This window comes from Aliivibrio finisterrensis, assembly GCF_008933155.1.
GTDB lineage: Bacteria > Pseudomonadota > Gammaproteobacteria > Enterobacterales > Vibrionaceae > Aliivibrio > Aliivibrio finisterrensis.
Genome location: NZ_WBVP01000014.1, coordinates 57,672 through 100,550, shown reverse-complemented (window position 1 = coordinate 100,550; position 42,879 = coordinate 57,672). Strand labels below are relative to the sequence as shown.

Annotated in this window: 37 protein-coding genes and 1 tRNA gene (1 of these 38 cut by a window edge); 17 read left to right on the top strand and 21 right to left on the bottom strand. The window is 39.1% G+C overall.

The window, feature by feature from the left end; genetic code table 11:
- Positions 1-339: 339 nt before the first annotated feature.
- The 5 genes from ychF to lolB all read right to left on the bottom strand — a co-directional run bounded on the left by ychF (position 340) and on the right by lolB (position 4,695).
- On the bottom strand, positions 340-1,431 hold the full coding sequence (ychF, locus tag F8B77_RS12825; protein ID WP_130043073.1) for a redox-regulated ATPase YchF: 1,092 nt from the start codon (positions 1,429-1,431) through the stop codon (positions 340-342).
- A 19-nt stretch (positions 1,432-1,450) separates the two neighbouring features.
- Positions 1,451-2,041 (bottom strand): aminoacyl-tRNA hydrolase, encoded by a 591-nt coding sequence (pth, locus tag F8B77_RS12820; RefSeq protein WP_130043074.1) that lies wholly within the window; start codon positions 2,039-2,041, stop codon positions 1,451-1,453.
- Positions 2,042-2,219: 178 nt separating this feature from the next.
- Complete coding sequence (locus F8B77_RS12815) at positions 2,220-3,167, bottom strand: ribose-phosphate pyrophosphokinase (protein ID WP_105055548.1); 948 nt, start codon at positions 3,165-3,167, stop codon at positions 2,220-2,222.
- 38 nt (positions 3,168-3,205) lie between these two features.
- Positions 3,206-4,072, bottom strand: a complete 867-nt coding sequence (gene ispE, locus F8B77_RS12810; protein ID WP_151655628.1) for a 4-(cytidine 5'-diphospho)-2-C-methyl-D-erythritol kinase — start codon at positions 4,070-4,072, stop codon at positions 3,206-3,208.
- Positions 4,069-4,695 carry a lipoprotein insertase outer membrane protein LolB gene (gene lolB / locus F8B77_RS12805; protein ID WP_244298261.1) on the bottom strand — a complete coding sequence of 209 codons (627 nt, stop codon included), beginning with the start codon at positions 4,693-4,695 and terminating at the stop codon, positions 4,069-4,071. The genes ispE and lolB overlap by 4 nt, the downstream gene beginning before the upstream one ends.
- A gap of 167 nt (positions 4,696-4,862) precedes the next feature.
- Between lolB and hemA the strand changes: the two genes are divergently transcribed.
- From hemA to kdsA, 6 genes are read left to right on the top strand one after another with little or no spacing between them, the layout of a single operon-like run.
- A complete protein-coding gene (hemA, locus tag F8B77_RS12800) occupies positions 4,863-6,119 on the top strand; it encodes a glutamyl-tRNA reductase (protein WP_151655627.1) in 1,257 nt (418 codons plus the stop codon).
- A 44-nt stretch (positions 6,120-6,163) separates the two neighbouring features.
- On the top strand, positions 6,164-7,252 hold the full coding sequence (gene prfA, locus F8B77_RS12795; protein ID WP_130043076.1) for a peptide chain release factor 1: 1,089 nt from the start codon (positions 6,164-6,166) through the stop codon (positions 7,250-7,252).
- Entirely contained in the window at positions 7,252-8,118 is an 867-nt protein-coding gene (gene prmC / locus F8B77_RS12790) for a peptide chain release factor N(5)-glutamine methyltransferase (protein WP_151655626.1), read from the top strand. Before prfA ends, prmC begins: the two co-directional genes overlap by 1 nt.
- Before the next feature lie 3 nt (positions 8,119-8,121).
- Entirely contained in the window at positions 8,122-8,505 is a 384-nt protein-coding gene (locus F8B77_RS12785; RefSeq protein ID WP_130043078.1) for a SirB2 family protein, read from the top strand.
- A gap of 2 nt (positions 8,506-8,507) precedes the next feature.
- Complete coding sequence (locus tag F8B77_RS12780; RefSeq protein ID WP_151655625.1) at positions 8,508-9,320, top strand: SirB1 family protein; 813 nt, start codon at positions 8,508-8,510, stop codon at positions 9,318-9,320.
- Positions 9,321-9,331: 11 nt separating this feature from the next.
- A complete protein-coding gene (gene kdsA / locus F8B77_RS12775) occupies positions 9,332-10,186 on the top strand; it encodes a 3-deoxy-8-phosphooctulonate synthase (protein ID WP_130043080.1) in 855 nt (284 codons plus the stop codon).
- 75 nt (positions 10,187-10,261) lie between these two features.
- On the opposite strand, the gene cobA is transcribed toward kdsA, so the two are convergent.
- From cobA to F8B77_RS12750, 5 genes are all read right to left on the bottom strand, one after another.
- Positions 10,262-11,050, bottom strand: a complete 789-nt coding sequence (cobA, locus tag F8B77_RS12770; RefSeq protein WP_130043081.1) for a uroporphyrinogen-III C-methyltransferase — start codon at positions 11,048-11,050, stop codon at positions 10,262-10,264.
- Positions 11,051-11,177: 127 nt separating this feature from the next.
- Positions 11,178-11,996 carry a formate/nitrite transporter family protein gene (locus F8B77_RS12765; protein ID WP_130086597.1) on the bottom strand — a complete coding sequence of 273 codons (819 nt, stop codon included), beginning with the start codon at positions 11,994-11,996 and terminating at the stop codon, positions 11,178-11,180.
- 110 nt (positions 11,997-12,106) lie between these two features.
- Positions 12,107-12,436: a nitrite reductase small subunit NirD gene (gene nirD, locus F8B77_RS12760; protein WP_130049273.1), complete on the bottom strand. Its 330-nt coding sequence runs from the start codon at positions 12,434-12,436 to the stop codon at positions 12,107-12,109.
- A gap of 17 nt (positions 12,437-12,453) precedes the next feature.
- Positions 12,454-15,015, bottom strand: coding sequence for a nitrite reductase large subunit NirB (nirB, locus tag F8B77_RS12755; RefSeq protein ID WP_151655624.1), 2,562 nt, complete (start codon positions 15,013-15,015; stop codon positions 12,454-12,456).
- A 297-nt stretch (positions 15,016-15,312) separates the two neighbouring features.
- Entirely contained in the window at positions 15,313-17,187 is a 1,875-nt protein-coding gene (locus F8B77_RS12750) for a methyl-accepting chemotaxis protein (RefSeq protein ID WP_151655623.1), read from the bottom strand.
- A 394-nt stretch (positions 17,188-17,581) separates the two neighbouring features.
- On the opposite strand from F8B77_RS12750, the gene ushA reads away from it, so the two are divergent.
- Entirely contained in the window at positions 17,582-19,243 is a 1,662-nt protein-coding gene (ushA, locus tag F8B77_RS12745; protein WP_167512818.1) for a bifunctional UDP-sugar hydrolase/5'-nucleotidase UshA, read from the top strand.
- 47 nt (positions 19,244-19,290) lie between these two features.
- On the opposite strand, the gene smrA is transcribed toward ushA, so the two are convergent.
- Complete coding sequence (smrA, locus tag F8B77_RS12740) at positions 19,291-19,875, bottom strand: DNA endonuclease SmrA (protein ID WP_151655622.1); 585 nt, start codon at positions 19,873-19,875, stop codon at positions 19,291-19,293.
- Positions 19,876-20,076: 201 nt separating this feature from the next.
- Between smrA and F8B77_RS12735 the strand changes: the two genes are divergently transcribed.
- A tRNA-Pro gene (locus tag F8B77_RS12735) sits at positions 20,077-20,153 on the top strand.
- A 151-nt stretch (positions 20,154-20,304) separates the two neighbouring features.
- Here the strand turns inward: F8B77_RS12735 and F8B77_RS12730 are convergent.
- Both F8B77_RS12730 and F8B77_RS12725 read right to left on the bottom strand, forming a co-directional pair.
- Positions 20,305-20,739 carry a DUF411 domain-containing protein gene (locus F8B77_RS12730; protein WP_151655621.1) on the bottom strand — a complete coding sequence of 145 codons (435 nt, stop codon included), beginning with the start codon at positions 20,737-20,739 and terminating at the stop codon, positions 20,305-20,307.
- Between the two features lie 106 nt (positions 20,740-20,845).
- Positions 20,846-23,359, bottom strand: a complete 2,514-nt coding sequence (locus tag F8B77_RS12725) for a copper-translocating P-type ATPase (protein ID WP_151655620.1) — start codon at positions 23,357-23,359, stop codon at positions 20,846-20,848.
- A gap of 84 nt (positions 23,360-23,443) precedes the next feature.
- Between F8B77_RS12725 and cueR the strand changes: the two genes are divergently transcribed.
- Positions 23,444-23,842 (top strand): Cu(I)-responsive transcriptional regulator, encoded by a 399-nt coding sequence (gene cueR / locus F8B77_RS12720; RefSeq protein ID WP_151655619.1) that lies wholly within the window; start codon positions 23,444-23,446, stop codon positions 23,840-23,842.
- Positions 23,843-23,868: 26 nt separating this feature from the next.
- Here cueR and F8B77_RS12715 read toward each other — a convergent pair whose 3' ends face one another.
- The 6 genes from F8B77_RS12715 to F8B77_RS12690 form a co-directional block, all read right to left on the bottom strand.
- Positions 23,869-24,723: a co-chaperone YbbN gene (locus F8B77_RS12715; RefSeq protein WP_151655618.1), complete on the bottom strand. Its 855-nt coding sequence runs from the start codon at positions 24,721-24,723 to the stop codon at positions 23,869-23,871.
- 325 nt (positions 24,724-25,048) lie between these two features.
- Positions 25,049-25,876 carry an SDR family oxidoreductase gene (locus tag F8B77_RS12710; protein ID WP_151655617.1) on the bottom strand — a complete coding sequence of 276 codons (828 nt, stop codon included), beginning with the start codon at positions 25,874-25,876 and terminating at the stop codon, positions 25,049-25,051.
- Positions 25,877-26,030: 154 nt separating this feature from the next.
- Complete coding sequence (proX, locus tag F8B77_RS12705; RefSeq protein WP_151655616.1) at positions 26,031-27,038, bottom strand: glycine betaine/L-proline ABC transporter substrate-binding protein ProX; 1,008 nt, start codon at positions 27,036-27,038, stop codon at positions 26,031-26,033.
- Between the two features lie 2 nt (positions 27,039-27,040).
- Positions 27,041-28,123 (bottom strand): glycine betaine/L-proline ABC transporter permease ProW, encoded by a 1,083-nt coding sequence (gene proW / locus F8B77_RS12700; protein ID WP_151655615.1) that lies wholly within the window; start codon positions 28,121-28,123, stop codon positions 27,041-27,043.
- A gap of 4 nt (positions 28,124-28,127) precedes the next feature.
- Positions 28,128-29,315 (bottom strand): glycine betaine/L-proline ABC transporter ATP-binding protein ProV, encoded by a 1,188-nt coding sequence (gene proV, locus F8B77_RS12695; protein WP_151655614.1) that lies wholly within the window; start codon positions 29,313-29,315, stop codon positions 28,128-28,130.
- A gap of 392 nt (positions 29,316-29,707) precedes the next feature.
- Complete coding sequence (locus F8B77_RS12690; RefSeq protein ID WP_151655613.1) at positions 29,708-30,613, bottom strand: TIGR01777 family oxidoreductase; 906 nt, start codon at positions 30,611-30,613, stop codon at positions 29,708-29,710.
- 133 nt (positions 30,614-30,746) lie between these two features.
- Between F8B77_RS12690 and yfcE the strand changes: the two genes are divergently transcribed.
- Positions 30,747-31,298, top strand: a complete 552-nt coding sequence (yfcE, locus tag F8B77_RS12685) for a phosphodiesterase (RefSeq protein WP_151655612.1) — start codon at positions 30,747-30,749, stop codon at positions 31,296-31,298.
- Between the two features lie 103 nt (positions 31,299-31,401).
- Here the strand turns inward: yfcE and F8B77_RS12680 are convergent, their stop codons facing one another.
- Entirely contained in the window at positions 31,402-31,947 is a 546-nt protein-coding gene (locus F8B77_RS12680) for a regulatory protein ToxS (RefSeq protein WP_151655611.1), read from the bottom strand.
- Complete coding sequence (locus F8B77_RS12675) at positions 31,938-32,819, bottom strand: winged helix-turn-helix domain-containing protein (RefSeq protein WP_151655610.1); 882 nt, start codon at positions 32,817-32,819, stop codon at positions 31,938-31,940. The genes F8B77_RS12680 and F8B77_RS12675 overlap by 10 nt, the downstream gene beginning before the upstream one ends.
- A 214-nt stretch (positions 32,820-33,033) precedes the next feature.
- Here F8B77_RS12675 and htpG point away from each other — a divergent pair, with 214 nt between their 5' ends.
- The 7 genes from htpG to lon all read left to right on the top strand — a co-directional run.
- On the top strand, positions 33,034-34,932 hold the full coding sequence (gene htpG / locus F8B77_RS12670) for a molecular chaperone HtpG (protein WP_151655609.1): 1,899 nt from the start codon (positions 33,034-33,036) through the stop codon (positions 34,930-34,932).
- Positions 34,933-35,196: 264 nt separating this feature from the next.
- Entirely contained in the window at positions 35,197-35,841 is a 645-nt protein-coding gene (gene adk / locus F8B77_RS12665) for an adenylate kinase (RefSeq protein ID WP_130043098.1), read from the top strand.
- 82 nt (positions 35,842-35,923) lie between these two features.
- A complete protein-coding gene (gene hemH, locus F8B77_RS12660; protein ID WP_151655608.1) occupies positions 35,924-36,889 on the top strand; it encodes a ferrochelatase in 966 nt (321 codons plus the stop codon).
- A 351-nt stretch (positions 36,890-37,240) separates the two neighbouring features.
- Positions 37,241-38,539, top strand: a complete 1,299-nt coding sequence (gene tig, locus F8B77_RS12650) for a trigger factor (RefSeq protein WP_151655607.1) — start codon at positions 37,241-37,243, stop codon at positions 38,537-38,539.
- A 105-nt stretch (positions 38,540-38,644) separates the two neighbouring features.
- On the top strand, positions 38,645-39,268 hold the full coding sequence (gene clpP, locus F8B77_RS12645; protein ID WP_012549607.1) for an ATP-dependent Clp endopeptidase proteolytic subunit ClpP: 624 nt from the start codon (positions 38,645-38,647) through the stop codon (positions 39,266-39,268).
- An 86-nt stretch (positions 39,269-39,354) separates the two neighbouring features.
- Entirely contained in the window at positions 39,355-40,641 is a 1,287-nt protein-coding gene (gene clpX / locus F8B77_RS12640) for an ATP-dependent protease ATP-binding subunit ClpX (protein ID WP_130043101.1), read from the top strand.
- A gap of 131 nt (positions 40,642-40,772) precedes the next feature.
- Positions 40,773-42,879: the 5' portion of an endopeptidase La gene (gene lon, locus F8B77_RS12635; RefSeq protein WP_151655606.1), read on the top strand. 245 nt of this gene lie beyond the right edge of the window; only the first 2,107 of its 2,352 coding nucleotides appear in the window; the start codon lies at positions 40,773-40,775; its stop codon lies off the right edge, out of view.

The following is a 42,879-nucleotide window of genomic DNA, read 5'->3' as shown; positions in this document are numbered from 1 at the left end:
TGATGTGCTCTAACCAGCTGAGCTAAGTAGCCAAGTTGTTTCTTTATTTCTAACTTGTCTCTCTTCCGTCTTATCGGTGAGGACGGAGCGCATTATGCGTATCAGAGGCTTATGCGTCAATACTTTTTTGAAAAAAATATGAAATCTTTGATTGTTCGAACGGAATTTAATCAAAGCGTACTTTTTATATGCAAATAAGAGTGAATAAGAACAAAAGGATAGGGATAAGAGTTGAAAACAAGAGGTGGTACTGATGATCAGTGAGAAGAATAATAGCTTTTAACTGTTTGAAATATAGACAAGTAATAAAAAGGCCAGCAAATTTGCTGGCCTTTTTTATTATACGTTGAAGCGGAAATGCACTACATCACCATCTTTAACGATGTAATCTTTTCCTTCTAGGCGCCATTTGCCGGCTTCTTTAGCGCCGCTCTCGCCACTAAATTCAATAAAGTTATCATAGCCAACAACTTCTGCACGGATAAAGCCTTTTTCAAAGTCTGTGTGGATCTTACCTGCAGCTTGTGGTGCAGTTGCTCCTACTGGGATAGTCCAAGCGCGAACTTCTTTTACACCCGCAGTAAAATACGTTTGTAGAGTTAGTAGTTCGTAACCAGAGCGGATCACTCGGTTTAGGCCTGGTTCTTCGATGCCCATATCAGCAAGGAATTCTTCGCGATCTTCATCATCTAGTTCAGAAAGCTCAGATTCAATAGCTGCACATACTGGAACAACTACGTTGTTTTCTTTTTCTGCGTATTCACGAACCATATCTAGGAATGGGTTGTTTTCAAAACCATCTTCACTAACGTTAGCAATATACATTGTAGGTTTTAGTGTTAAGAAATTCAGGTAAGAAACAGCTGCGATTTCTTCTTTTGCTAGTTCAACAGTGCGAGCCATTCCACCTTCTGTGAATACAGGCAGCAGTTTTTCAAGTACTGAGATTTCAAACTTAGCGTCTTTATCGCCACCTTTTGCTTTCTTCGTTTGACGGAAGATTGCACGTTCACATGAATCTAAATCAGCTAGAGCAAGCTCAAGGTTGATGATCTCGATATCTTCAATCGGTGAGATTTTACCTGCTACGTGAATGATGTTTTCATTTTCAAAACAACGAACAACATGGCCAATAGCGTCTGTTTCACGGATGTTTGCTAGGAATTTATTACCTAGACCTTCACCTTTAGATGCACCAGCTACAAGACCTGCGATATCAACGAATTCCATTGTCGTTGGAAGAATACGCTCTGGATTTACGATTTTAGCTAATGCGTCTAAACGTAGATCTGGAACAGGAACCACACCTGTGTTTGGTTCAATTGTACAGAAAGGGAAGTTTGCCGCTTCAATTCCCGCTTTAGTTAGTGCGTTAAACAGTGTTGACTTACCAACGTTTGGAAGACCAACGATTCCGCATTTAAAACCCATGATGTAAACCTTATCTGTGTTATTCAGCTTTGAATGTGTGTAAACGATTTTGTGCTTTACTTAATCCATCTTTAAGCAATATATCTAAACAGCGTGTAGATTCATCTACAGCAGCATCGATTAACTCTTGCTCTTTGGTAGGCGCTTTTCCTAAAACAAAACCGGCAACTTTATCTTTGTGGCCAGGGTGGCCAATACCAATACGGAGTCGATAGAACTCTTTCGTATTGGCTAATTTAGTAATGGTATCTCGTAAGCCATTATGACCTCCGTGACCACCACCTTTTTTGAATTTTGCTACCCCAGGAGGGAGATCTAGCTCATCATGAGCAACTAAAATCTCTTCTGGTTTTATTTGGTAAAACTTAGCTAGTGAAGCAATCGCTTTACCTGATAAATTCATAAATGTTGTTGGAATTAATAAGCGAAGATCCTGGCCATTGCTTTGGATCCTACCTGTTAATCCGAAGAACTTAGCTTCTTCTCGCAGTGAAACGTTGTGCATACGAGCGAGCTCTTCGACGACCCATGCCCCTGCATTATGGCGAGTTCTTTTATACTCAAGACCAGGGTTTGCTAGTCCAACAAGAAGTTTGATTTGATTACTCAAAGACTTATCTCTCTATTTGGATACCAATATCATTAATAAACTTATTCGTATAAAAGAAACGAAAGAAAATTAATGGTATTAGTATGTCCCATTAAAAAGGCGCGCCATATTAACACAAGAAATCCAAATACAAAAACGCCCCGCATATAGCAGGGCGTTTGAATAGATTTTTGTTTGATTAGTGATCAAACATTGCAGAGATTGACTCTTCATTGCTGATACGACGAATCGCTTCAGCTAGCATGCGAGAAAGGCTTAGTTCAGTTACTTTGCCTGTTGCTGCCATTTCTTTAGATAGAGTAATCGAGTCAGTAACCACAACTTGGTCTAATACCGAGTTTGCAATGTTTTCTGCTGCTGAACCAGAGAATACAGCGTGAGTTGCATAAGCAAATACACGTTTAGCACCGCGTTCTTTAAGTGCTTCAGCTGCTTTACATAATGTACCGCCAGTATCGATCATGTCATCAACGATAACACAGTCACGACCGTCAACATCACCAATAAGGTTCATTACTTCTGATACGTTTGCACGTGGACGACGTTTATCAACGATAGCGATATCAACATCACCTAATGCTTTTGCTGTTGCGCGAGCACGAACAACACCACCTAGGTCAGGAGAAACAACAACTGGATTTTCTAGACCACGAGTGCGCATGTCATCAAGCAGTACAGGAGTTCCGAAGATGTTGTCTACTGGTACGTCGAAGAAACCTTGAATTTGTTCAGCGTGAAGGTCGATAGTTAAAACGCGGTCAACACCAACGTTTGAAAGCATATCAGCAATAACTTTTGCAGTGATTGGTACACGAGCAGAACGTACGCGACGATCTTGGCGAGCATAACCAAAGTATGGGATTACCGCAGTGATACGGCCAGCAGAAGCACGACGAAGTGCGTCGATCATTACTACTAATTCCATGATGTTGTCATTAGTAGGGGCACATGTAGATTGAATGATGAAAACATCACTACCACGTACATTCTCGTTAATTTGAACAGCTACTTCGCCGTCAGAAAAACGATCGACAGTAGCGTCACCAAGTGAAATGTATAGTCGATCAGCGATACGTTGCGCTAGTTCAGGAGTTGCATTACCAGCAAATAGCTTCATGTCAGGCACGGTGGAAACCTCAGGGTTGCGTCCAAATTGTGAGAATTTTATATTTTGCATAATGATTTATACTCTTCCAGTTTGTGGTTGAGTGGCGAAGTATTCATACCTCGAGTGATAAATCCGGTTGCATTATCAGGGATTAAGGAATAAACCTCTTGTGCTTCTTTTTCGCTGTTAAATTCAGCAAAAACACAAGCGCCTGTTCCGGTTAATCTTGATGGCGCATATTCTAACAGCCATGAAAGTTGGTAATCAACCTCTGGATACACACTTCTGACAATTTTTTCGCAATCGTTTTCGTATGGGGCATCTAAAAGTGCATTAAGTGACTGTTTTGGTGTATTTCTAATCAAATCAGGGTGGGTGAAGACATCAACGGTTGCAATGCTTACGTTTGGCTTAATTAATACGTACCATAACTCTTTAGGGGTGGCGGGTTGTAATTTTTCGCCAACACCTTCTGCAAATGCAGAAAAACCGTGAACAAAGATAGGGACATCTGCCCCCAATCTTACGCCTAACTCACTAAGCGTATTGTTGGGCAAATTCAACTGCCAAAGGAAATTCAAAGCAACTAAAACCGTTGCAGCATTAGAAGAACCACCACCGATACCTCCTCCCATAGGAAGTACTTTTTCTATTTCGATATGAGCACCGAGTACGGATGAAGTATGCTGCTGGAGAAGAGTTGCTGCTTTCCAGATCAAATTATCTTCTGTTTTAACTCCCGGGATATCTGGAGATAAGGTGATTTTACCGGTCTTATTAGGCGTAATAGTTAGGTAGTCACATAAATCGATGAACTGAAATAGAGTTTGAAGTTCATGATAGCCATTTTCTTGTTGGCCATTAATATAAAGAAATAAGTTGAGTTTCGCAGGAGAAGGCCAGCGAGTAGAGGTATTTATCATTGAGAAACAATCCAATTTGAAGCAATGATTTTAATTGTGGTGTTTTGTTGAGTAAGCGTCATTGAATTTGGCAATAGGAGCTGTTCATTATCGCTATAGCTGTTATAGCGTAGATGCCAGTTAGTTTGTCCAACCTGCTTTGATAAGTGCTTTATGGTATTTAATTCATTTAATTGAAAGTCATCAGCTGCGGTAGGTAATCCTTTTATCCAATCACCAAGATAAGCAATCGGCATATTAAGACCTGTGAGACCGTAGATAAGTCGCCCAGGGTCTGTACCTTCAAAAGTTTGGTCGTCTCCCGTTTCTACAATGGTATTGCTTTGATTCATTGAAACTTTGAGAACCGTTTGGCCTAAAAATGTGGTTAATAACAGCTCACGATTGTCTTGGTTTTGAGTCCATTGGAAATTTAAGCTATGACGTTGTTCTGGGGATTTATAGCCAATTTTCCCAGTGACTTTATACTCAGTTATTTCTTGTAGTTTAGTTTGATGTTTATTCCAATTAGTCGATTGTTGTGGCGTTAAAGGAACACTAGAACAAGCACTCAGAAAAAGAGTAAAGATAAGAACAACTAATGGAAAGCGAGTAAAATGAGGAAGCGTCATTAAAAATCTCATGTTTAATCTAAAGTAGGTATCAGATTGTAGCAAATTGTTTGAATATTTGGATACAAATAGTGCTTATTGCTCACTAATTTCTCTCCTGATAGCCCCTATGCCTTTTAAAATTGGGCGGCATCAAGTAAAATCCGCCCTTGTTATTTTTTTATTGGTCTGTTTGCCGAATGTCATTGCTTGTTATTGGAATCAATCATACATCAGCCTCAGTTGATTTACGTGAGAGAGTTGCTTTCTCTCCAGATAAATTAACTAGAGCATTAGATGAACTAAAAAACAGTGATGCGATTCAAAGCGGCGTGATTTTATCGACTTGCAATCGAACTGAAATCTATTGCGAAGTGAAAATGGGGATCAGTAGTGGCTATGTTATTAACTGGTTAGCTGAATTTCACGATGTTTCTTTAGAGCTGTTGATGCCAAGCATCTATGTTTATGAAGAACAAGCGGCGGTAAAACATTTAATGCGTGTTTCTTGTGGCTTAGATTCATTAGTATTAGGTGAGCCACAGATTTTAGGTCAAGTAAAAAAAGCCTTCGCTGATGCGCGTGAGCGTAATGCAGTAGAGGGGACTATTGAAAAACTATTTCAAAGTGATTTTTCTGTAGCCAAACGGGTCAGAACAGAAACTAATATTGGCGGTAATGCGGTATCTGTTGCTTATGCCGCTTGTATTTTAGCTCGTCAAATTTTCGAATCCCTTGCTGAGTCAACGGTCCTTTTGGTTGGGGCAGGCGAAACCATTGAGTTAGTTGCTAAGCATTTAGATGCTGCCGGTTGTAAAAAATTGATTGTGGCTAACCGAACTCGCGAAAGAGCTATGGGGCTTGCAGAGCAATTTAATGCGGATGTTATTAGTCTTCCAGAAATCCCAGAACATTTATCAAAAGCCGATATTATTATCAGCTCTACCGCTAGCCCATTGCCAATTATTGGTAAAGGGATGGTTGAAAGCGCTTTAAAGCAACGCAAACATCAGCCAATGTTGTTTGTCGATATTGCGGTCCCTCGTGATATTGAGGGAGAAGTGGCTGAGTTAAATGATGCCTATCTGTATTCTGTTGATGATCTTAAGTCGATCATCGATCACAACATCGAGCAACGAAAAATTGAAGCGATTCAAGCCGAAGCTATTGTCAGCGAAGAAAGTGCAAGCTTCATGACTTGGATCCGCTCGCGTCAAGCCGTTAAAAGTATTCGTGAATACCGTGATAATTCAGAAACGATTCGAATTGAGTTATTGCAAAAAAGTATCCAAGCGCTCGCTTCTGGTCAAAATGCAGAAAAAGTTTTGGCAGAATTAAGTAATAAATTAACCAATAAACTCATTCATGCACCAACACTTGCTATGCAGAAAGCCGCCAAAAATGGTGAGTCAGAAAAACTTACTCTGATACGTCAAAGTATTGGTCTAGACAACTAAGTGTAGCATTCGCTACCAACATAAAGAAAAGAATAAATACTATTATGAAAGCATCAATTCGAGTAAAACTAGAAACGCTGGTTGAGCGTTATGAAGAAGTTCAGCATTTATTAGGTGATCCTGGCGTTATTGGTGATCAAAATAAATTCCGAGCTTTATCGCGTGAATATTCTCAACTAGAAGAAGTAACACAGTGCTTCCAAGCGTACGAACAAGCTCAAGAAGATTTAGTTGCTGCTGAAGAAATGGCGCAAGAAGATGATGCTGAAATGCGCGAAATGGCGCAAGAAGAGATTAAAGAAGCTAAGGAAGCTATTGAGCGCCTTACTGATGAGTTGCAAGTGCTTTTATTACCAAAAGATCCAAACGATGAACGTAACTGTTTCTTAGAAATTCGTGCGGGTGCGGGTGGTGATGAAGCCGGTATCTTTGCTGGTAACCTTTTTCGCATGTATTCACGTTTTGCAGAGAAAAAGGGCTGGCGCATCGAAGTCATGAGCTCGAATGTTTCTGAGCAAGGTGGCTTTAAAGAAATGATTGCAAAAGTAAGCGGTGATGGCGCTTATGGCGTACTGAAATTTGAATCAGGTGGTCACCGTGTGCAACGTGTACCAGAAACAGAATCTCAAGGTCGTGTACATACCTCAGCATGTACTGTTGCGGTAATGGCTGAAATCCCAGAAGCGGATCTTCCTGAAATCAAAGCAGCAGATTTAAAAATTGATACCTTCCGTGCATCAGGCGCGGGTGGTCAGCACGTTAACACCACTGATTCAGCAATCCGTATTACTCACTTACCAACAGGTACGGTTGTTGAGTGTCAGGATGAGCGTTCACAACATAAAAACAAAGCAAAAGCGATGTCGGTTCTTGCTGCTCGTATTATTCAAGCTGAACAAGCTCGTCGTGCTGAAGCAGTATCTGATACGCGTCGTAACTTATTAGGTTCTGGTGACCGCTCTGATCGTATTCGTACTTACAACTACCCACAAGGTCGTGTTTCTGATCACCGTATCAACTTAACTATCTACCGCTTAAACGAAGTGCTAGAAGGTGACTTAGCTTCGCTGATTGAACCTGTTGTTCTTGAGTATCAAGCAGACCAACTTGCTGCATTAGCTGAAAATAACTAATGAGCTTATCTATTGAAGCGTTGCTGAAACGCTCAATTCAATCATTAGCTCTTGAGGGGAGTGATTCCCCTCAAGTTGATGCTGCTGTGCTGTTGTGTCATGTTCTTGATAAGCCAAGAAGTTATTTACTTACTTGGCCAGAAAAAGTGGTATCAGACGAAGAGCTGAGTAATTTTGATGCTTTACTAGAACGACGTCTTGCTGGTGAACCTATTGCTTATATTGTGGGATATCGTGAATTCTGGTCATTACCACTTAAAGTATCACCAACAACACTGATCCCAAGACCGGATACAGAGCGTTTAGTTGAAGTTGCTTTAGATCTTCTTACTGAGTCGTCTAGTCGTGTCTTGGATTTAGGGACAGGTACTGGAGCTATTGCTCTTGCGATTGCCTCTGAGCTGCCAAAACTGAAGGTAATGGGTGTCGATTATCAAGATGATGCGGTTGAATTAGCAAGAAGAAACGCAAAAGATAATCACATTACTAATACTGAATTTCGGCAGGGCAGTTGGTTTACTCCAATTTCTCAGGAAGACCAATTTGATATTATAGTCAGTAACCCTCCTTATATTGACGGTAATGATCCTCATCTATCTCAAGGTGATGTACGATTTGAGCCTCAAACGGCCTTGGTAGCAGAGCAAGAAGGCTTTGCTGATTTACTTCATATTATTGATCACAGTCGTCAATATCTTATTGATAACGGCTGGTTATTAATGGAGCATGGCTTTGAGCAAGGTAATCAATTACGTGATTACTTTATCGAGTATGGCTTCATTAATGTTAAAACAGAGAAAGATTATGCTGGCAATGACCGAGTAACCTTGGGTCAATGGACAGTAAACACAGAGAATAAAGGATAATTCATGTATACCGCTGTTAAACACATTCATCTATTTATGATCGCTTGTAGCGTATTATTATTTGTCGTTCGTTACGTATTGATGATGGTTGATTCAGACCTTCGCAATAAAGCGTTTTTAAAGCGAGTGCCTCACGTTGTTGACTCTGCAATGCTATTGAGTGGTATTGCGCTTATCTTTATTACTGGGTTTATTCCATTTACAGGTTCAGCGCCTTGGTTAACAGAAAAACTAACGTGTGTAATGGTTTATATCGCTTTAGCTTTTGTCACGCTAAACAATGGTAAAAATAAAGTATTTAAGACCTTTGCTTTTCTTGGCGCGTTAGGCTGGCTAATGGTTGCAGCTAAGATAGCCGTGACTAAAGTGCCAACATTTCTGGGGTAATCATGTTGCAGTTATTTGGTGAAAATTTAGAAAGCTTGAGTCTTGTTGAAGGCGCTTTAGCACTTAATGTTGCTATTAATCCAAGCATACAAAAGCAATGGGTTGACACCAAACTGCAAGAAATGTGCGTAGAAGCAGAGCAAGTATTAGCTCATGAACTCAATGACGAACAACGTTTAGAGCGGTTACTTCAACTTTTTTATGTTGAATGGGGGTATCAAGGTGATATTTATACCTACTTTAACTCTGAAAACGCGTTTATTGATCATGTGATTGATACTAAAAAAGGCATTCCAGTTACTTTGGGTGCTCTATTTTTATATCTTTGTAACTATGTAAACCTTCCTGTCAGCGCTATCAATTTCCCAACTCAACTCGTTTTAAGAGTGGATTGGCCAAATCAGGAAACTCGCTATATAAATCCGTTTGATGGTCAGTATATCGGTGAGCATTTAATGACGGCTTGGTTAATCGGTTACGGTGGTCCGTTAGCAAAAATTTTGCCGGTACACCTTGAGTCGATTGATAATGTGACCTTAATTGGGCGTTTACTTGCGGTGATTAAAACGGCTTGTATTCGAGAGAAAAAATTTGCGTTTGCATTAATATGCAGTGATTTGGCACTGACTATGGTGCCGGATGATCCATTTGAAATTCGTGATAGAGGATTAATCTATCAACAACTACACTGTAATGAAGTTGCAAAAAGCGATTTAGAATATTTTATTGAGCAGTGCCCAAATGATCCATCAGTGCTATTGGTGAAAGAGCAAGTTCAACTGTTATTACAACAACATCCTACCGTTCTCCATTAAGAGTGAAGATAATGCAAAATCAAAAAACAGTAAAAATTGGCAATATCGATGTCGCAAATGATAAGCCGTTTACCTTATTTGCAGGTATGAACGTATTAGAATCTCGTGATCTTGCAATGCAAATCTGTGAGAAGTACGTAGAAATCACTGATAAATTAGGCATTCCTTACGTATTTAAAGCGTCTTTTGATAAAGCAAACCGTTCTTCAATTCATTCATACCGCGGCCCTGGTATGGAAGAAGGTTTAAAAATATTCCAAGAATTGAAAGATACTTTTGGCGTTAAAATTATTACGGATATTCATACAGAAGCACAAGCTCAGCCTGTAGCTGATGTGGTGGATGTTATCCAACTACCTGCTTTTCTTGCTCGTCAAACAGACTTAGTTGAGACGATGGCAAGAACTGGTGCTGTGATTAACGTTAAGAAACCACAGTTTATGAGCCCAGATCAAGTAGGCAATATTGTTGATAAGTTTGCAGAGTGTGGGAATGAAAATATCATTCTTTGTGAGCGTGGTTCGTGCATGGGTTACGACAACCTAGTGGTTGATATGCTTGGTTTTGGTGTAATGAAAAAAGCGTCAAATGGTAGCCCAATCATCTTTGATGTAACGCATTCTCTACAGAACCGAGATCCAAGTGGTAAAGCGTCTGGCGGCCGTCGTTCACAAACCGTAGAACTTGCAAAAGCGGGTTTAGCGACAGGTATTGCAGGCCTATTTATTGAAGCGCATCCGAATCCAGATAAAGCACTGTGTGATGGTCCTTCTGCATTACCACTAGATCAACTAGAACCTTTCTTGAAACAAATGAAAGCGCTAGATGATTTAATTAAAGGTTTTGAGCACATCGATATTAAATAATATTGAGAGTAGCTAGATAAATTAAAGCCCAAGAGAGATAACTTTCTTGGGCTTTTTTGTGTTTGGTTTAAATGCTTATTCAGTATCTGCTGAGTTTGGTGAAAACCAATCTAGTTTTTTATGTAATGTCGTTACACTACCCACAACAATTAATGACGGGCTAATGGCTTTTTTTGCCATTTGAGCTAATTCTGAAATGGTACCTGTAAATACTTTTTGTTTTTGTGTTGTACCACGCTCAATAATAGCACAAGGCGTATCTGCCGCTAATCCATGCTCAATTAACTGGGTTGAAATGTGTGGGGATTGTTTTAATCCCATATAGAAAACCAAGGTATTGTTTGAACGAACCAAGGCATCCCACTCAATTTCAGCACCATCTTTTTGTACGTGCGCAGTTATAAACTGGACACTTTGTGCATGATCTCGATGGGTAAGGGGAATACCAGCATAAGAGGTAGCCCCAGCGGCAGCAGTAATACCAGGAATTACTTCAAATTGAACCCCATTTTCAGCCAGGGTTTCTAACTCTTCACCGCCTCGACCAAAGATAAATGAATCGCCACCTTTAAGACGCACAACACGTTTACCTTCTTGCGCTTTATCTACCAGTATTTGGTTTATTTTATCTTGTGGGACGAAATGAAAGTCAAGTTTCTTACCAACATAAATCATTTCTGCTTTATCGTTCGCAAGCGCTAAAATTTCTTTGGATACAAGGCGGTCATAAACAAGAACATCAGCGTCTTTAATTAAGCGATAACCTTTCATGGTTAATAATTCAGGATCACCAGGACCTGCGCCAACAAGAGAAACAAGTCCGGTTTGTTTGTGCTGCTCAGATTGAGCTTGAATACTTGGCATAATAGATTCCTGCATTATGTTTTTATTTTACTCTAGTATGTAAGAGTCGATAAAAAAAATCACCCTTAATACTTGATTAAGAGTGATTTAATTTGAATGAGTTATAACTAACTTTATTCGTTACTAATTACTTAGCATCCAATGACGGTGCTGTTTTTGCGTGAGTAAGATAAAGAGGAATACAAGTAAATAGTAGGCCGCCAACAATATTACCTAAAATAGTAGGGATAAGGTTGAAGTTCAACCATGTAGCGATACCGAAATCAGCACCAAGAATCATACCTAGTGGGAATAGGAACATGTTTACTACTGTGTGCTCAAATACTAGTGCGAAGAAGATGAAGATTGGGAACCACATCATTGCTACACGGCCAGACACTGTGCGAGCTGTCATATTACCAATCACACCTAAACATACCATTAGGTTACAGAAAATAGCGCGGACAAAACACGTGATCCAACCATCCATGCCCATATTTTCAAAGCCTAAGCTACGGCCTGTCGATACAGCGATAAACTTCTTCGCGACCGCGTTTAACTCTAAAGAGAAGTTACCTGTTAGAGAAACCGCAACAAGATAAGCAACAATTAATGAACCAATAAGGTTACCTAGACCAACAAGACCCCAGCAGCGGAAAATACGACCCCAAGTAATGCCAGGACGGTTATCAAATTTTGCCAATGGAGCAAGACCAAACACACCCGTTACTAGGTCATAGCCCATTACACTCAAAATAACAAAACCAACAGGGAAGACAAGTGCACCAACGATACCAACACCAGTTTGTACAATGGTCGTAATAGCAACTACCACCGCCAGAGATAAAATAATACCAGCCATTGTGCTTCGTATTAGAAGATCTCGAGTGCTTGTTTTTACTTTTGCTTCACCAACATTAATCATGGTTTGTACAAATTCTGCTGGTTTAAAGTCAATAGTAGACATGAATGTGTCCTTATAAAAAATTAAAGTTTAAATTGAATAGTGAAAGACTCGCTGGTTCTCAACTGTTGATAAACAGCAAGCCTTTAAGCTATTAAATCTAACGTAAGTAACTAAGCTGAGATTTCTACTGCACCTTTAGTAACACGAGTTTTATATGCTTTAACGTTAAATTGCTCATCTTCCATGCACACACCTGTAGTAAGGTTAAAGCGCTGTTTCTTTAGAGGACTAGCCACCCAAAGCTCACCTTGGTGTTCAACAATTAAACCACGTGATAAAACATTTGATTGGAAGTAAGGGTCAGTATTACTGATTGCCAGTACGTCTTCGCCTTTTGATGGACGAAACACGGCAACTTGCTCACCATTAACAAGAGCACAAACCCCTGTACCTGGAATGATATCTTCTAGTTGACAGATTTTTACGAATTTAGAAGTCATAATTAACTCTCTCGCTCTTATTCAGTTGCTGCTACGTGTAGGATGTCACCCTTTGCTTCTGGGTGTTTTTCAGTAAAAGTTGCTGGGCGGTGTTGTTCACGGCCATCAGAAACAAACACAACATTCTCATCACGCTCATCAGCATTGATAAAGTGAGCAAAACGCTTAAGTTGAGTTTCGTCGTTAATTGTATCTGTCCACTCACATGCAAAGTTGTTCACTAATTTTGCTACATCCAGTTCCAGTTGCTCGTTGATACCCAGTTTGTTATCTACGATGACTTCACGTAGGTAATCCACGCCGCCTTCTAGGTTATCCATCCATACCGATGTACGTTGTAGTGGTGCAGCCGTACGAATGTAGAACATCATGAAACGATCGATATATTTGATAAGTGTTTCTTGGTCTAAATCGCTTGCCAGTAAGTCCGCGTGACGAGGTTTCATACCACCGTTACCACATACATACATGTTCCAACCTGCGTCAGTTGCGATAATACCTAAGTCTTTACCTTGGGCTTCGGCACACTCACGAGTACATCCAGACACGCCGAACTTCATCTTATGAGGAGTACGGATGCCTTTATAACGGTTCTCGATCATTACGCCTAGGCCTACAGAGTCTTGAACACCGTAACGACACCACGTTGAACCAACACATGTTTTAGCCATGCGAAGTGCTTTTGCGTAAGCTTGACCAGTCTCGTAACCAGCCGCGATTAACTTCTTCCAGATTGCTGGTAAGTCATCTTTTTGAGCGCCAAATAGACCGATACGCTGTGCGCCTGTAATTTTGGTGTACAGGTTGTATTCTGCTGCAACATCAGCAAGAACGCTTAGTGCTTGAGGTGTTACTTCGCCACCCGCCATGCGAGGGATAACAGAGTAAGAACCGTCTTTTTGGATATTACCTAAGAAGTTATCGTTGGTATCGTGCAGTTTTACTAGTTCAGGTTTAAGGATGTGCTCACCCCAGCAAGAAGCAAGGATAGAACCAGCAAGAGGTTTACATACTTCACAACCGTAACCTTTACCGTATTTTTCTAGAAGTTCATCAAACGTTTTGATTTCTTCGATACGAATAAGGTGGAATAGCTCTTGGCGAGAATAAGCAAAGTGTTCACACACGTCACTCTTAACTTCGATACCAGACTTTGCTAATTCTGCATTAAGTACAGAGGTAACTAGAGGGATACAGCCACCACAGCCGGTACCAGCGCCTGTTACCGCTTTAATATCAGCCATTGTATGATGACCATCTGCAACCGCTTGAGCGATTTTGCCTTTGGTTACATCAAAGCATGAACAGATAACCGCAGATTCAGGAAGCGAGTCAGCACCTAGTGTTGGTTTTTCTGCGCCAGCGTGTGCTGGTAGAATAAGAGCGTCAGGGTGTTCTGGTAGGTCGATTTCATTCAGCATAAGTTGCAGAAGATCGCCATAGTCAGATGTGTCTCCCACCATTACCGCACCAAGTAGCTTCTTGTTGTCTTCAGAAACGATAAGACGCTTGTAAACTTCTTGTTCTTCATTTTGGTAAACGTAGCTCTTACAACCAGGAGTGCGACCATTAGCATCACCGATAGAGCCAACTTTAACGCCAAGCAGTTTTAGTTTTGCAGACATGTCTGCGCCTTGAAACTTACTGTCATTACCTAAAATGTGGTCAACGGCAACTGTTGCCATTTTATAACCAGGAGCAACCAAGCCATAGAAGGTTTGATTCCAAGAAGCACATTCCCCAATTGCGTAAATGTTCTTATCGGTAGTTTGGCAGTTATCATTGATTTCGATACCGCCACGAGGAGCAATACCAAGACCCATTTGACGAGCCAGTTTATCTTGAGGACGAATACCTGCAGAGAATACGATAAAATCTGCTTCTAATTCAGTACCATCAGCAAAACGCATGACATTACGTGCATCTTTTCCTTCAGGTACAATTTCAAGTGTATTTTTGCTCGTGTGAACATTAACACCCATGCGTTCGATTTTTTGACGAAGTTGGTTGCCACCAGCAAGATCAAGTTGTTCTGCCATTAATTTCGGTGCAAATTCAACAACGTGAGTCGTTACACCAAGTGCTTTTAATGCACCAGCTGCTTCAAGGCCTAATAGACCACCACCAACAACGACACCATTTTTACTGTTTTTTGCCGTCGCTTCGATAGATTTAAGATCTTCAATCGTGCGATAAACAAAACAATCTTTACCATCGTTCCCTTTAATTGGTGGAACGAATGGGTAAGAACCCGTTGCAAGAACCAGTTTGTCGTATTGAATCTCACGGCCAGTGCTTGAGTAAACGGTTTGTTTTTCACGATTGATATTAATAGCACGCTCACCAAGTAAAACATTGATGTTGTGCTTTTCGTAGAATCCTTCTTTTACAAGAGAAAGTTCATCTGCAGTATGATGAGAAAAATAAGAAGAAAGGTGAACACGGTCGTACGCGACACGAGGCTCTTCACAAAACACTGTGATGTCCATGGTTTGAACGTCGGTTTTATCTACTAAATCTTCGATATAGCGATGACCAACCATGCCATTACCGATGATGACTAACTTCATCTTGCTCATAAGGATTCCTATTATCTTTGATATATAGATATGATGAATTATGAATGAATATGTCGATATGACGTGGATCAATTACGAAATAAAACTACACTAAAGGGGTAGTTGAAGTGGTGGGTTGTCATTTTTTGTTATTTAATCAATTGCTTGTGTGTAGCACGTAACTATTGTGTGTTGTTTTTTTACAATATCTAACAGAATTAATTTCTTTTTGGTCGGTTTTATCTTTGTTTTCTGAAAAAAAAAGACAGAATGTGAAGTTACATTCTGTCTTTATTAGAGGGAAGGTTTCTTATGAGTTTACAATTTGAATCGATCTATTTCTTGTTTTAACTCATTTGAAAGTTCAGATAGTCCTGAAGCTTGGATCACTGATTGTTTTGTTTCTTCTGTTAATTCATTTGATACATCGCGTACGGCTTCAGTATTACGTGTGATTTCTTCTGTTACTGAGGATTGTTCTTCTGCCGCCGCCGCAATTTGAGCGGCCATATCACTTATTTGAGTTACTGAATTCGTAATTTGCAGCAAACTTGCTGATGCTGACTGTGCATCTTCGACACTAGTATTGGCGAGATTTTGGCTATCTTCCATAATCCCTACGGCTTTTTGTGTTGTTCCTTGCAGTGTTTCAATCATCTGCTGAATTTCTTGAGTCGAGGCGTGAGTGCGTTGACTTAAAATTCGAACTTCATCTGCAACCACAGCAAAACCACGACCTTGTTCACCTGCACGTGCTGCTTCAATTGCGGCATTTAGTGCGAGTAAGTTTGTTTGTTCGGCAATGTTTTGAATGGTAGAAAGAATAGTGTTGATGTTTTGAGCGTTGTGGTGGAGTTCTTCAATAACCCCTGTTGCTGTTTCAACTTCTTTTGCAAGGTTATCAATAGAGTGCTGGCTTTGACTCACTTGCTTAGCACCATGATTTGATGCCGTAACTGTTTCTTCTGCTGTTTGTGCAGTGTTATCCGCATTACTTGCAATTTCTTGAGTTGCTGCAGCCATTTCATTAATAGCGGTGGCAACCATATTGATCTCATCCATTTGGTGCTGGATTCGTACATTACGCTCTTCAGCACCCTCAGCTGTAGAGTTTGCTTGATTTGCTAGCGTCACTGAAATATCACGCAAACGGCAAACCATTGAGTGCATATTACCAACAAAAGTATTGAAATTAATAGCAAGCTGACCTACTTCATCATCACTATGTGGTTCTAAGCGTTGAGTTAAATCGCCTTCACCCGATGATATTTCTGCTAATGCGTTTGAAACTCGGATTAGGTCTTTAAATAAAAGATTAACTAGCATTGTTACGCCAATAGCGACAATAACAGTTAATACAATACTTAATAAAATGATTTCACGAAGAAGGGCTGAGTGACCTGCTTCTTCAGTTGCTTGTATCATTTCAACTGCAAACGTCCAATTGGTATTTGGTACTTTTGCAAAATATACTAACTTATTGTCTCCATTAATTTCAGCAAGTTCGATAGTGTTTTTGTTGATTGATTCTTGAATACTCTGTGGAGTCATATCAGAAAAGTAGTTATTCACTTCTTTTTTGATTAATGATTTGTTTGGATGGGCTAAGAAAGTGCCGTCACTGTCTATCAGCATAGTGATAGTGTCTTTACCTGCATCTAAGCTAATAACATCATCGATTAATTGATCGATCAGTACGTCTGCACCAATTACGCCAAGAAAAGTTCCATTTTTGTAAACTGGCTCAGCAATAGTTACTAATAGTGATTGAGTGATGGCATCTTGGTAAGAGGAAGTGATGATTTGTTTATTTTCGCGCTGGGCTTCTTGATACCAAGGGCGTTGACGAGGATCATAATCAGCACGATTACGTTCAGGGTGAGAGCGGTGCATTTCTCCAGTAGGGGTACCAAAGAAAATATCATCAAATCCACCAGCATTACGACTTAACTGCAGAAATGAAATAATATTTTCTGTTTGAGTGTAGTCATTAGTGGCATGTGCGATTTCAGCTTTAATTGAAATCCAATTTGAGATCCCCGTAGTTGCTGCAGAAGTAACACTTTCAGCGCGAGAGGATACCCCGTTGCGAGTCTGTTCGAATAATTGGCTTGAAGCAAGCCAAGTTAATGCGGATGCAGTAATTAGGACAGCGAGTACACTTGCACCTATTAGCTTATGTTTTAGTTTCATTATACTATCTAAATCCATGGGTTAATTTTGCTAAAAAATAGTGCCTACTATTAATTTTTTATAAGGTCTAATTCGTTATCGGAAAAGACATACAAAACTTAACTAATTTTATCTAAAACATATAAAAATATTTATCATATTAACGATAAATATTTTTTGCCTTGTAACTTATTGACAGAGTAATGGTTTGCCTTGTGTGTTTAGTACCCAGTTGTTTTTGGTTTCATTATTTATTAGCAATTTATGAGTTATTTTTAGTGATCTAACAGACATATTTATGAAATCAATGTGAGAGTAAAACGTAATTCTTTTAAACTTGGTCAGGTTATTGGATTGAACCACTCGTAATTGATTGATTTGGTCTAGTTTATCCCCCTTGAATGAATGGTGAAACATGATGGAACGTCTTTCTCTAAAAACAGCGATTGCTGCTGCATTAGTTACAACGCTAGCAGGTTGTGCAACAACAACTGAGCATGCATGGCAAGAAGATACTACGTATAAGCTAACGGTATTACATACAAACGATAACCACGGTCGTTTTTGGCAGAATAAATACGGCGAGTATGGCATGGCGGCTCGTAAAACGCTGATTGATGAGTTACGTGCAGATGTCCAAGCACAAGGCGGTAGTGTGCTTCTTCTTTCTGGTGGTGATATTAATACGGGTGTTCCTGAATCAGATCTTCAGGATGCAGAACCTGATTTTAAAGGCATGAACAAAATTGGTTATGATGCAATTGCCCTTGGTAACCATGAATTTGATAATCCATTAGATGTACTACAAAAGCAGATTGATTGGGCTGAATTCCCTATGTTATCAGCGAACATCTATGATAAGACAACGGGTGAGCGTAAATATCAAGCTTACGAAATCTTTGAAAAACAAGGTATTAAAATTGCTGTTGTTGGTTTTACGACTGAAGATACCGCTAAAATTGGTAACCCAGAATACATCGGTGATCTAGAGTTCCGTGATCCTAAAGCAGAAGCTAAAAAAATCATTGCAGAGCTAGAAGTAAATGAGAAGCCGGATCTTATTTTTGCAGTAACGCATATGGGTCACTATGAAAATGGCCAACGTGGTATTAACGCTCCTGGTGATGTTGCTCTAGCTCGTTCACTTGAGCTTGGTGAACTAGACATGATTGTGGGCGGTCACTCACAAGAGCCAGTATGTATGGAAGGCCCAAATGTGGCTAAGAAAAATTTCAAACCAGGTGACGAGTGTAAGCCAGACCAGCAAAATGGTACTTGGATTGTTCAAGCGCACGAGTGGGGTAAATACGTAGGTAAAGCTGATTTCGAATTCCGTAATGGCGAATTAGAGATGGTAAGTTACGATCTTATTCCTGTGAACTTAAAGAAAAAAGTGAAAATCGACGGTAAAAAACAGCGTGTATTTATCCAAGATGAGATTGAACAAGATCCTGAATTACTTGCATTCTTAAAACCATATCAAGAAAAAGGTCAAGGACAGTTGAATGTGAAAATCGCATCAACTAATGGAAAGTTAGAGGGGGACCGCAATGTGGTTCGTTTCCAACAAACAAACCTAGGTCGTTTAATTGCTACATCACACATGATTCGTGCAAAAGCTGATTTTGCTGTAATGAACTCAGGTGGGGTGCGTGATTCAATTGAGATGGGCGATGTAACCTATAAAGACGTGTTAACAGTTCAACCGTTTGGCAACATTGTCACTTATGCAGATATGACAGGCCAAGAAGTGTTGGATTACTTAAATGTTGTCGCAACAAAGCCTGTTGATTCTGGTGCTTATGCTCAATTTGCTGGCATTAAGATGACAGTTGAGAATGGTAAAGTATCAAATGTATTTATTGGTGGTAAGCAATTACGTCTAGATAATACATACCGCTTTACTGTACCAAGTTACAATGCAGCAGGTGGTGATGGTTACCCTAAAATTTCAGATCACCCAGGTTATGTAAATACAGGTTTTGTTGATGCCGAAGTACTTAAAGAGTTCTTAGAAACAAATAGCCCAATTGATGTGAATGAATTTGCACCTCGTGGTGAGATTGTTTATAAATAAGCGCTAATGTTTATATGAAAAAGCCTCCAAAATTTTGGAGGCTTTTTTTATGAGCTGCGTTTTTGATGCTTTTCTCTATTATCTAACTTTTTAGTTTCACTTTTTCTAAGTAGCACATAAACAGCACCAGTTCCGCCATGTTGTGTTTTTGCTGAGTGAACACACATGACTTCTTTTATTTGTGGTAGCCATTGAGCAACATGGCTTTTAATTAAAGCAGGAGGATTGGATTTAGCTCCTTTGCCATGAACAATAACGGCAAAACGGATATCCATTTTTTGACATTGCTTTAAAAAATGTAAGATCTCATCTCTGGCCTGTTTTAGCGTTCGTTTATGCAGATCTAAGCGTGCTTGAATATCATACTTACCTAAACGAACTTTTCGATAGACTCCATCTTGCATGCCGTCACGTTTGTATTCAATCACATCATCAGGTTGCAATAAAATCGCGGTATCTAAAGATAAATAATCTGAGTCTGTTTCAGCTAAAGCTTGTGCAGCTTCTTTTCTTGCTTGTTGAGATTCATTTGCCTTATGCGGAGATGAAGTAGGAAGCACTGTATCTTGTGTAATTGGTTTTATATCGCCCATCATTTCTTGAAATAGTGATAATTTATCAGAATGTGGCATAAAGAATCCTTGAAACGATCATATAATATTGGGTAGATTATAATTATTATGCGTAGTTTTATTAAACGAATATTGAATAAATCCATGTATTTGATGAATTAATAAGCGAACAAATTAAAAAATGAAAATAATGCTTGTCAAAAAAATCCTGAGCAGTATTATAGCCCTCGTTGACACGGATAATGTCTTTAGTTAACAGCTCGGTGAATAGCGCAGCTTGGTAGCGCATCTGGTTTGGGACCAGAGGGTCGGGGGTTCGAATCCCTCTTCACCGACCACTTTTAAGAAAGCTGCATCAGAAATGATGCGGCTTTTTTGCATTTTAACCAGCTACCAGCTAGGATGATCAGCTGTTTACTACGATTGGTATAAATGGTGTTGGTATCATTCAACACCGTTTATGATTCACCTCAATCTATCGATAAGACCCTAATTATGGGTATTAAATAACGCTAATTTTCCATTCTCTTTAAATGCAACCACTTGGTATTTATCTTTTTGATCACCATATTCCATGCCAGGAGAACCGATTGGCATTCCAGGAACAGCGAGACCTTTAAAATCTCTAGGCTCGGCTAAGAAGTTTTTAATATCTGATGCCGGGATATGTCCTTCAAATACATAACCATCGATAACTGCGGTATGACAAGAAGCAAGACGTGGTTCTACGCCCAGTTTTTGTTTTATTGGGTTCATGTTTTCGTGATCTTCAATTTTTACGTTAAATCCATTGTCTTCCATATGTTCTACCCATTCAGTGCAGCAGCCACAATAGGGGGATTTATAGGTCATTACTTCAGTAGTAGCAAAGGCCGAGGTACTAAATAAAACAAATGGAAGTAAAGCTAATTTAAAGTTTTTCATAGTGGGTTTTCCAAAGGTTATTTTGAATTAGGTGATAGCCAAAACCAGTAGATAATGGCAATAATTAGAGCAATACCAATTAGATTAATCATGCGATGCTCCTTTATTATTTATGAGTAACTCGTTGAGAACGAGGAGTAAATAGTCGTAGTCGGTTAGCATTAGTCACGACAGTAATTGAAGATAACGCCATTGCAGCCCCTGCAACCACTGGGCTTAATAACATCCCTGTAAATGGAAATAAAATGCCCGCAGCAATAGGAATGCCGACAGTGTTATAGACAAAAGCACCAAATAAATTCTGTTTCATGTTTTTTATTGTGGCTTTAGATAACTCTATAGCGCTTACAGCGGTGAGTAGTGAGTGGTTCATCAACGTAAGATGAGCGCTTTCAATCGCCACATCACTACCATTACCCATGGCGATGCCAACCTCCGCTTGTGCGAGAGCAGGGGCATCATTAATACCATCACCAATCATGGCAACTTTTTTGCCTTGGTTTTGTAAGGTTTGAATCGCCTGAGCTTTTCCATCAGGAAGAACCCCTGCAATCACTTGGGTAATTCCCAGTTCTTTTGCAACGTATTGAGCGGTTTCTTTACGATCGCCAGTAAGCATAACCACATCAATACCAAGTTGAGTTAATTGTTCAATAGCTAACGATGAGTCTGTGCGAATGGAATCGCTGACTTCGATAACCCCAATACACTCACCTTTACTGGCGACATACAGTGGTGTTGCTGATGGTGAAATAGTTATGGTTGGTATATCAATACTGTTTTCCATTAGATAAGTATGATTACCAATATAAACCGTATCACTATTAACCAGAGCAGAAGCCCCTAATCCTAGTTGAGCGATAAATTCACTACTGTCGATAATAGGCCAAGTATTGTTCTCTAAATGGCTTATAACTGCTTGAGCTAAAGGGTGTTCAGAGTGGCTTTCAACCGCTGCAGCTAATGAAGTAACATGCATTTCTGAATGATGATTAAAAGCAGTCACTTTGGTTACTGTTGGTTTACCTTCGGTTAATGTTCCGGTTTTATCAACAACAACAGTATCGATTGTGCTTGCGGTTTGAAGCACATCAGCATCCTTGATTAAAGCGCCAAACTCGGCGGCCTTACCTATACCTACCGTTACTGACATTGGTGTAGCAAGACCAAGAGCACAAGGACAGGCAATAATCAGTACCGTTGTTGCAACAACCAGCATGTAACTAGAGGTAGGTTCTGGCCCAAAGTTATACCAAATTAAAGCAGATATGATCGCAATGATCATCACGCTTGGGACAAATACCGATGATATTTGGTCAGCTAATTTTGCCAATTTAGGTTTACTGCTTTGAGCATTGCGAACCATTAAAATAATACGAGCTAACATGGTGTGCTCACCCACGTTTGTTGCTATGAAAGTAAAACTACCTTGTTGGTTAATGGTGCCAGCATGAACGGTATCATCTTTGGATTTTAAACAAGGCAGAGGTTCACCTGTTAGCATTGCTTCATCTAGGTAACTCTCACCATTAACAATGGAACCATCAACAGGGATTTTTTCACCGGGTTTGATTTTAATGATCATTCCTTGAATCACTTGAGTAATTGGCAGGGTTATTTCTTGGCCATTTTGTAATACGGTTGCGGTTTGTGGCTGAAGATCTAACAGTTTTTCTATTGCAGTAGAGGTGCGATTACGAGCTTTAGTTTCTATTAAATTTCCAAGCGTAATTAAACCCAAGATCATTGCCGTTGCTTCAAAATAAACATGACGAGCTTGCAGTGGAAAAAACTCAGGATAGATAACCAGAGCCATAGAATAAAGCCAAGCAGAGCCGGTTCCCAATGCGACCAAGGTGTCCATAGTTGCTCTGTGGTGGGTAAAGGCTTTCCATGCGTTCACATAGAAATGCTTACCGGCAGTGAGTAGTAAACCTAAGCAAATTAAACCTATAAGCCCCCAAGCCAATTGGTCATTTACTGTGGTGATTTGCATATTTCCACCAAAGACACCCCAAAGCATTAATGGTGCACCTATGATAAGAGAGATGATGGTGTGTTTTTTATGTGTGGCAATGGTTTTTAAGAATAACTCTTTTTGTCTAGCACGACGTTGGTCTTCATTTAAACTTAATTCTGCACCATAGCCACCAGCTTCAATTGCTTGAATTAGTTCTGTTACGTTGATATTGCCGTGAATAAGAGCGGTTCTCTCAGCCAAATTAACGGTTACTGATTCTACATGACCCACTGTTGAAATGATGCTTTCTACAGAAGCGACACAACTGGCACAAGTCATTCCTGATAGTATTAATTGAGTTGTTTTATCATCTATCGTGGGAGTTGGCTTGGTCGTTTTGATAATCGGCTTAGTCTGTTTATTTGAGTCTTGTTTACTATCAGAATTCAGTGACGCCGTGTTTGCTTCAGGAACAAAATAGCCAAGCTTCTCAATAATATCTACGATGCTTTGATAAGGAAGTGTTGTTATCAGAGTTAATTCTGTTTTGGTTACTGAGTATTGAGATATGTTTGGGTTATTAGCAAGTTCTTGTTCAACCTTTGCTATGCAACGACCGCAGTTTAATCCTGACAGTGGAAGAGTAAATTCCTGACTCATAATAACCTCGTTAACTATTCTTGATATTACGAATAATAAACCTTACAGTAAATGGAAGGTCAAGATATTAAATGAGATAAAATTATGAATATTAGTGAAGTAGCGAAGTTAACAGGACTAACAACGAAAACCATTCGGTTTTATGAAAGCAAAGGAGTGATAAAAGAAGCAAGTAGGAGTGCTAATGGATATCGTCAATATACTAAGATTCAGCTAGAGGAATTACAATTAATTAGACGTTCAAGATTAGTTGGGTTTAGCTTAGAAGAGTGCCAAGAACTATTAAGTTTATCAAATAACCCAAATCGTCGAAGTGCAGACGTAAAAGCAAAAACGTTGGAGAAAGTTGCAGAGATCGAAGAAAAAATTCAGGAACTAAAAGGGATGAAGCAAACATTATTAGATTTAGCTGATGCTTGCCCAGGTGATGAAGGCCATGATTGTCCTATTATTAAAGGATTAACCTGCTGCCATGAGAAATAACAACAACAGGTTTACTACTCAATAGGTCAGTAAAGAAGAGAATAAAGTTGACGACGGTACTTACCTGCGACAGGGTTCCCTTGACCAAGAGCAGATAATATATCCATCATGGTTTTCTTAATTTGCCCATCTTGTGCGTTAAGATCTTTTAGCAACGCTGCCATCAAAATATCTAGCGCTTCTTCTTGTCGGCTGACTTGACTGTATTGAATCGCAAGCTCTAAAGCTAACGAATTATTGCTAGGATCTGCGTTATATTTTTCTTCTAATGCTTGGATTTCTGGGCTGCTTCCTGCTTGTTTATGTAGTTCAAGCTTAGCAATTAACTCTTTGTATTTGCTGTCTTGATCTTGCATTAATATTTCAGAAAGAACAGCCTCTGCTTGATCAAATGCTTGGGTTTCAATATAGCACTGTGCGATGTGCAGTTTTATTTGACCATTACTGTTAAAGTGCTCAAGAAGGGCGAGTAATGTAGGAAGTGCTGCTTGATATTCACCTTCTTCAACCAGCTTAAATGCTTGGCCTAATTGAAGTTCTTCTTGGCTCGCTAGATGTTTACCTAGCATATCTTGAATGGCTTCAATCGTTTGAGGCCCTCCCATACCATCAACCGCTTGGCCGTTTTTAAATAAAGCAATCGTTGGTAGCGTTTGAACACCAAATTGTTGTGCAAGACCTTGCTGTTCTTCACAGTTAAGTAGAGCAAGAGTTACGGCATTACCATATTGCTGGGAAAGTTGTTGTAAGGCAGGCATAACAGCAATACTTTCTTGGCTCATTGGCGCCCAGAAATGGATTAGCACAGGGGTTTGCATTGAGCTTTCTAAAATTTGTTGGAAGTTTTGTTCGTTTAGTTCAACGCTATGTTCTGGTTGCATGATCTTTCCCTAAAAACAGTATGTATTCTTTATATAGATATATGGGGAGTTATATTGGTTTTCAAGGAAATAGAAAGAAGAAAGCCACTATAATTGACTTATAGTGGCTATTCTAAGTGTAAGTGGCTATTAGATCAGTATGAATACCGCAACCGCAACACTCACACAGATCCAGTTGATTTTACCTAGTGTCATATTCACCTCTGAAAAAACACCATCTACCGGATAGAATGAATATACGATTCTAATATGACACTAATATTACATTTTTACTCTTTTCTCATATTTATTAATTATTACACAGCGATGATACTATAAAGTTAGGTTAATCACTCTTATTTAAGATCATATCTAAGCACTTTGTTGGTAATAATCTTTTTAGAACCGAAAACAAATGAGTTGGAAAGGTGACTCGATAACGAGCTTTTGGTCTTGATGAATTAAGTGCGTGGAGCAGGGGAGGAATAATAGAATCTGCCGGAAGGACAAAAGCACTACCGGATTGTTCTTTTTCAAGTCGTTGTTGTTGAGTAAGGTACTTTTCTTTGTGGTAGCTGTTATCTATATTTACCCATTTTTTAAATGCTTTCAGTGCATTAGAGCGGAATTCGGTTTCAATTGGACCTGGTTCAATTAAGCTTATCTTGATATTTGTCACTGAGAGTTCTAGGCGTAATGTATCAGTCCAGCCTTCAATTGCGAACTTTGATGAGTTATAAGCACCACGATATTTCATCGCAACAAAACCTAATACAGAGCTGTTTTGAATGATACGGCCTTCATCTTGCTTTCTCATTACCGGAAGCAGTTCTGTGACTAATTGATGCCAACCAAAGAAGTTTGCCTCGAACTGCTCCTTTAATGCTTCCCTTGGTAGATCTTCAAGTGCTCCAGCTTGACCATATGCGCCATTATTGAACAATCCGTATAATTTACCATCAGTCAGTCTAATTATATCTGCAACCGCGTTAGTAATACTTTGTGAGTCGCTATAGTCTAAATAGAGACAGGTTAACCCTTCGCTTTGCAATCGTGCGACGTCTTCTTGTTTTCGGCATGAGGCTATAACGTTAAAGCCATGCTGCTGTAATTGATGGGCAGCAGTATAGCCAATACCTGTTGAACAGCCTGTAATAAATATGGTTCGCGTCATGAATTTTATCTCTAATGAGTAACGTTAAGATGAGTATAAAGCAGAGTTGAGTCGTCGTTCATTGATTTTTTAAATATAAAAAAGACCAATAGCAGATGCCATTGGTCTTTTCAGTGTTCTCAAATAATGAGGTTATTAATATTAACTACGTAAGTTAGATCGCTGCTTTTTTCGCTTCAGCTAACCAAGAGTTGAATAAAGGTCGATTTGCTTTTATCCAGCCATTAACGTGAGATTCAATATCAGCTGAGCTGTTTTTACCTTTACTCATCATCATGTTTTGTGCACTAACGTCATTAATGTTTAGTTTGATGATTTCAAATAATTTAGCTGCTGCAGGGTTTTGTGCCGCAAACTCTTTATTAGCAATGATGCGCATAGAGTTCATTTCAAAACCGTAGTTTTTACCATTAGATAATGTGGTATCGACATTTTTACGATCCCCCGGAAGTGATGAGAAAGGTACTTCTAACCAGACTACATCTTTATTAGGAACCAATACGCCACTTACCCAGTAAGGAGTCCAAGTATAGTAGAGAATGGATTCACCATTTTTGTAGCGTGAAATTGTATCAGCAATGATTGCAGCATAATTACCTTGATTATGCGTGACAGTGTCTTCAAGTTGATAAGCACCAATTTGATGCTCGATCACCATTTCACAACCCCATCCAGGGTTACAGCCAGTAAGATCTGCTTTGCCATCACCGTCAGCATCAAACAATTTAGCTAATTTAGGATCTTTTAATTGCCCAATGTTTGTAATGCCATACTTTTCCGCGGTTTTTTTATCAATTAGGTAACCTTGAGCAGCACCGCTCACGTATTGACCTTGACGATAGAACTTATCATCACCACCAGACATTTTGTATTTATCGGCATGAAGTGGAAACCAGCCAACAGTAAGGAATGTTGCATCACCTTTTGCGATCGACGTATAAGCTACGTTGTAATCAACTTCTTTTGTTGGTTTTACATCATAACCTAGCTCTTCAAGCGCTCGGTTTACAATTGATGTTTGAAACGTTTCTTCTGCAACTGTAGATTGAAGAGCTTGCACTGTAACGCCTTCACCTGGGAGCTTTTCAGCCCATACGTTTGATGATAAAGCTAGAGTGGAAACGATACTTGCTGTCAGTGCTTTCTTCCATGAATTAATCATTATTATTTCTCCTTAAGTTGTAGTTCTTTTTTTGGTTCTTTTTTTTGAGTAAAAATATTTAGCAAAATAGAGACAGGGCCCATGTTATACCAACGTAATTTAGTATTACCTGCGTTTACCCCTAATACTTGAGTGATTCGGTCTAGTAAAATGGCGAGTATTACAATACCTAAGCCACCAACTGCTGCTAGCCCCATATCCAGTCGTCCAATACCCCTTAATACCATTTGACCCAATCCACCTACCGCGATCATTGACGCAATAACTACCATAGATAGAGATAACATTAAGGTTTGGTTAACACCGGCCATAATCGTTGGTAGGGCAAGTGGCAGCTGAATTCGATACAGCATTTGCTTTTTGCTGGCACCAAATGAATGACCCGCTTCGATTAACTCTTCTGGTACTTGTTGAATACCTAGAATGGTTAAACGTACGACAGGAGGCAGTGCAAAAATAATGGTTACAACAACACCGGGGACATTACCGATACCAAATAACATTACAATTGGAACTAGGTAAACAAAGGCTGGGGTTGTTTGCATTGCATCTAAGATTGGGCGAACGAATTTTGCGGCGGTTTTGCTTCTTGCTAGCCAAATCCCCATCGGTAACCCGATAAGTAAACAGAAAAAGACAGAGGTCATCACTAATGACAGAGTGGTCATGGCTTCAGACCAAGCACCGATAAGGCCAATAACGAGTAATGAAGCTGCCGTTGAGATCCCTAGCTTAAGGTTCGAAAATTGCCATGCTAATAAAAATAAAATAAGAAGCATGAATGGTGCTGGTGTTGATACTAATGCCGTTTCAAAAGAGCTTAAGATAAAATCAATCGGTACACGAATGGCTTGAAATAATGGACGACCATGTTCAACTAACCAGTTTAAGCCAGACTCCACCCAAACATCGACAGGAAGTACTGCTTCCTCAAAAGGATTTAAGGGGTCAAAAGTATTTACTTCGATAGTTTCATGATTTAACCAATCAGCCGAGGCTGATGTATCGCCAACTTGTCCCCATGGGTCATCGCTTGTTGGTGCTGTTTGTGACCATGGGTCATTGTTTGTTTGTTCTGATGACATCGTTCTACCCCTTATCTAACGTCTGAAGCAGTCGTGATTTAGTCACAACACCGAAATACTTACCACTCTCGTCAACCACAGGTACAGAGTAAGGAACATTAGCCACTACGCCTAAAATATCATTGATCGCTTGGTTTGGTTTGAGTGTTACACCATCTGTAAGTTGAGCACTGACAAGAGAGTTGTTGTCGTTATGTGCCTCGCGAAGAGAGTCAACAGAGACGATGCCAGAATAGAGGCTACTCTTATCTACAACGATGCCATATTCTCTGTCATTATCCATTAGATACTGAAGAGCAGATGCTGGACCATCATGTTCTGATTTCTTAAACATGGCGGCAGGTTTTTTACGAGCAATGTCTTTGGCAGTTAAGACGTTCGCGACATTAACACCACGAAAGAAGGCTTCAACATAATCATTTGCGGGGTTGTTGAGGATATCGTCAGGAGTGCCGACTTGAACTACCTCACCATTTTGCATAATCGCAATTCTGTCACCAATGCGCATGGCTTCATCTAAATCGTGAGAAATAAAGACAATAGTACGTTTATCATCATTTTGTAGGCGGATAAGCTCATCTTGCATTTCTGTTCTAATCAAAGGATCAAGAGCAGAGAAGGCTTCATCCATTAATAGAATATCGGGATCACAAGCGAGTGCTCTTGCTAGACCAACGCGTTGTTTCATACCACCAGATAATTCATCAGGGTAAGACTCTGCGTATACATCAAGTCCAACTCTTTCTAATGCACTTAGTGCGCATTGTTTGCGTTTTTTTATTTCTACACCAGCAAGCTCTAAACCAAAAGCCGCATTTTCGATAACGGTCATGTGCGGCATTAGAGCAAAGTTTTGAAATACCATTGAGATATTATTGCGGCGTACTTCGCGGAGTTCTTCTTCTGAGATATGAGCTATGTCTTTTCCTTTCAGAAAAACGCTGCCTTGAGTTGGTTCGATAAGTCGATTGAGGAGACGAACTAGAGTGGATTTTCCTGAGCCAGACAGGCCCATAATGACGAAAATTTCACCTTCTTGAATACTTAGAGATACGTCGTTAACACCGATGGTCAACCCTGTTTTCTCAAAAACTTCTTCTTTATTTGCGCCTTCATCAATCAATGTAAATGCGCGGTTAGTGTCTTCACCAAACACTTTGTACAGTCCCTTAACTTCCAGTATGGGATTCATTTTTAAGTCCTTCGCAAGATATGCGTATTGATAATTCATTAGTACTATAATTAAAATTCATCCAGATTTCAATGATAGCCATACTGTAAAAGTTATGGCATTAATAATGCTGTGTAATTTTAAAATAAACAAACACGCACAGCGTAAGCTTATACCTTTGTTTATTAGTAGTTTTCTTGACAGTCTGGATAGAGTAATCCATCGGTTAATTATTTCAAATGAGAATGCTTATAGTGGAAGGGTTTTGGTAGAATTAAGGGGGAATCACTTAATTGGTTTGAGTACGAATTAAAATTGATGGGTGTTCTCTTTTAAGTTCTTATGTTCCATTTTGGTGAAAATGATTGGAGTTAACATATTTATAATATTGTTTCTTCCAATCATTCTAATTTTTAGCTTAATAATTGTTTGAGTGCAGACTCGATTCGAGAATAGCGAAATTTAAATCCTTCATGGACGATTCGCTTTGGTCGAACTCGTTGACTGTCTGTTAGTAGAACAGAAGCTTCTCCTAATATACCTTTAATGATAATGTTTGGAGTAAATAGAAAGTGTGGACGTTTTAATGTCTTTGCTAAAGTTTGACTAAATAAGCGATTAGAGACAGGGTGAGGGGCCGTTAAGTTATAAATACCTTGGCTTTCTTCTTGTGTCATTAAATGCAAAATACCATAAACCATATCATCAATATGAATCCAAGATAGGTATTGTTTTCCATTTCCAATTGGGCCACCTAAACCTAATTTATAAGGCAGTAACATTTTTTTTAGAGCACCTCCTAAAGGAGATAATACGACCCCCGTTCGTATGATACAAACGCGAGTATTTTTACTTTGAGCTTGTAGTGCCTTATTTTCCCACTGCTGGCAGACTTGATGAGCAAAATCAGCAGAGATTATCTTAGTGTCTTCATCAATATCTTTTTGGCCATTATCCCCATAATAACCAATGGCTGATCCAGATATAAAGCATCGTGGTGGTGTTGTTGATGCTAGGCAGAGTTGTGCCAATTGCTCAGTTAACTTGCATCGGCTATCAGAGATGATTTTTTTTTGTTTACGGGTCCATTTTTTATCAGCAATCGGTTCCCCTGCTAAATTAATAACAGTATCAATATTATTAAGATCGGAAAGTGAAGAAAGATCCGAAATGAAATCAACGTGAGGTAAAGCTAAATGAGCTAATGAAGATTGAGCTTTTTCTATATTGCGCGTCAGAAGCACTAGCTCATGACCTTTAAGGTGATCCAATAACTGTTTTCCGATCAACCCTGTACTTCCCGTAATGAGTATTTTCATCCCATCTCCCTGCAAGATATTTATAACTGTCGTTTAAGTTAAGTATAAATTGAGTTCACTGATTGGCAACTTTCATTGGATTTTCCTTTATACTTGAGTTTTGAAATGGCTCTTAAATACTGTAAGGATTCTTGTGAAATTATTTTTTGCCTCTGATTTACATGGCTCATTGCCTGCGACTCAACGTATGATTGATGCGTTTACTGCTTCTAAAGCAGATCATTTAATTCTTCTTGGTGATCTGATAAATTTTGGGCCAAGAAACCCGATCCCTGAAGGTCATGATCCTATCGCTGTAGCTGAATTATTAAATCAATACACAGAGTCTATCATCGCAGTGAGAGGGAATTGTGACAGTGAAGTCGATCAAATGCTGTTATCTTTTCCTATTATGTCTGATTACAATATTGTGTTGTTGCCTACGGGGCAGAAATTATTTTTAACGCATGGTCATATTTATAATGCCGACAAACGCCCTTTATTAAAGAAGGGAGATATCATCGCTCATGGACATACGCATATTACGGTAGCTGAATGGCAAGGAGAACAGATTATTTTTAACCCGGGTTCAACGACTTTTCCTCGTAACGAAGGCGGAAAACCGAGCTATGGTTTACTTGATGGTAGTTGTTTGTCTGTTCTTGATTTTGATAGAAATGTATTGAATTCCATTGAGCTAAAATAGCATCAATTATTGGGTAAGAAGAAGACTATTGATTAGACAATAAAAATCCGAGGTGATTACCATCTCGGATTTTTATTGTGATGTTCAGTTAACGAAAGCTATTTTAATGAGAAAATAGAATACCTGAGCCATAATTTAAGCTGGTCAGTAATAATGTTTTATCATTAACCACATCAACACGTTTACTTTGTTGAGCATCCATTTTGAATACGCGCATGATCAATTTTTTCTGCGAACCAGAAAAATCTTTATTATCATTGGCGGTAACATCCTTAAACTCAGTAGGGTCAATTAATAAGTAATCTCCGCTGTAATCCCAGTTCCCCGTTTCCATAACATTAATCGTTAATGGGAGGACATTCTCAGATGGGCCACTAAAAAGTGTCAGTGTAGATGATTTTGAATAAGTCTTATTTGGCAGATAGACAACATTAGATTTAATATCTGCGCGTTTTAAAGGGCCCATGTCATCATAATCAGTATCAATACGAACGGTACTCATACTTTGCCATTCTTTAGATGTTAATAGTTGTTCGACTTTACTGTCGCTTTCCCAATAAAACCACCCACTGCCTAACATTGATATTAGAAGAAGAGCGACGGGGAAAAAACGTTTTGCTATTGGGAGTTGCTCGCTATTTAACCACATACTTTATCTACCCCTTTTTGATCAATCAATAATCGGACACTAATACTTTGATCGCTGTGTTCTTCATTATGAATATAATTCAGTGTGATTTGATTTGGCTGGCCACTCGTTGCAATAACTTCTATTGGTTTTAGCGTATCAACATGGTTTGAATTATAAAAGACAGTACATTGCTCAATCAAAGGCTGCCATTTATCGATATTAGGGTGGTTAACAGGAACGAAAATAGGCACGTCGTCATATTTTGCTACTTGTATAAATGCATCTGATTTTGGAGTGTGATTCACATAAGCAATGATAGGCAAGATAAAAGCGATAATCAGAGTTAGCGTACCAAGTAACGATAAGTGAGCTTGTGGCTGATTCGTTGTGATATTTTCTTTTGCTACGGAATTTATAGTTTGCTCTTTAGCGGAGCTATTCACCGTGAGCTCTTGAGGTGATTCTTCTTGATGAACGATTGTTGGGTTATCGATATCCGTTAAAGAATCATTATTTTCATCTGCGCTTTCTAGCACATCATCCGTGACTTGATGTACGGCAGTTGAAATAAATTGATAACCACGTTTAGGCACTGTTTTTACATAAACTGGTAGTTTAGTTGGGTCTTGTAGCATTTTTCGTAGCGTCGAAATAGCTTGTGTTAAACTAGAATCATCGACTTCAAATCCTTGATCTCGCCATACATACTCATGTAACTCATGACGACTAACAACCTTCCCTGGTTCTTGAATAAGTAGGCTTAAAACACGACTTTCATTTCCTCCAATTCGAATAATCTCATCGTCATTTAATGTATCAATAAGGCTATTATCGTTAGGATCGAACAGAAACCGGTTGCCAATAATAATTTTGTTATTTTCTATATTCATTGGTTGTTAACTCAGTAATGGTGATTCTTATTGAATGATATCAAGTATCATTTTTAGAATGTCTATTTTATGTCAAAACATATGATTACGCATTTTATAGTATAAAAAAAGCAAAAAAACAGTGTTTTTTACATTGCTTTACCTTGAATTGAGGTATAAGTGTCCTTATTTCAATTAACAAGTTAAATATATTCTGTTATTTTCGGAGTTTTAGATGAGCCAACAAACAATTAATAACAAAGAAACACGCGGCTTTCAGTCAGAAGTTAAGCAGCTACTTCATCTTATGATCCACTCTTTATATTCTAATAAAGAGATCTTTTTACGTGAATTAATCTCAAACGCATCAGACGCATCTGATAAATTACGTTTCAAAGCACTATCAAATGGTGAACTTTATGAAGGTAATGCAGATCTTGGTGTCAAATTATCTTTTAACGAGGCGGCAAACACCTTAACCATTTCTGATAATGGTATTGGTATGAGCCGTGAAGATGTAATTGAGCATTTAGGTACGATTGCTAAATCAGGCACTGCTGATTTCTTTTCAAAACTATCAGATGATCAAAGTAAAGACTCTCAATTGATTGGCCAGTTTGGTGTTGGTTTCTATTCTGCGTTCATTGTTGCAGATGCAGTAACAGTGCGTACGCGTGAAGCGGGTGTAGCGAAAGACCAAGCGGTTCAGTGGCACTCTGAAGGTGAGGGTGATTATACAATTGAAGACATTATTAAAGAAACTCGCGGTACGGATATTATTCTTCATATGCGTGAAGAGGGTAAAGAGTTTTTAAGTGAGTGGCGCCTAAAAGAAGTGATTGGTAAATACTCTGATCACATCGGTATTCCTGTTTCCCTTTGGTCTGTAGAAAAAGACGAAGACGGCAAAGATAAAGAAGGAAAGTGGGAGCAAGTAAACAAGGCTCAAGCGCTTTGGACTCGCAGTAAATCAGAGATTGAAGATGCTGAGTACCAAGAGTTTTATAAGCACGTATCTCATGATTTTGCTGATCCACTGACTTGGAGCCATAATAAAGTAGAAGGTAAAAACGATTACACGAGCCTTCTATATATTCCAGCCAAAGCACCGTTTGATATGATGAACCGTGATCATAAAAGTGGCTTGAAGCTGTATGTTCAACGCGTATTTATTATGGATGACGCTGAACAATTTATGCCGAGTTACTTACGTTTTGTTAAAGGTTTGATTGACTCAAATGATCTTCCGCTAAACGTATCTCGTGAAATTCTTCAAGATAATAAAGTGACTCAGTCATTACGTAGCGCGTGTACTAAACGTGTACTAGGTATGCTTGAGAAAACAGCGAAGAAAGATGATGGAAAATATCAAACTTTCTGGAAAGAATTTGGACAAGTACTAAAAGAAGGCTTGGCTGAAGATTTTGCGAATAAAGATAAAATTGCCGGTTTATTGCGTTTTGCTACCACGGATAAAGACAGTTCAGAGCAATCGATGAGCTTAGCTGGGTATATTGAACGTATGAAAGAAGAACAAGATAAGATCTTCTATCTAACGGCAGACAGCTATGCTGCGGCGAAGAACAGTCCGCACCTAGAGCAATTTAAAGCAAAAGGCATTGAAGTTGTTCTAATGTATGACCGTATCGATGAGTGGCTGATGAGCTACTTAACTGAATTCGATGGTAAGCAATTCCAATCAATCACAAAAGCAGGCTTAGATTTAAGCAAGTTTGAAGATGAAGCGGAAAAAGAAAAGCAAAAAGAAACAGAAGAAGAGTTCAAATCGGTTGTTGAGCGCACTAAATCATACTTGGGTGACCGAGTGAAAGAGGTTCGTACAACCTTCAAACTAGCAACGACACCCGCTGTTGTTGTAACCGATGATTTTGAAATGGGAACACAAATGGCAAAACTTCTAGAAGCCGCTGGTCAAGCCGCTCCTGAAGTTAAGTACATTTTTGAAATTAACCCAGAACATGCTCTTATCAAGCAAATGGCAGATGAAGCGGATGAAGAAGCATTTGGTCGTTGGGTTGAAATGCTGCTTGGCCAAGCTATGTTAGCTGAACGTGGCTCTTTAGATGATCCATCGCAATTTTTAAGTGCAATGAATCAATTATTATCTAAATAATAGATAATACCGTAATCTAGATAAACGCAATGAGACCTATGCATTTTACACTAAGGTCTCATTGTTTTTTTATTGTTACGAAATAGACTCTATTTAGCGGTTATTTTTGCTTTTTTCATCGCAAACTTGATAGCTTTATCAGTTCCGTGTATCTTTCACGACTTATTTTTAGAAATAAAACTTATACCTAAGCTTATAAGTAGTTGTCATTTTTACTTGTAAGGTTTGGTATAAATTCCAAGATTATTTTTTAAGGGGAAAACAATGCGTATCATCCTTTTAGGTGCACCTGGTGCGGGTAAAGGTACTCAAGCTCAGTTCATCATGGATAAATATGGTATTCCACAAATATCTACAGGTGACATGCTACGTGCTGCTATTAAAGCTGGTACAGAGCTAGGCAAACAAGCTAAATCTGTAATTGATGCTGGTCAACTTGTATCTGATGAGATCATCCTTGGTCTTGTTAAAGAGCGTATTGCTCAAGAAGATTGCGCTAAAGGTTTCCTACTAGATGGTTTCCCTCGTACAATTCCTCAAGCGGATGGTTTAAAAGAGAACGGTGTATCTATCGATTACGTTCTTGAGTTTGATGTTGCTGACGAAGTAATCGTTGAGCGTATGTCTGGCCGTCGTGCTCACTTACCTTCTGGTCGTACTTATCACGTTACATTTAACCCGCCTCAAGTTGAAGGCCAAGATGATGTAACTGGTGAACCTCTTGTTATTCGTGAAGATGATAAACCAGAAACAGTACTTGCTCGCCTAGGTATCTACCATGAGCAAACTGCGCCACTTATCGCTTACTACAATAAAGAAGCGGAAGCAGGTAAAACTCAGTACCTTAAATTTGATGGTACTAAGTTAGTTGCTGAAGTTAGCGCTGAGATCGAAAAAGCACTAGCGTAATCTTACGTAGTCAGTAATTTATTGTTATATTGAAGGCGACCTTATCGGTCGCCTTTTTTTTAAACAATAATGGATAATAACTGTGAATAATAAAAAAGCAGGGGTGCTATTAGTTAATTTAGGTACGCCAACCGCACCAACCACATCAGCAGTAAAAACCTTTTTATCTGAATTTTTACATGATAAGCGTGTTGTTGATATGAATCGCTTTCTTTGGTGTCCATTACTCCATGGTGTCATCCTACCTATAAGAGCGCCTAAAGTGGCGAAGTTATATGAAAGTGTTTGGATGGACGAAGGTTCACCGTTAATGGTCTATTCAAAACGTCAAGCAGCAGCATTGCATTCATTTTTAAATGTGCCAGTTGAGCTAGGTATGACTTATGGAGAACCAAGCATTAAATCAGGGATTGAGCGTTTAGAGGCTCAAGGATGTGATGAAATAGTCATTTTACCCCTGTATCCTCAATATTCTCGTACTACCTCAGCAGCCGTGTTTGATCAAATTGCTAAGCAATATAAAACCACATCGGTGTTACCCGACTTCTCACTTGTTCATAATTATCATGATCACCCTCTCTATATTAAAGCCCTTGCTGAATCTATCCGTCTTTCATGGGAGAAGAAGGGCAAAGGTGATTATGTATTATGTTCGTATCATGGGATCCCACAGCGTTTTGTTGATAATGGCGATATTTATGCAAAACATTGTGAACGAACGACAGAATTGCTTGCTCAAGAATTAGGATTAACATCTGAACAAATAGGCATGAGCTATCAATCCCGTTTTGGGCGAGAAGCGTGGTTGCAACCTTATACTTCAGAGATGTTAACTGAACTTACTCCAAAAGGAATTAAATCATTAGATATCATTAGTCCTGCATTTTCGTCTGATTGCTTAGAAACCTTAGAAGAGCTTTCAGAAGAGTGTAAAGAGATATTTATGGAGGCTGGTGGTCAAAAATACACCTTTATTCCATGTTTAAATGATGATGAATTACATATTGAAATGATGGCAGATATTGTAAAAAGTAAGATTTCAGCATAAAAATGAATTTTTTTAATAAAAAAAGCAGTTAAAAGGGTTGAAAAGACTAACCAATTGCCCAATTTCTTATTAAAGATTATCAACGTGTGTAGTGAGTCTCGACATAGATGGGTCAGATCGCTACAATATCGCGTCTTATTTTGCCACTTGGCTAAATGCCGTATTTTATTTAATTAAAGTACGCGATCTACTTATTATTCATATTAAGCAGATAAAAGAAGATACCCAATTGGTATCACGAATCATAGGGGTTACGGTTTCTATTTTATTAGACCTGTAACGCAAGGATGCGACACGTATTTTTTGTCGCAAACTCAGAGAACCTGAGTCGATTTTGAGGTTTATATAAACATGCAAGTTACTGTTGAAACTAAAGAAGGCCTAGAGCGCGTTCTAACTATTACTGTACCAGCGGCAAACATTGAAGACGCTGTAAATGCTGAGCTTCTTAATATCGCTAAAAATCGTCGCTTTGATGGCTTCCGTAAAGGTAAAGTGCCAATGAAGATGGTTGCTAAAATGTACGGTAGTGCAGTTCGTAACGACAAAATGGGTGAAGTTATGCAACGTCACTTCATTGAAGCGATCATTAAAGACAAAATCAACCCAGCTGGCGCTCCAACATTCGCACCAGTAGAATTTGCTGAAGGTCAAGATTTAGTATTCACTGCAACATTTGAAATCTACCCAGAAGTAACACTTCAAGGCCTAGACAAAGTTGTTGTTGAAAAACCACAAGTTGAAGTTAAAGACGAAGACGTAGCTGAAATGCTAGAAACACTACGTAAGCAACAGTCTACTTGGGCTGAGGCTGACGTTGCTGCTGAAGACGGTACTCGCGCTACAATCAACTTCGTTGGTTCTATCGATGGTGAAGAGTTTGAAGGCGGTAAAGCTGATAACTTCCCACTAGAAATGGGTCAAGGTCGTATGATCCCTGGATTTGAAGATGGTATCAAAGGTAAGAAAGCTGGCGAAGAAGTAACTATTGACGTTAACTTCCCAGAAGATTACCACGCAGAAAACCTAAAAGGTAAAGCGGCACAATTTGCTATCACTGTAGTTAAAGTTGAAGCTCGTGAACTTCCTGAACTAAACGACGAGTTCGTTATTAAGTTTGGTGCTGAAGGTGGCGTTGAAGGTCTTAAAGCTGAAGTTCGTAAGAACATGGAGCGTGAATTAGCTCAAGCTGTTAAAAACAAGATCAAAGAACAAGCTATCAACGGTTTAGTTGAGCAAAACAACATCGACGTTCCTTCTGCTCTTATTGAACAAGAAGTTGAAGTACTACGTCAACAAGCAGTTCAACGTTTTGGCGGCAACGCTGACACAGCTCCTGAACTTCCACGTGAATTGTTCGAAGAACAAGCTAAACGTCGCGTAGTTGTTGGTCTTCTTCTTGGTGAAGTAATCAAGACTGAAGAGCTAAAAGCGGATGATGAGAAAGTGAAAGCACTTATCAACGAAATGGCTTCTGCATACGAAGATCCAACAGAAGTTGTTGCTTACTACGAAGGTAATGAGCAAATGATGAACAACATGCGTAATGTTGCTCTAGAAGAACAAGCTATCGATGCAATCCTTGCTAAAGCACAAGTTTCTGCAAAAGAAGTTGGCTTTAACGAACTAATGAATCAACAACCTGCTTAATTTTTAATTTAATTAAGTAGTTAGTTGACTTAGTTTCACAAGATCTGCTAATAATGGTCCGAATGAAGCGTCATTCGGACCATTTATTTTATAAGGGATACGGTTATGAGCTATCAAGAAAACAATGCAATGCCTTCTATTATGGATGCACTTGTTCCTATGGTTGTTGAGCAAACTTCACGTGGTGAGCGTTCGTATGATATTTATTCCCGTCTGTTAAAAGAGCGTGTTATCTTTTTAACAGGTCAAGTTGAAGATCACATGGCCAACTTAGTTGTGGCTCAGTTGCTTTTCCTTGAGTCTGAAAACCCAGATAAGGATATCTTCCTATACATAAACTCTCCAGGTGGTTCTGTGACTGCAGGTATGTCTATTTATGACACAATGCAGTTCATTAAGCCAAATGTGAGTACAGTATGTATGGGTCAAGCATGCTCTATGGGCGCTTTCTTACTTGCAGGTGGCGCACCAGGCAAACGTTATGTTCTGCCTAACTCTCGTGTGATGATTCACCAACCACTTGGCGGCTTCCAAGGTCAAGCATCAGATATTCAAATTCATGCTCAAGAAATCTTAACGATTAAGAAGAAGTTGAATACATTGCTTGCAGAGCATACAGGTCAGCCTTTAGAAGTGATCGAAAAAGATACAGATCGTGATAATTTCATGGCAGCAGATGATGCAGTGAAATACGGTCTTGTAGATGCTGTGTTAAATAAGCGTGACTAATTAATAAAAAAGCAGTAACGTTTACAGCAAAGAAGGTAAGTTAGTATAAACTTACAGCATAAAGGCAACGTTTAAGAGGTTAGCAAATGACAGACAAGCGTAAAGACGAAAATAGTGGAAAGTTACTATATTGCTCTTTTTGCGGAAAAAGCCAGCATGAAGTTCGTAAACTAATTGCAGGTCCTTCTGTTTATGTTTGTGATGAGTGCGTTGATTTATGTAACGACATTATTCGCGAAGAGCTAAAAGATAATACTCTGTCTCCAAAAGAGAGTAGTGAAGCATTACCGACACCGCAAAATATTCGTGCGCATTTAGATGACTATGTTATTGGTCAAGAGCATGCGAAAAAAGTACTAGCGGTTGCCGTATATAATCACTACAAGCGTTTACGTAATGGCGACACTACAAAAGATGGCGTAGAGCTTGGTAAAAGTAATATCCTTCTTATCGGACCAACAGGTAGTGGTAAAACACTGCTTGCTGAGACTCTAGCGCGTTTCTTGGATGTACCGTTTACAATGGCGGATGCAACCACATTAACAGAAGCGGGTTATGTAGGTGAAGATGTTGAAAACATCATTCAAAAGCTACTACAAAAATGCGATTACGACCCTGCAAAAGCAGAGCGTGGCATTGTATATATCGATGAAATTGACAAAATTTCTCGTAAGTCTGAAAACCCATCAATTACACGAGATGTATCTGGTGAAGGTGTTCAGCAAGCACTATTGAAATTGATTGAAGGTACTATTGCGTCAGTACCACCTCAAGGTGGCCGAAAGCATCCACAGCAAGAGTTTTTACAAGTAGATACTTCTAAGATCTTGTTTATCTGTGGTGGTGCATTTGCTGGCTTAGATAAAGTGATTGAGCAACGTGTTGCTACTGGTACGGGCATTGGCTTTGCTGCTGAAGTTCGTTCAAAAGATGATAAAGCAACCATCGGTGATCTATTTAAGCAAATTGAACCAGAAGATCTTGTTAAATTTGGTCTGATCCCTGAATTTATTGGTCGTTTACCAGTAACTACAACTCTGACTGAGCTAGATGAAGAAGCTTTAGTTCAAATACTAAGCCAACCTAAAAATGCATTAACTAAGCAATATGGTGCATTATTTGATTTAGAAGGCGCAGAACTTGAATTCCGTGAAGACGCATTAAAAGCGATTGCGAAAAAAGCAATGGATCGTAAAACAGGTGCTCGTGGTCTTCGTTCAATCTTGGAAGCAGTATTATTGGATACTATGTATGAATTGCCGTCAAAAGAAGGCGTTTCTAAGGTAGTTATCGATGAATCTGTAATTAATGGCGAATCAGAACCGCTATTAATGTTTGAAAATACAGAATCAAAAGCAATATCTGCAGAATAGCGTATTTAGCTAATAAATAGACAAAAAGGAGGCATTGGCCTCCTTTTTTATTTTTAATTGAAAATAATGTTGATTCTTAGCGACTTGCCCCCATATTATTTCTATAGATATTGACGGAAAGAGAGAAGAATATGAACCTGGAGCGTTCCGAGCGCATTGAGATACCAGTTCTACCATTACGTGATGTAGTGGTGTATCCGCATATGGTAATTCCACTGTTTGTGGGCCGTGAAAAATCGATTCGTTGTCTAGAAGCGGCAATGGAGCAGAATAAACAAGTTCTACTTGTGGCACAAAAAGAAGCAGCTAAAGAAGAGCCACAATTAGATGATTTACACGGTGTTGGTACAATTGCGACAATATTACAATTATTAAAATTGCCTGATGGCACAGTAAAAGTATTAGTTGAAGGTCAACAACGTGCAAAAATTCATCAGTTTTTAGAGGCTGATTTCTTTACAGCAGATGCTGAGTTTTTGCTGACTCCAATTATTGATGACGCCGAGCAAGAAGTGATTATGCGATCTGCAATTAATCAATTTGAAGGCTTTATCAAATTAAACAAAAAAATCCCACCTGAAGTATTAACTTCGCTTAATGGGATTGAAGATGCAGCGCGTCTTGCTGATACGATTGCCGCTCATATGCCACTAAAATTAGTTGATAAGCAGGAAGTGTTAGAGCTTACTGATGTTATCGCTCGCTTAGAGTTTTTAATGAGCATGATGGAATCGGAAATCGATTTATTACAAATTGAAAAACGTATCCGTGGTCGTGTTAAAAAGCAGATGGAAAAAAGCCAACGCGAGTACTATTTGAATGAGCAAATGAAAGCAATTCAAAAAGAACTTGGTGATTTGGATGATGCTCCTGATGAATTTGAAGCTCTACAACAAAAAATTGTAGATGCTAAAATGCCAAAAGAAGCTCAAGAAAAAGCAGAACAAGAGCTTCAAAAATTGAAGATGATGTCTCCAATGTCTGCTGAAGCAACCGTGGTTCGCAGCTACATCGATTGTATGGTTGGCGTGCCTTGGTTTAAACGCTCAAAAGTGAAAAAAGATTTAGCGAAAGCAGAAGAAATCTTAAACGCAGACCATTATGGTTTAGAGCGTGTTAAAGAACGTATTCTTGAATATTTAGCAGTACAAAACCGAGTAACGAAACTTAAAGGTCCAATCTTATGTTTAGTTGGCCCTCCTGGTGTTGGTAAAACGTCACTTGGTCAATCTATTGCTAAAGCGACTGGCCGTAAATATACACGTATGGCTTTAGGTGGTGTTCGCGATGAAGCCGAAATTCGTGGTCACCGTCGTACTTACATTGGTTCATTACCAGGTAAACTAATCCAAAAACTTTCTAAAGTTGAAGTAAAGAACCCACTTTTCCTATTGGATGAAATCGATAAGATGTCATCTGATATGCGTGGTGATCCTGCATCAGCATTACTAGAAGTACTTGATCCAGAACAAAACAGTGCATTTAGCGATCACTATTTAGAAGTGGATTACGATTTATCCGATGTTATGTTTGTAGCAACGTCTAACTCAATGAATATTCCTGGTCCATTATTGGATCGTATGGAAGTAATTCGTCTGTCGGGTTATACCGAAGATGAAAAGCTAAACATTGCCAAAAGCCATTTGTTGGATAAACAAATTAAACGTAATGGCTTAAAAGCAAATGAGATTGAAATTGATGATTCAGCCATTATGGGTATCATCCGTTACTACACTCGTGAAGCTGGTGTGCGTAGTTTAGAGCGTGAAATTTCTAAACTTTGCCGTAAAGCGGTAAAACAAATCTTATTGGATAAAACCATTAAGAAAGTCACAATAAATCAAGAGAATTTAAAAGATTTCTTAGGTGTTCAACGTTGTGATTATGGCAAAGCGGATGATGAAGATCGTATCGGTCAAGTCGTTGGTTTAGCATGGACTGAAGTTGGCGGTGATTTACTGACAATTGAAGCAGAATCTATGATTGGCAAAGGCAAGTTAACTTACACAGGTTCACTTGGCGATGTAATGAAAGAGTCTATCCAAGCAGCAATGACAGTAGTACGAACTCGTGCTGAAAAACTAGGTATTAATCCTGATTTCTACGAGAAACGTGATATCCATGTTCATGTGCCTGAAGGTGCTACACCAAAAGATGGTCCAAGTGCTGGTATTGGCATGTGTACTGCTCTCGTTTCAAGCCTAACAGGTAATCCGGTTCGTTCTGATGTTGCAATGA

Excerpts from the sequence above, each read along its gene's own strand:
- nirB (WP_151655624.1), bottom strand. The coding sequence starts at position 15,015 with ATGAGCAAGATGAAGTTAGTCATCATCGGTAATGGCATGGTTGGTCAT.
- F8B77_RS12710 (WP_151655617.1), bottom strand. The coding sequence starts at position 25,876 with ATGACGCGAACCATATTTATTACAGGCTGTTCAACAGGTATTGGCTAT.
- ychF (WP_130043073.1), bottom strand. The coding sequence starts at position 1,431 with ATGGGTTTTAAATGCGGAATCGTTGGTCTTCCAAACGTTGGTAAGTCA.
- F8B77_RS12765 (WP_130086597.1), bottom strand. The coding sequence starts at position 11,996 with ATGTCTACTATTGACTTTAAACCAGCAGAATTTGTACAAACCATGATT.
- tig (WP_151655607.1), top strand. The coding sequence starts at position 37,241 with ATGCAAGTTACTGTTGAAACTAAAGAAGGCCTAGAGCGCGTTCTAACT.
- cueR (WP_151655619.1), top strand. The coding sequence starts at position 23,444 with ATGAATATTAGTGAAGTAGCGAAGTTAACAGGACTAACAACGAAAACC.
- nirD (WP_130049273.1), bottom strand. The coding sequence starts at position 12,436 with ATGACTTCTAAATTCGTAAAAATCTGTCAACTAGAAGATATCATTCCA.
- adk (WP_130043098.1), top strand. The coding sequence starts at position 35,197 with ATGCGTATCATCCTTTTAGGTGCACCTGGTGCGGGTAAAGGTACTCAA.
- clpP (WP_012549607.1), top strand. The coding sequence starts at position 38,645 with ATGAGCTATCAAGAAAACAATGCAATGCCTTCTATTATGGATGCACTT.
- F8B77_RS12690 (WP_151655613.1), bottom strand. The coding sequence starts at position 30,613 with ATGAAAATACTCATTACGGGAAGTACAGGGTTGATCGGAAAACAGTTA.
- kdsA (WP_130043080.1), top strand. The coding sequence starts at position 9,332 with ATGCAAAATCAAAAAACAGTAAAAATTGGCAATATCGATGTCGCAAAT.
- htpG (WP_151655609.1), top strand. The coding sequence starts at position 33,034 with ATGAGCCAACAAACAATTAATAACAAAGAAACACGCGGCTTTCAGTCA.
- hemA (WP_151655627.1), top strand. The coding sequence starts at position 4,863 with ATGTCATTGCTTGTTATTGGAATCAATCATACATCAGCCTCAGTTGAT.
- F8B77_RS12680 (WP_151655611.1), bottom strand. The coding sequence starts at position 31,947 with ATGTGGTTAAATAGCGAGCAACTCCCAATAGCAAAACGTTTTTTCCCC.
- F8B77_RS12750 (WP_151655623.1), bottom strand. The coding sequence starts at position 17,187 with ATGAAACTAAAACATAAGCTAATAGGTGCAAGTGTACTCGCTGTCCTA.
- smrA (WP_151655622.1), bottom strand. The coding sequence starts at position 19,875 with ATGCCACATTCTGATAAATTATCACTATTTCAAGAAATGATGGGCGAT.
- F8B77_RS12785 (WP_130043078.1), top strand. The coding sequence starts at position 8,122 with ATGTATACCGCTGTTAAACACATTCATCTATTTATGATCGCTTGTAGC.
- clpX (WP_130043101.1), top strand. The coding sequence starts at position 39,355 with ATGACAGACAAGCGTAAAGACGAAAATAGTGGAAAGTTACTATATTGC.
- prfA (WP_130043076.1), top strand. The coding sequence starts at position 6,164 with ATGAAAGCATCAATTCGAGTAAAACTAGAAACGCTGGTTGAGCGTTAT.
- cobA (WP_130043081.1), bottom strand. The coding sequence starts at position 11,050 with ATGCCAAGTATTCAAGCTCAATCTGAGCAGCACAAACAAACCGGACTT.
- F8B77_RS12780 (WP_151655625.1), top strand. The coding sequence starts at position 8,508 with ATGTTGCAGTTATTTGGTGAAAATTTAGAAAGCTTGAGTCTTGTTGAA.
- proW (WP_151655615.1), bottom strand. The coding sequence starts at position 28,123 with ATGTCATCAGAACAAACAAACAATGACCCATGGTCACAAACAGCACCA.
- proX (WP_151655616.1), bottom strand. The coding sequence starts at position 27,038 with ATGATTAATTCATGGAAGAAAGCACTGACAGCAAGTATCGTTTCCACT.
- ushA (WP_167512818.1), top strand. The coding sequence starts at position 17,582 with ATGATGGAACGTCTTTCTCTAAAAACAGCGATTGCTGCTGCATTAGTT.
- F8B77_RS12715 (WP_151655618.1), bottom strand. The coding sequence starts at position 24,723 with ATGCAACCAGAACATAGCGTTGAACTAAACGAACAAAACTTCCAACAA.
- F8B77_RS12730 (WP_151655621.1), bottom strand. The coding sequence starts at position 20,739 with ATGAAAAACTTTAAATTAGCTTTACTTCCATTTGTTTTATTTAGTACC.
- ispE (WP_151655628.1), bottom strand. The coding sequence starts at position 4,072 with ATGATAAATACCTCTACTCGCTGGCCTTCTCCTGCGAAACTCAACTTA.
- F8B77_RS12675 (WP_151655610.1), bottom strand. The coding sequence starts at position 32,819 with ATGAATATAGAAAATAACAAAATTATTATTGGCAACCGGTTTCTGTTC.
- lolB (WP_244298261.1), bottom strand. The coding sequence starts at position 4,695 with ATGAGATTTTTAATGACGCTTCCTCATTTTACTCGCTTTCCATTAGTT.
- prmC (WP_151655626.1), top strand. The coding sequence starts at position 7,252 with ATGAGCTTATCTATTGAAGCGTTGCTGAAACGCTCAATTCAATCATTA.
- proV (WP_151655614.1), bottom strand. The coding sequence starts at position 29,315 with ATGAATCCCATACTGGAAGTTAAGGGACTGTACAAAGTGTTTGGTGAA.
- F8B77_RS12725 (WP_151655620.1), bottom strand. The coding sequence starts at position 23,359 with ATGAGTCAGGAATTTACTCTTCCACTGTCAGGATTAAACTGCGGTCGT.